We start from the raw sequence: 57,498 nt of genomic DNA, 5'->3' as shown, positions 1-57,498 counted from the left end.
CGCCAGGTTCCACCGCTGCCACCACAGCGCCACGTCCGCCCGACGCCCCGGCGTGAGCTCGACGAGTGCTCCGCTGCGCAGGCCGTCGAGGCACTGGGCCTCCGGCAGCATCCCCCACCCGAAGCCGAGCGACACCGCGCGCGCGAAGTCTGCCGACGTCGGGACGAAGTGCCGCGGCCCGCGAGGGGCGTGCCCGAGGACCCGGCGGAGGTACCCCTGCTGCAGGTCGTCGTCGCGGTCGTAGTCGACGAGCGGGACCGCGTCGAGCCGTGCGGTCATCTGCCGCTCGGACACCGCACCGGCGAGGTACCGGTCGACGAAGGCAGGCGCGGCGACGGCCCGGTAGCGGTCGACCCCGAGTGCCACCGACGAGCAGCCCTGCACCGGGTCGGCCTCTGCGGTGACCGCGGCCATCACGGTGCCCGCACGGAGGAGCTCGGCGGTGCGGTCCTGGTCCTCGCGGTGCAGGTCGAACACGACCTCGGTGTCGGCTCGGGCGAGCGCGAGGGCGTCGAGGAACCACGTGCCGAGCGTGTCCGCGTTCACGGCGAGCGGGATCGACGGCACGACGGGCGCGTCCGCATCCCCGACCGCGCCGAGCGCCCGGGCGGTCTCGTCCTCGAGGAGCCGGGCCTGCCGTGCGTGCCGGAGCACGACCGCACCGTCGGCGGTGGGCGCGACCGGCGTCGTCCGCTGGAGCAGCACCCGGCCGAGCTGCTGCTCCATCGCCTTGATGCGCTGCGACACCGCGGACGGGGTGATCGCGAGGGCGCGGGCCGCAGCGTCGAGCGTGCCGTGGTCGACGGCGGCGAGGAGCGTCTCGAGGTGGTCCCGCTGCAGACGGAGCATGCAGCAGAGCTTACGGACCTTCAGGAACGTGAGCTGGACTGCACCGGGGGTCGCTCCTACCGTCGAGACCGTGACCGTCCTCCTCCCCCTGTTCGCCGGTCTCGGCACCGGCCTCGCCCTGATCGTCGCGATCGGGGTGCAGAACGCGTACCTGCTCCGGCTCGCGGTCAGCGCCCCGGCGCGGGTCGTCGCCGCCGCGGTCGCCGTCTGTGCGGTGTCCGACGCGGTGCTCATCGTCGCCGGGGTGCTCGGCGTCGGGGTCGTCGTCGAGCGGTTCCCCGTCGCGCTCGTGGTGGTGCGGTTCGTGGGCGCGGCGTTCCTCGTGGTGTACGGGGTGCTCGCGGCCCGCCGGGCGTTCCGTCCCACCGGGGAGGCCATGGCCGTCGAGCAGGAGGCGGCGGACGACGGCGTGGTGGCGCCGACGACGGTCGCGCCCACGGCGGTCGCGGCGCCTGCGACGGCCTCGTCCGAGACGGCCGCGCAGGCGGCTGGTGACCCCGGACCGGCCGCGGGCCGAGCCGCGCGGCGGGCCGACGACACCGTCGTTCCCGACGGCGGGGGCGGGGCTGCGGGACGGAGTGCGGAGGAGCCTCCCGGCCGGACCACGACACCCGCGGTCGCGACACGGACCGCCTCCGCAGCACGCGCCGTCCCGACCCTCGGTGCGGCGGTCGCGACGATGCTCGTGTTCACGTGGGCGAACCCGCACGTGTACCTCGACACCCTCGTGTTCCTCGGTTCGGTGGCGAACCAGCAGGGTGTCGACGACCGCTGGTGGTGGACCGTCGGCGCGGTCGCCGCGAGCTGCCTCTGGTTCGGCGCACTCGGGTTCGGGGGACGACTGCTCCGACCGCTGTTCGCGAAGCCGCTCACGTGGCGGGTCTTCGACGGGCTCGTCGCCGTCGTGATGCTGTCGTTCGGCGTCGCGCTCGCCGTCGGGGCGTAGCCGCCGCGGCGCGGGGCGTGCGGCACCCGGCACGGCGGGCGGCGGCGCGGGCGGCGGACGGCGGCGCGGGCGGCGGACGGCGGCGCGGGCGGCGGGCGGTGGCGCGGGCGGCGGGCGGTGGCGCGGGCGGCGGGCGGTGGCGCGGGCTGCTCCGGCACAACCAGAAGCACCTCGCGCCACGGCGATCCGTGGCGCGAGGTGCTTCCCGTTGTGCATGCGGCGAGGCCGCCGCCGCTACTGCAGGCCCTTGCCCACCCGGCTGTTGCGTCGGCTGTAGCCGAAGTAGATCGCGAACCCGATCGCCAGCCAGGCGATGAAGCGCAGCCAGGTCTCGACCTCGAGGTTGAGCATGAGCCAGAAGCACAGCACCGCGGAGAGGATCGGCAGGACCGGCACCCACGGCACCCGGAAGGCTCGCGGTGCGTCCGGGCGGGTCTTGCGCAGCACCACGATGCCGATCGACACGAGCACGAACGCCGAGAGCGTGCCGATGTTGATCATGCCCTCGAGGCGCTCGACGGCGGTGAACCCGGCGATGAACGCGACGACGACACCGGCGACGACCTGCACCCGCACCGGGGTCTGCGTCTTCGGGTTCGTCTTCGAGAACCAGCGGGGCAGCAGACCGTCGCGGCTCATCGAGAAGACGATGCGGGACAGGCCGAGCAGCAGGACCATCACCACGGTGGTCAGGCCGATGAGCGAGCCGATCGCGATGATGCCCGCGGCCCACGGCAGTCCGACGATGTCGAAGGCGGAGGCGAGGGACGGCGCTTCCTCGTCGGCGAGCCGCTGGTAGGAGACCATGCCCGTGATGACGATGCTGACGCCGATGTAGAGCAGCGTGACGATGCCGAGGCCGATGAAGATGCCTCGGGGCAGGGTCTTCTGCGGGTTCTCGGTCTCCTCGGCGCTCGTCGCCACGACGTCGAAACCGATGAAGGCGAAGAACACGAGCGAGGCCGCGGCGAGCAGGCCGAACACGCCGTACTGCGCCGGGGCCTGACCGGTCACGAAGGACACGAGCGACTGCGTCAGCACACCGCCCTCGGCGCCCTTGGACGCCTCGGCCGGCGGGACGAACGGGGTGAAGTTCGCGGCCTTGACGAAGAACGCCCCGGCGACGATGACGAAGACGACGATCGCGACCTTGATGATCGTGATGACGGCGGAGACGCGGGACGACAGGCGGGTGCCGAACGCGAGCAGCAGCGTGAAGACGCCGACGATGAGGACCGGGCCCCACGTGAAGCCGATCGGGCCGAGCTGGATCGTGTCGGGGAGGTCGATGCCGAAGACCCCGAACGCGGTGCTCAGGTAGATGCCCCAGTACTTCGCGATGACGGCGCTCGCGGTCAGGGTCTCGAGGATGAGGTCCCACCCGACGATCCACGCGAGCAGCTCGCCCATCGTGGCGTACGTGAACGTGTACGCGGAGCCGGCGACCGGGATGGTCGAGGCGAACTCGGCGTAGCACATGATCGCCAGGCCGCACGTGACGGCTGCGAGCAGGAACGAGATGATGACGCTCGGGCCGGCGAAGTTCGCGGCGGCGTTCGCGCCGACCGAGAAGATGCCGGCGCCGACGGCGACCGCGATGCCCATCGCGGCGATGTCGAACGTCTTGAGGGACCGCTTGAGCGAGCGACCCTCCTCCTCGGAGTCGGCGAGGGAGGCCTCGATCGACTTGATGCGGAGCGGTGATGCCATGGAGGTTCCCGTCGAACGGCTGGCGATGGACCCCGTGAGGGTACTGGTGTACCACCCCGGCTCGCAAACGGTGTCGCCCCGGGACACGGGGCCAGCAGCACCAGCCGTCCGGACGGTGCGCGGCGCTGGCGTCCGGGCGAGGGCGGCGCTGGCGTCCGGGCGAGACGGCGTGGGGTGCGAGACGACGGCGTCCCGGCGAGACGCCGTCGACGCGTCGAGACACCGCCGGATCCGGGACCGTCTCGAGGCACTCAGGGCGTCTGGTGCAGACGCCGGCGTCTCGGCACCCGGGCACCCGTGCAGACGCGGCATCGCGGCATCGCGGCATCGACCTGGAGGCTCGGCGCGGGTCCGGCGCGGGAGGCCCGCCCGAACGCGGGCAGCTCAGGCGCCGCGGCGCCAGTCGGCCAGGAAGCGCGCGCCCGCCTCGTCGTGGATCACGCCGTCGTCCGCGGTGAGCACCGGGTACGGCGTCGCCGGCACCCCGTCCGCCGGCCGGACGTCCACGTGCGCGACGTCGTGCCCGTTGGCGTGCAACCAGTCCGCCATGGCGTAGTCGCTACGAGAGTCGCCGACGGTCCGCCAGGTCACCGGCAGCTCCCCGTCCTGCGCGAGCAGCTCGAGGGCTCGCTCGGCACCCATGTCCTTGCCGGACCGGTCGGACTCGACGTCGGTGGAGATGATCGTCGGGTCGACGCGCCACTGCACCGCGCCGTCGGCGTCCGGTCGGACGTCGTCGAGCCGGCGGACACCGAGCCCGCGCCGCTCCAGCGCCGCCATCGCCTTCGCGTCGAACTCGGCCTGGCGGGCGAGGTACGCGGCGTTCGGCACCTCGACGCGCTGCTCGATCGAGACCATCGCGTGCTTCGTCTCGTCGAAGAACACCAGGTCGGCGTACTCGTCACGGACGAGGTCGCGCATCTCGTCGGCGAAGTCCCGCGGGAGCGCGAGGTCCTCGGCGATCACCAGGTCGCTCATCCCGCCCTCGTACTGCGGGCCGATCGAGCACCAGACGGCACCCTTCTCGCACACCGCGTGCACCCGGCCGCCCTCCGCGAGCCCTCCGGCGATCAGCGGACCGACGACCTGCTCGCGGATGAACGCGTCGCTGCGGCCGGTGTTGAAGACGATCGGGACGCCCTCGGCGGCGAGCGCGACGAGGTCCGCCACGATCGAGGGGATCGCGATCGTCCGGGTCACCGGGCTGGCGATGGGTCCGTCGACGTCGAGCAGCAGGCCGAGGCGGGGAGCAGTCACGCCTCCATCCTCTCGCACCCGCGATGCCCATCCTCCCGCGTCGGCCGGTGACGACCGACCGCAGCGGCTCCGGGCGCGCACGTCACTCGGGCGCGGGCAGCCCGACGAACCGGTCGACCAGGTGCCGCAGCACCTTCGGCTCCGGCACGTGCCCCTGACCGGGGACGACGAGGTGCCGCGAGCCGGGCACCGCCTCGGCCAGCGCGACCGAGGCCTGCCGCATCCACTCGGCGCCGCCGTCGCCCGAGGCCACGAGCACCGGGACGCCGACCGACGCCGCCACCCGCTCGGGGACGGAGAGGCCGTTGAGCACCCGGACGTCCCGGGAGAGCACGTGTGCGTCGGCCAGGAGCGACCGCCACAGTCCGGGCTTCAGGCGCGCCGCGGTGATGTGCGGGATCGGGATGCCGAGCACGCGGGACAGGAAGGCCCGCACCGCCTGCGCCCGGCGTCCGGCCGCGACGTGCCCGTCGAGGAAGTCCGCGAACAGCACGTCGTCGCCCTGCGGGTCGACCGTGGCGCGGTACGGCGGCTCCCAGAGCACCGCGCGCCCGAACGGCACGCCGGCGGCGAGGCCACGCAGCACCACCCCTGCACCGACGCACCACCCCACCGCGTCGGCCGGGCCGTCGACGGACGCCGCGACCGCCGCCAGGTCCTCGACCTCGCGCTCGACCGACCACGGCGCGGTGTCCCCGCTCGCACCCCGACCCCGCCGGTCGTAGGTGACGACCCGGTAGCGGTCGCTGAGGGCCGCGACCATCCGGTCGACCGCCGGGCTGCCGTGGTGGTCCCAGGCGCCGCCGACCAGCACCAGGGCGGGCCCGGAGCCGCTCTCGGCGACCGCGAGCGGTGTGCCGTCCGCGGACACGACCGTGCGGTCGACGTGCGCGGGGTCCCCCGGCTGCTGTCCGGGCGGGGCGTGCTGGTCGGGGGGCATGGGTCCTTCCGAGGTGCGCGACGGCGCTGCGTCGGGTCCTGCGGAGGGACCGTGCGGGTCGGTACCCAGAGCATGACAGTCCGGACCGTGAGCGTCACCACCCGCAACCAGGGGGAGCGCTCCACGTTCCCTGTGCACTCTGCTCGGTCGAACCTGCTCGATCGCCGCTCGGTTCCCGCTCGGTCGCCGCTCGGTTCCCGCGCACGGAGCGGCTCAGGCGAGCGCGGTCACGCCGACCGACTCGCGCTCGAGCAGGGAGCGCTTGACGTCGAGCCCCCACGCGAAGCCGCCGAGCGTCCCGTCGGACCGCAGCACCCGGTGACACGGCACGAAGAGCGCCGGGGCGTTCCGCGCGCAGACGCTCGCAGCCGCGCGGACGGCGTCCGGTCGCCCCATGGCCGCCGCGAGCTCGGTGTACGTCAGGACGGTGCCGGCCGGGATCGCGCGGAGCTGCCGCCAGCCCTCGGCGAACAGGTCGGTGCCGTGCTGCCGGACCGGGACCCGCATCGCCGCCTCGACCTCGCCGGCGTAGAAGGCCTCGACCGCCTCGGCCGCACGCACCCGGCCGTCGGTCAGCCGTCGTGGGCGGTGCCGGTCAGCCAGCCGCGCGAGCAACCGTGCGGAGTCGTCGGTCCACCCCGACGCGAGCACGTACCCCTCGTCGTCCTCGAGCACCGTGAAGGGGCCGTCGGGGGTGTCGAGCGTCTGGATGGTCGTCGTGGGCTCGGTCATGCTGTCTCCTCCTGGTGGTCCGTCGCCGCTGCTGCCTCCGCCGTCGCGCTCGCGCGGTCGACGATCGGACGCCAGCAGTGCATCGTCAGGTAGCTCCGCCACGGCGCCACCTGCTCCGACCGTAGGGAGAGCTCGCGGGCGCCACCGGGCAGTCCGAGTTCCTGTGCACCGTTCCGCACGGCGAGGTCGCTGTGCAGGAACACGTCCGGGTGGTGCCGGACCCGCAGGGCCACGTAGTCCGCCGTCCACGGCCCGATGCCCTTCACCGCCAGGAGCCCGGCGCGCAGCTCCGCGAGGGACTGTCCCGCGTCGACGACGAGCGACCCGTCGGCGAGCGCCGCCGCGACGCGCAGGATCGTGTCCACCCGTGCCGCGGGTCCCCGCAGGACCTCGTGCCCGCGGGTCGCGATCGTCGTCGCGGTCGGGAACAGCAGCCCGTCCTCGGCCAGCCCCGGGTCGACCGACTCCCCGAGGGCTGCGACGAGCCGGGTCTGTGCGGTGCGGGCGGCGGCCACGGAGACCTGCTGCCCGATCAGGGTGCGGAACACGACCTCGTGTGCGTCGACGGCGCCGGGGAGGCGGATGCCGGGGACCCGGGCGACCGCCGGGGCGAGGACGGGGTCCGTGGCGAGGACGGCGTCGACCGCCTCGGGGTCGGCGTCGAGGTCGAACAGGGCCCGCACCCGCGCCACGAGCGTCGGCAGGTCGGAGAGCGTCGTGAGCCGGACGCGCAGGGCGACCCCGACGCGCCCCGCGCCCCTGCCGACCCCGTCGGTGGCGGGGGCCGAGGCGGTGAAGCGGGCCGGGCCTCCCGGCAGGGCGACGAGGCGACCGTAGGCCGTGACGCGGCCCGAGGCGTCCCGCTCGACGTGCTCCAGCCCCGGCAGCGCGTGGAGCGCGTGCCAGTCGAGCAGGCCCTGCAGGTCGAAGGGCGCGCGCGCGGGGAGGTGGACGTGCAGCCAGCCGTCGTCGGCCGACGTCGGCCGGTCGGTCCGGCGCGCGCGGAGCTCGGAGGGGGTGAGGGCGAAGACCTCGCGCACGGTGTCGTTGAACTGCCGGACGCTCGTGAAGCCGGAGGCGAACGCGACGTCGGCCACCGGCAGGTCCGACGAGGTCAGGAGCGTCCGCGCGGTCTGTGCACGGTGCGCCCGGCTGAGGGCCTTCGGTCCGGCCCCGAGCTCCTCGGTCATGATCCGGCCCAGCTGCCGCTCGGAGTACCCCACGCGGGCGGCCAGGCCGGGTACCCCCTCGCGCTCGACGACGCCGTCGAGGACGAGTCGGACGGCACGGCCGGCGACGTCCTCACGGAGGTCCCACTCCGGGCTGCCCGGCGTCGCCTCGGGCAGGCAGCGCTTGCACGCGCGGAAGCCGGCGAGGTGGGCGGCGGCACTCGTGCGGTAGAACGTGACGCCCTCGGCGCGCGGGGTCCGGGCGGGGCAGCTCGGGCGGCAGTAGATGCCGGTGGAGTGCACGGCGGTGACGAACTGGCCGTCGAACCGCGCGTCGCGGGAGGCGACGGCGCGGTGGCGCTCGGCGTGCAGCGCGTCGGGCTGCGGCTCCGTACGGGTCGCGGGGTTCGTCACGCGGTCAGCCTGGCACGGGCCCCCGACAGGTACTGGCGGGAATCGGACACGGCAGCGGGGCGGCGGTGTGTACCGGCGGTCGGCGGCTGTGTCGAGACGGCGGCGTCGCGTCGAGACGCACCGTTCGCTCCGAGACGCCGCGGGATCCGGCGGCGTCTCACAACCTTCGCGGCGTCTCGCGCGCACGCCGGCGTCTCACCACGGCAGCGGGGCAGCGGTGCCGGCCGGGAGGCACGACTACCGTGGGCGCCGTGACCTCCGTCGACGACGTGGCCGGCCCCGGCGACCTGCCCTTCCGCACCGACGTCGAGGTCGCGATGCTGCTCGTCTCCCCGCACCACCGCTACGAGGGGCGCCCGGCGGACGGGGCGCTGCCGGCCGCGGGCCCGGAGCTCCGCGACCGGATCGAGCTCCGGGCGGGACTCGGCATCGTCGGTGACCGCTACTTCGCCGCACGGGCGCACGTGCACGCCACCGTCACGGTGATCGGTCTCGAGGGGCTCGACGCCGTGGCCGAGGCGGTGGGTGCCCCCGTCGACCCCGTGGCGACCCGGCGCAACGTGTACCTGCGGGGTGCCGACGTCGAGGCACTCCGGGGTTCGCCGTTCTCGCTCGAGAGCCCGGGGTCCGGCGGTCCGGTGTCCTTCCGCGGGTACCGGCCGGCGAACCCGTGCGCCTGGATGGACCACGAGGTGGCTCCCGGCGCGTTCCGGGCGATGCGCGGGCTGGGCGGGGTGCGCTGCGACCCGGAGTCCGACGGCGTGCTCACCCTCGGGCCCGCGGTGCTCCGCACGGCGCGCCCCGTCGCGCTCTGACGGACGGGTGTGCCCGGCGCTCCCGCCCGTTCCGGCCGTTCCGGCCGTTCCGGGGAACGCACCGTGGGCGGCACCTCGCAGCGCCGTAGCCCTGCGAGGTGCCGCCCACGGTGCGTGGTGCGAGCGGGTCAGGCGGTGAGCGCCTGCTCGATCGCGTCGACGAACGCCGGCAGGTCGTCGGGGTTGCGCGACGTGATCAGGCCGCCGTCGACCTGGACCTCCTGGTCGACCCACTCGGCGCCGGCGTTGCGCACGTCGGTCTGCAGCGAGGGGAACGAGGTGATGGTCCTGCCCTGCAGCACACCGGCCTCGATGAGGGTCCACGGGCCGTGGCAGATCGCGGCGACGGGCTTGCCCGCCTCGGCGAAGGCCTTCACGAGTGCGACCGCGTCCGAGTCCTGGCGGATGGTGTCCGCGTTGATGGTGCCACCGGGGACGACGAGTGCGTCGTAGTCGCCTGCGCCGCTGACACTGCCGATGGTGGTGTCGACGGAGACCGACTTGCCCGGGTCCTTGTCGCCGACGAGGGTCTCGATCGAGCCGGACTCCTGCGCCGCCACCGTGACGTCGGCACCGCGCTCGCGGAGCTGGTCGGTGGGGACGACGATCTCGTCCTGCTCCACGCCGTAGTTCGTCGCGATGACGAGGATCTTCTTGCCGTCGAGGGCTGCCATGGTCGCTCCTTCCGCTGCCGGGGGTCTCCCGGCGCGATGTCCACGGTCGTCCGGACGGCCTGGGGACGTTCGCAGTCCGGAGCCGACGTTCAGCCCCGGATGCGGAAAGCGGACCCCTCGCGGACGACCTCGATGCCGTCGTACCCCGTGATGCGCGGCAGCCCTGCGGTGACCGGTGCCTCGAGCGTCCCGAGTCGACCCGAGACGGCCCGTTGAGCACCGCGAAGTTTGCGAGTAGTTTGGGGGCGGTGTGAAAGTAACGCTCGACCCAAAGGACGGTCAAACTCTGTGATCGAAATCGAACCGCTACTCATGCAGATCCTCGCTGGACAGTCGACGGCAAACGACCTTGAAGGCGACGCACTCGACTTCAAACGTGAACAGAGGTCAAAGCAAGACACCGCCAACGACATGGCCGACGCCGCGGCCTGCTTCGCAAATGCTGCTGGCGGCACGATCGTCGTCGGTGTAGCGGATGACGTGCTCGGACCGGACGCGTTCCTCGGCACCGGTCTCGACCCGCAGTACCTCCGCCGACGCATCTACGACGTCACGCGCCCAGCGCTCGATGTCTCGGTCCGCTCCATGACCTACTCCGGCGTCACGCTGCTGATCATCGATGTCCGGGAGGGGCTCGAGGTCTACTCCTCCCGCCAGAAGATGCCGACGAAGCGAGTGGGAGACCACTGCGAACCCATGAGCACGGCCGATGTCAGTCGCCTGGACGACGAGCGACGAGGCGGCGACTGGAGCGCAGCGTCCGCCGCACGTCCACTCACCGACGTCGACGCGGATGCGCTCGCTCTCCTGAGGTCCTTCGTCCGGCGTTCGTCGAGCACGTCACTGAGCGCCCTCGCGGAAGCGCCGTCGACTGACCTTCTGGGCACCCTCGGACTGGTGGACGACTCCGGACTCCTCAACCGCGCTGGCGAGATCCTGCTGGCCACGCCGCGGGACGGCCGCGAAGTCCTGGCCTATCAACACCGGGTCTCCGCTGGAGGGGAGACGGACCTCGGCCGTCGGTGGAACGGACCGTTGCTGATCGCCTACGCCGAGTTGGTCGCCCTCCTCGAGTTCCGAATCGGCACGACCCCTGTGAACTTGCGGTCTGGGCAACAGATTCAGATCGAGGACTACCCGCTGACCGCGGTCCGCGAAGCGCTCACGAACGCGGTGATGCACGGAGACCACCGTGACCACCAGCCGATCCAGGTCGAGCACTCCCCGGAAGCGTTGACGATCATGTCGCCCGGGACACTCGTTCCGGGCATCTCGCCGGACAACATCCTCACGCATCCGCCGAAATCCCGATTCCCCGCTTTGGCGGACGCTCTTCGATCGCTTGGACTCGCGGAGCGGTGGGGCCAGGGTGTCGATCGCATGTTCCGCGAGATGATCCGTAGCGGGCGATCGGCACCCACGGTGAGCGTCCGGACCGGTGAGCGGCCGGAGACGATCGTGCAGCTCGCCGGCGGCCCGCCGAACACTCGAATCACGAAGTTCGTCTCGGAGCTCCCGGACCGAGATCAGAACGACACGGACGTCCTGCTCTTGGTGTCCTACTTAACTACGAACAAGACCATCACCGCTGCGAAGCTTGCCACGGTGGTGCAGCGTCCAGAGGAGGCAGCGCAGAATCTTCTGACGAGGATCGCCAACGACGAGGACGGCTTCCTGGAGCCGACGGCAAGCACGAAGAACGCCAGGAAGCCGACCTACCGATTCCGAGGTGCATCGATCGCTGCCCTCGGCCCCGCCATCAAGTACCAGGCCCGCTCAGACACAGATCGAGCACGAAAAGTGACGGACCACGTACGCGAGTACGGCACCGTGAACAATGCAACAGTCCAGCGCCTCTTCGACGTCGACGTGTACGCAGCGCGGGACATTCTCCGCGACTTGGTCGATCAGGAGGTCCTCGTTCGGGTGAGCGAACAGAAGCGCGGTCCGGCTGTCAAGTACGGGCCGGGCGAAGCGTTCCCGGAGAAGACATCTCGACGGAGGCGATGATGTTCAGCCCCGGATGCGGAAAGCGGACCCCTCGCGGACGACCTCGATGCCGTCGTACCCCGTGATGCGCGGCAGCCCTGCGGTGACCGGTGCCTCGAGCGTCCCGACGACGACGGTCGTGGCTCCGGAGGCGACGGCGGCCTCGACCCCGGCGGGGGCGTCCTCGAACGCCAGGCACCGCTCCGGCGGCACCCCGAGCAGCGCGGCACCACGCAGGTAGCCCTCGGGGTGCGGCTTGCTCCGCTCGGCGTCCTCCGAGGGCACGAGGGCCTCGGGCACCGGGACCCCCGCGGCCCGCATCCGCTCCACCGCGAGCTCCCGCGGCGCGCTCGTGACGAGGGCGACCGGCACACCGGTGTCGAGCAGGCGCTGCACGAACGCGCCCGCTCCCGGCACCTCGACGATGCCCTCGGTGTACCCGATCTCGGCGGCGATCATCGTCGCGACGATCGCCCGCTGCTCGTCCGGGGCCAGGTGCGGCAGGAAGCGCTGCACGGTGTCGATCGTCTGCCGCCCGTGCGAGAAGCCGAGGATCTCGGTGGGGTCGATGCCGTGCTCCGCACCGAAGCGGCTCCACGCCTCCTCGACCACGGCGGTCGAGTCGACGAGCGTCCCGTCCATGTCGAACAGCACCCCGGACACCACGACGTCGATCACGCGTCCGACCCTAGCCGCTACCGGTCGCGCACCCACCGGGTCAGCAGCACACCGCCGTCGCCGAGCAGCACGTGCGCGGGCCGCATCCGGCGCAGCTCCGGCGAGGACCCGGTCGCGATGCGCGGACCCTCGCCGCCCTCGAGCGTCGGGTCGATCGTCAGCGTCAGTTCGTCGACCGCGTCGGCGGCGACGAGCGCCCCGAGGAACGACGGACCGCCCTCGCAGTGGATCCGGTCGAGGCCCCGAACGGCCAGGGCGTCCCGCACGGCACCCACGTCGACAGCATCCGAGCCGCAGTCCACGACGTCCGCGACGGACGCCAGGGCCTGCCCGGACGACGACGCGGCACCGGACCCGGACGTCAGCACGATCGGCCGCACCGGAGCCTCGGTGAACACCCGCGAGCCCGCGTCCACCGACGCGGAGTTCGTGACGATCGCGAAGACCGGGTGGTCGGGCATCCCCTTCGCGCGGCGCCAGGCGACGTCCTCGTCGTGCAGCACCATCGGGCCGTACTCCTCGTCGCGCACGGTGCCGGCGGCCACGAGCACGACGTCGGCGACCCGGCGGAGCAGGTCGAACACGCGCAGGTCGTCGTCCCCGCCGAGGGACGCCGTGCGACCCGACGCGGACGCCGAACCGTCGAGCGTCGCGACGAAGTTCACCCGCAGCCAGGGGCCGTCGGGGACGTCCGCGGTGTACCGGTCGAGCAGCTCGTCGTCGGACAGGTCGGCGATCGACGCCGGCAGGGAGGGGCTGTTCACGTGTTGTGCCTCGCTTCCACGGGTTCGCGCCAACCGAGGACCGCCTCGACCATGCGCATCGCGTCGACGCTCTCGACGACATCGTGCATGCGGACGATCCGGGCACCGAGCATCGCGCTGACGGTCGCCGCGGCGAGCGACCCCGACAGGCGAGCACCACGGGGACGCCCGAGGGACTCCCCCACGAAGTCCTTGTTCGACACCGCTGCGAGCACCGGGAACCCGAGCGCGACGACCTCGGGCAGCCGTCGGGTCAGCTCGAGCGTGTGCACGGTGTTCTTGTTGAGGTCGTGCCCGGGGTCGACGATGATCCGCGACTCGGGGATCCGCGCCGCGAGCGCACGGTCGACCCGCTCGCGCAGGAAGTCCACGACCGAGGCGGTCACGTCGGCGTACGTCGGCGGCGTCGGCAGCTGCTGGCGCGGCGGGGCGGTCGAGTGCGTGATCACGACGGTCGCGTCGGAGTCGGCGACCACGGACGCCATCCGCGGGTCGGACAACCCCGTGGTGTCGTTGACGACGCTGGCCCCCGCGGCGATCGTCGCCGCAGCGACCTCGGGCCGGAAGGTGTCGACCGAGATCACGACGTCGGACTGCTCGGCGAGCTGGGACACGACGGGCAGCACCCGGTCGATCTCGTCGTCGGCGGACAGCTCGGGCCCCGGCGCGAACTTGACCCCGCCGATGTCGACCCAGTCGGCGCCCTGGTCGGCCGCGCGGACGGCGGCCTCGACGGCCCGGTCGAGTGCGAAGGTCGCACCCTTGTCGTGGAACGAGTCCGGCGTGCGGTTCACGATCGCCATCACGGCGATGCGGTGGTCGAAGTCGAAGGTGCGGCGCCCGATGGTGCGGACCGGGTCGCGCAGGGCCGGCACGACCCAGCCGGCTGCGGGTGTCACGGCCTTGAGGCCCGTGGTCGGCTGCTCGCTCGTCATGCGTCCGCCCCGTGGTCGGTCCCGGCGCCCGTCCCGATGAGCGCGATCGCCTCGGCCCGCCCCGACGCCTCGGCCAGGCTGCCGGTCGCGGCGACGGTCACCGTCGACGAGCCCGACTGCCGTTCGCCGCGGGCGGTGACGCACTGGTGCGTCGCGTCGAGCACGACGAGCACGCCGTCGGCGTCGAGCCCCTGGGCCACCGCCGACGCGACCTGCTCGCCGAGACGCTCCTGCAGCTGCGGCCGGGAGGCCACGGCGTCGAGCACGCGCGACAGGGTCCCGAGGCCGATGAGCTGCTCGCCCGGCGCGTACGCCAGGTGGGCGACGCCGATGAACGGCAGCAGGTGGTGCTCGCACATCGAACGGAACCGCACGTCGCGGACGACCACGAGCTGCCCGCGCTCCCCGTCCTCGGAGTGCACGGCGCCGGAGCGTGCGATCGCGGTGGCGTCGACCCCCATGCCGGCGAAGAACTCGGCGTACGAGTCGGCGACGCGTGCCGGGGTCCGTTCGAGCTCGGGGCGGTCAGGGTCGTCGCCGACGGCGAGGAGGAGCTCGCGCACGGCGGCTTCGACCCGCGCGCGGTCCAGACGTTCGTTCACGCTCTCATCCAACACCGTCGGATGGCCGCAGAACGCGGCCGCCTGTCGGACGCACCGTCCCCCGGGTCGGTGACCCGCGCCTCCAGGCCGGTGCCCTGCAGCGACACACGAGCCGCTCGGACTCCCAGCGTTCTGTAAACTCGTTCGGTGAGCGCCCAGCAGACCGACACCCCGCCCCGGAACCGCTTCGCATCCGGCCTCGACCGCTTCTTCTCGATCACGCACCGCGGGTCGAGCATCCCCCGTGAGATCCGTGGTGGTCTCGTCTCCTTCGTGACGATGGCCTACATCGTCATCCTCAACCCGCTGATCCTCGGCGGGTTCAGTCAGGACCAGGCGCCGCAGGACGTCCTCGGCGGCTGGCTGCAGAACGCGCAGGTCGCCGCCGCGACCGGCCTCGTCGCCGGTGTGATGACGATCGCGATGGGCCTCGTCGCGAACCTGCCGTTCGGCATCGCCGCGGGCCTCGGGATCAACTCGTTCCTCGCCGTGAGCGTCGTGCACCAGGTGACCTGGGCCGAGGCGATGGGCCTCGTCGTCATCAACGGCGTGGTGATCGTGATCCTGGCGTTGACCGGCATCCGGACGATGATCTTCACGGCCGTGCCCGCGCAGCTCAAGGCCGCGATCACCGTCGGCATCGGCCTGTTCATCGCGTTCATCGGTCTGGTCGACTCGGGGTTCGTGCGCACCACGAAGAACGCCTCGCCGCCGCTGCAGCTCGGTGAGGACGGCTCCGTCGCGGCCCTGCCCACGATCGTGTTCCTGATCGGCCTGGTCATCATCGGCACGCTCATGGCCCGCCGGGTGAAGGGCGCGCTGCTCATCGGCATCATCGGCACCACCGTGATCGCCATCGTCCTGCAGGCGATCTTCAAGGTCCCCACCTCGGTCGACTCCCCCACCGGCTGGAACCTCAACGCCCCCGGCCTGCCGAACGCCCTCTTCGCGCTGCCGGACCTGTCGCTCGTCGGGCACGCCGACGTCTTCGGAGCGTTCACCCGCATCGGCCCGGTCGCCGCGTCGATGCTCGTCTTCACCCTCGTCTTCACGAACTTCTTCGACGCGATGGGCACGATGACCGGGCTCGCGAAGGCCGCCGGTGTCGCGAAGCCCGACGGCACCTTCCCCCGCCTGAAGTCGGCGCTCGTCGTCGAGGGTGCCGGCGCCATCGCCGGTGGTGGCGCCTCGGTGTCGTCGAACACGGTCTTCATCGACTCGGCGTCGGGCATCGGCGAGGGAGCCCGCACGGGCATGGCCTCGGTCGTGACGGGCCTGCTGTTCCTGGCGTCGATGTTCCTCACGCCCCTGACCCAGGTCGTCCCGCTCGAGGTCGCGGCCGCCGGACTCGTCGTCGTCGGTGCGCTCATGGTCGCGCAGGTGAAGGACATCGAGTGGAGTGACTTCGGTGCTGCGCTGCCGGCGTTCCTGACGATCGTCGTGATGCCGCTGACCTACTCGATCGCGAACGGCATCGGCGCCGGCTTCATCAGCTGGGTGCTCATCAAGCTGCTGTCCGGCCGCGGCCGCGAGGTCTCCTGGCTCCTCTACGTCGTCGCGGCGGGCTTCCTGCTGTACTTCGCGCGCGGGCCGCTCGAGGCGCTGCTCGGCGTCGGGTAGCGCGCTCCCGTTTCCGCGTACCGCGCTTTCCGCGCTTTCCGCGAGACGCAACGTGGGCGGTGCTTCGCAGCGACGTTCCGCTGCGAGGGGCCGCCCACGGTGCGTTCCGCGAGAGTGCGTCCGGTGCGTCCGGTACGTCCGGCCTGGAGGCGCGTCGTCAGTCCGACACGTCCGCCGGCTTGGCCTCGTGGCGGCGTCGGCCCGGGGTGCGCCGGTCCTCCTTCATGCCCGCCTCGTACAGGTGGCGCTTGCCGCCGACGAGCTGGTCGCGGGCGGTCTGCTCGAGCTCCTTGGCGAGGGCGTAGTAGTTGTCGTCGTAGTCCTCGACGATCTGGAACGTCCACCGGCCGTCGATGACGTTGCGGCCGACCAGCTCGGTGTCGATCCGCTCGGCGAGCTCGGTGTGGCCGGCCTTCCGGAGCTGTTCGACGGCCTCGCCGAGGTTCAGGTCCGCGGTCCCGGTGAGTCGGTGGAACCCGTAGAGCAGGCCCCGTGCGTGCTCGAGCACCTCGAGTGCGGCCGACAGCGCGCCGAGCGCCTCGACCGTGGCCTCGGACACCCCCTCGGGCACCACGTGTGCGTCGTCCGGTCCCTGTCCGTCTGCTGCCTGGCCGTCTGCGTTGCGCTCGTCCGTCATGCTCCTCGTCTACCGGAGCGTCGCTCGGGTCGCTCCGAGCAAGTGCGGGACGGGCTCCTTCGTCGCGTTCGGCTGGTGCGGTCGTGCGCTGGTTCGACTCGCTCGCGCACGACCGCAAGCGCGTCGCACCACGGAATCCCGTGGTGCGACGTGCTTCCGGTGGTGCGGCGTGACGACGGACCGCGCCGCCGCGAGCGCCGCGGCCGGCCGCCCCGCGAGCGCTGCCGACCGGCTGGCCGGCCGGGCTACGGGACCGGGACCGTCGGCGGCACGGCCGCGGGCGCCGTCGCCGTCGGGCGCTCCATGAGCCGCCAGGACCCACCGAGCAGCGGCGACAGCGTGACGATCGTGTAGACCACGGCCACGATCGCGAACGTCCCGGTCACGCCGATGCCGTCCGCAGCGATGCCCCCGAAGAGTCCGCCGAGCGGGATGCCCGCCCACGACCCCGCCGACAGGAGCCCGAACACCCGGGCCCGCATGTGCGACGGGATGCGCTCGAGCTCGACGGCCCCCAGGATCGGGTTGAGCGCGCCCGCCGCGAAGCCCGACAGCACGCACGCGCCGAGCACCCACGGCAGCCCGAGTCCGAGTGCCGGCACCGCGAGCGACGGCCCGCCGGCCAGGACGAAGCACACCACGAACGTGATCCGCCGGGGCACCCGGTGCGCCACGTACCCGAACGCGAGGGACCCGAGGAACGCCGCACCACCGAAGGTCCCGCTGACGATCCCGAGCGACTGCGCGCCGTCGAGCACTCGGTCGGCGTAGAGCGGGAGCAGCGCTGTCGAGCGCGCCGCGTCGAGCAGGTTCGTCACGAGCACGAGCGCGATGACGAGCCGGAAGAGCGGGTCGCGCACGCAGAAGCGCAGCCCGGCGCCGAGGTCGCGCCAGTACCCGGCGGACGGCTCGGCGGCGCCCGCGTCGGTCGCGGGGGCGACGACGACACCCCGCAGCGTGACGGCGGCGAGCACCGCTGCCGCCCCGAACACGGCGGCGGTCACGGCCAGTGCGGGCAACGGCCCGACGGCGCCCACGAGCAGTCCCGCCGCGGGGGCGCCGAGCAGCACCGAGAAGCGCACCGACGCCTCGAAGTGGCCCACGGCACGCTCGAGCGGGATCCCCGCCGCCGTCGCGAGTCCCGGCAGGAGCACCCGACGGCCCGACTCCCCCGGGGTGTCGAACAGGCCGCCGAGGAACACGAGCACGAGCAGCGCCCAGGCCGGCAGCCCGACCGTCCACGCCAGGAGCGGGATCGCGACGAGCGTCACGGCGCTGACCAGGTCGGACGCCACGCTCGACCGGACGAACCCGAAGCGCTCGACGAGCACGCCGCCGAAGGCCCCGCCGAGCACGATCGGGATCGTCGCCGCGAAGGCCGCGATGCCGACGTCCGTCGCCGACCCGCCGCGGGAGAGCACCACGAACGGCACCGCGATCGTCGTCGCGACGTTCCCGGTCCGCGAGACCACCTGGACGGCGAGCAGCGACCGCAGCCGCCAGTGCGCGTTCACGGGCGCGCCGACCGGTAGCTCTGGACGACCGCGGTGACCCGCTCGGCACCGTCGCCGGGTTCGTGCTCGGCGCTCCGCGCCTCCCACCGGTCGAGGACGCCCTGCAGCTCCGACCCGAGGGCACGCAGCTCGTCGATCGTCAGCCGGAGGGTCCGGTCGCCGCTGTTCGACGCCGCGACCCACTCGCGCCCGAAGGCCGGGACGTGGTCGAGGAACGCCGTGTACTCGTCGGCGTACGCCTGCGCGACGGTCCGGTCGAGCGCGGTGCCGGCGATCATCCGGTCGGGGTCGTCGAAGCCGTCCGCGAGGTCCCACGACGTGTGCTGCGCGACCGCCCGCCACCAGCGCTCACGTCGGTCGGTGCCGAGCTCGGGTGCGGGCTCGATGAAGCCGGCGTCGGCCAGGCGCTTGCAGTGGTAGCTGATCGTCCCCGGTGCCTCGTCGACCTGCTCGCCGAGCATCGCCGCGGTCTGCGGGCCACCGGTCCGGAGCAGCCCGACGAGCCGCAGCCGGGTCGGGTGGGCGAGCGCGCGCATCTGCGCCGCGTCGTCGAGTCGCTGCACGTCCATGGCTCGACCATAGGTGCACAACACGTCTTGTGCAACGTTTCTTGCGCAATGGTCGTTGCGGATCGGTCGGGAGGCTCGCCCCACCGCCGCCGGGCAGGCTACGGTTCCGGCATGGCCAGGTGGGTCGCGCTGCTGCGTGGGGTGAACGTCAACGGGATCACGATCCGGAACGCCGAGCTCGCGGCGCTGTTCGGGGGCCTCGGGTACACCGACGTGCGGACGGTGCTCGCCTCGGGCAACGTCGTGTTCACGGCACCGGGCGACGCGACGGCGGTGCAGACCGCCGTCGAGCAGGCCCTGCGGGACCGCTTCGGGTACGACGCCCGGATCGTCCTCGTCCCGCACGAGCGACTCGCCGAGGTCGTCGACGGCTTCCCGTTCGACTCCGCCCCCGACCGGCACGACCACGTCGTCTTCGGCTCCGACGACGCCGCCCTCGACGGCCTGGTCGCCGACCTGTCGCTCGACGACGGTGTCGAGCGGGTGGCCCGGGGCGACGGTGTCGTCTACTGGTCCTGCCCGAAGGGCTCGAGCACCGACACCGCGTTCGCGAAGCGGGCCGCCGCCGCGCGCTTCCGGCGCACGACGACGACCCGCAACACGAACACCCTGCGCAAGCTGCTCTGAGCCGCGCGTCGGACGGTCAGGACTGCGCGGGCTGCCCGTTGCTCGCGGTCGTCCCGCCGTCGACCGGCAGGATCGCTCCCGTGATGTAGGACGCAGCGTCGCTGGCCAGGAACAGGACCGCTGCAGCGACCTCCTCCGAGCGCCCGCCGCGACCGAGCGAGACACGCTCCGCGAACGCGTGCTGGAGCTCCTCGTCCTCGGCCTGCTGCTGGGTCATGTCCGTCCAGATGAGGCCCGGCGCGACCGCGTTCACCCGGACACCGAACTGCCCGTTGTCGAGCGCCGCGGCCTTCGTGAAGTTCGAGACGCCGCCCTTCGCCGCGTTGTACGGGCTCATCCGCCAGTCGGCGTCCATCCCGGAGACCGATGACGTGTTCACGACCGACCCCTTGGTCTCCCGCAGGAACGGCAGCGCCGCCCGCGTGCCGTAGAACACGCTCGACAGATCGGTCTCGATGACCCGGTGCCACTCGTCGGGCTCGATGTCGGTGATGTCGCCGGAGGTGAAGGTGCCGGCGTTGTTCACGAGCACGTCGACGCGGTCCCACCGATCCACCGCGCCGGACACGATCGTCTCCCACGCCGCCGGGTCGGCCACGTCGGCCTGCAGCGCGACCGCACGACCGGTCGGCAGGCTGTCGGCGACGGCACGGAGCTTGTCCTCGACGCTGTCGACGAGCAGCACGGCAGCTCCCTCGTCGACGAACGCCCGCGCGGTGGCCTCGCCGATGCCCGACCCGGCTCCCGTGACGATCGCGACCTTGCCCTCGAACCGCTTGTCCATGTGTGTCTCCTCTCGATGCACTGCTCGTGCCGCAGGAGACGCCGTCGGCCCGGGGGCACGGACGACCACGGTGCCCGCACCCGGCTGGGCGCGTGTGCAGGCGGGACGGAGGCGGCACCGGTGCCGGCGTCGAGGGTACGGAGACGACGGGAGGCGCGGCGCGGGGCGGACCTGCACCGCGCCTCCCGGCCGGACGATCAGGCGGTGGTCTCGTCGAGGTCGAGGTTCCGGTCCAGCGAGATCATCGGGATCGACGCCGTGATGACGGAGCCGTCCGCCCGGAGCGTGCCCTGGATGTCGCTCGTGGTGGGCGCGTGCCCGCTCATCCGCGGCCCGTGGTGGGCGAGCGGCACGACCGTCGGCGCCCCCGCGGTGACGTCCCACTGCTGGTTGTGCACCCACGCGGTGAAGCCCTCGCCGGTCTCCACCGTGAAGGTCATCGCGTCCTCTTCCAGGTCGACCCGGACGCGCGAGCCGTGCACCTGGATGCGGTAGGTCAGGCGCTCCCAGTCCTTCGGCAGGCGCGGGTTGAAGGTCATCCGGCCACCGTGGTCGCGCATGCCGCCGAAGCCGTTCACGAGCGCACCCCAGATGCCGCCCGTCGACGCGATGTGCACGCCGTCCGCGGTGTTGCCGTGCAGGTCGGCGAGGTCGACGTAGAGCGCCGTCAGGAAGTACTGCGCCGCCAGGTCGTGGTACCCGACCTCGGCCGCCATGATCGACTGGACCACGGCGGAGAGCGTCGAGTCACCGGTCGTCAGGGCGTCGTAGTAGTCGAAGTCGCGACGCTTCTCGGCCGCGGTGAACTCGTGGCCCTGCAGGAACAGCGCGAGCACGACGTCGGCCTGCTTGAGCACCTGGAACCGGTAGATCACCAGCGGGTGGTAGTGCAGCAGCAGCGGCCGCTTGGACTCGGGCGTGTTCTCGAGGTCCCAGAGCTCCTTGTCGAGGAACTGGGCGTCCTGCGGGTGGATACCGCGGTGCGGGTCGAACGGGATCTCCATCGACTCGGCGGCGTGCTCCCACTCGGTGACCTCGTCGTCGACGAGCCCGGTGCGCCGGACCATGCGGCCGTACTCCTCCGGGTCGTCGGTCGCGAGCTGCCGGCAGGCGTTCACCGCGAACCACAGGTTGGCCCGCGCCATCACGTTCGTGTAGAGGTTGTCGTCGACGACCGTCGTGTACTCGTCGGGCCCGGTGACCCCGTCGATGTGGAACTTCCGGTCGCCGTTCGACCGCCAGAAGCCCAGGTCGGACCACAGGCGGGCGGTCTCGACCAGGATGTCGATCGCCCCGCGCTTCAGGAAGTCGGTGTCGCCCGAGGCCCGCACGTACTGCATGAGCGCATGGGCGATGTCCGCATCGATGTGGTACTGCGCGGTGCCGGCCGCGTAGTACGCGCTCGACTCCTCGCCGTTGATCGTCCGCCACGGGAAGAGCGCCCCGCGCTGGTTCAGCTCCCGCGCCCGCGACCGAGCGGCGTCGAGCATGTTGTAGCGGAAGCGCAGCGCGTTCCGCGCGACGATCGGCGCCGTGTACGACAGGAACGGCAGGACGTAGATCTCCATGTCCCAGAAGTAGTGACCGCCGTACCCGGAGCCCGTGACGCCCTTCGCCGCGATGCCGTGCCCGTCGGTGCGGGCGGTGGCCTGCGCGAGCATGAACAGGTTCCACCGGACCGCCTGCTGGATCGCGGGCTGCCCCGGGATCTCGACGTCGCTGCGCGTCCAGTAGTCGTCCATCCACGCGCGCTGCTTGGCGAAGGTCTCCTCGACCGTCTCGGCGCGCGCACGGTCGAGCGTCCGCTCGCACCGGTCGGCGAGTTCCCGCGCCGGCACCCCGCGGGACGTGTGGTACACCATGTGCTTCACGAGCCGGATCGGCACCCCGGCGCGGGCCTGCACGCGGTAGACGTGCTTCGCGAGGTCGTCCTCGATCGACGACGCCTCGTCCCACGAGTTCTCGGTCTCCAGGTGGTGCTCGACACCGACGCAGATCGTCATGCCCGAGCTCGACGCCTGGTAGCCGAGCAGCGAACGACCGCCCGTGCTGCGCTTGAGCTTCGGCTCGAGCACCCGCTCGGTGAACGCCTCGGCCTTGCGGGGGTCGAAGGCGTTCGCCGCAGCCCGCATGCCCGCGTGGTACTCGTCCTGCACGTCCTGCCGGTTGAGGATCTGGCTCGACAGCAGGATCGAGGCGTCCCCGTCGAGCACGGTGACCTCGTAGTCGATGACGGCGAGGTGCCGGTCGGTGAAGGACACGAGTCGACGGGCACGGATGAGCACGCGCTTGCCGGACGGCGTCGACCACTCGGTCTCGCGGTACAGGTAGCCGCCGCGGAACTCGAGCCGACGGGTGTGCCGCAGGATGTCGGCCTCGGCCAGGACCAGCGGCTCGTCGTCGACGTACAACCGGATGACCTTGGCGTCGGGCGCGTTGATGATCGTCTGCCCGGTCTTGGCGAAGCCGAAGGCGTCCTCGGCGTGCCGGATCGGCCAGGTCTCGTGGAAGCCGTTGACGTACGTGCCGTACTGCACGCCGCCGCGGCCCTCGTCGAGGTTGCCGCGCAGGCCGAGGTAGCCGTTGCCGACCGCGAAGTTCGTCTCCGCGACGCCCTGCTCGTCCGGGGCGTACTCGGTCTCGACGAGCGCCCACTCGTCGACCGGGTAGCGGACGCGGTCGAGGGGGTCGGAGGTGATGGGGTTCATGGCGTGTGCTCCGTGGGAGGGAGGAGTCGTGCGGTGGTCGGACGGTCTGGCCGCGCCGTCGGGGCCGTTCCGGTGGGACGGGAGGCTAGCTGGTGCGCGGGGCCGGGAGCTGGTCGACGAGTTCGGCGAGGTCCTGGACGACGACGTCCGCGCCGTGCTCGCGCAGCGCGTCGGCTCCGGCGCCGCGGTCCACGCCGACGACGAGCCCGAAGGCGCCGTTCCGACCGGCCTCGACCCCGCTCGTGGCGTCCTCGACGACGACGCACTCGGCCGGGGCCAGCCCGAAGCGCCCGGCGGCGTCGAGGTAGGTGTCCGGCGCGGGCTTGCCGGCGAGGCCGTCCTGACGCGCGACCAGGCCGTCGACGACCACCGGGAAGTGGTCGAGGATGCCCGCCGTGCGCAGGACCTGCGTCGCGTTCGCCGAGCTCGACACGACGGCGACCTGCATGCCGGCGGCGATCGCGGCGACGAGGAACCGGAGCGACCCCGGGTACGGCTCGACGCCGTGCTCGGTCAGCTCGGCCGTGAACTCGGCGTTCTTGCGGTTGCCGAGCGCGCACACGGTGTCGCTCCCGGGGGCGTCGTCCGGCGCGCCCTGCGGGACCTCGATGCCCCGGGACGCGAGCAACGAACGGACCCCGTCGTAGCGGGGCTTGCCGTCGATGTGGTCGAAGTAGTCCTGCTCCGTGTACGGCGCAGCGCCGTGCTCGGACAGGAACGACGTGAACAGGCGGCTCCACGCGCGCATGTGCACGTCGGCGGTGGGCGTCAGCACGCCGTCCAGGTCGAACAGGAGTGCCCGTGTGTCGGCGAGTCGTGCGGGCGTGCGCCGGTCCGGCATCGTCATCGGAGTTCCTCTGGTCTCGGTGGTCGGTTCGGCTCCGATCGAGTCTAGGACCGCCCCGGCTCGGACGCTCAGGCTCGGGAGGACCCGTGTCGACCGCGCCGAGCGGACCTTCCGGGAGCGCTCGGACCGCTCCCCGTCGAGGTTGAGCGTGACGGAAGGCACCACATGAGCACCACCACGACGGCCCAGGACGGCTCGGGCTCGAAGCTCAAGCAGGCGATCACCGGCCCGCTCCTGTTCCTCTTCATCCTCGGCGACGTGCTCGGCGCCGGCATCTACGCCCTCATGGGCACCCTGTCGAAGGACGTCGGCGGCGCGCTCTGGGCACCACTGGTCCTCGCGCTGCTCCTGGCCCTGCTGACCGCGGGCTCGTACGCCGAGCTCGTGACGAAGTACCCGAAGGCCGGTGGCGCCGCTGTGTTCGCCGAGCGGGCGTACCGGACGCCGATCGTGTCGTTCCTCGTCGGCTTCAGCATGCTCGCCGCCGGTGTCACGAGCGCCGCGGGGCTCTCGCTGGCGTTCGCGGGCGACTACCTCGGCACCTTCGTGGACCTGCCGCCGGTGCCGACGGCGATCGTGTTCCTCGCACTCGTCGCCTGCCTGAACGCCCGGGGCATCTCCGACTCGCTGCGCAGCAACGTCGTCATGACGATCATCGAGGTCTCCGGCCTGGTCATCGTCATCGTGGTCGTCGCGGTCATGCTGGGCGGTGGCGGCGGCGACGTCTCGCGCATCGGCGCCTTCCCCGCCGAGGCGAACCCCGCACTCGCGACCCTGAGCGCCGCGATCGTCGCCTACTACTCGTTCGTCGGCTTCGAGACCTCGGCGAACATCGCCGAGGAGGTCCGCGACGTCCGTCGCATCTACCCCCGCGCGCTGTTCGGGTCCCTCGCCGCCGCCGGCGTCGTCTACGTGCTCGTCGCGCTCGCGAGCTCGATCGCCCTGCCGGCCTCGGAGCTGTCCGGGTCGAGCGGCCCCCTGCTGGCCGTCGTGTCGGCGACCGGCGTGCCGATCCCCGACTGGGTGTTCAGCCTCATCGCCCTGGTCGCCGTCGCGAACGGCGCGCTCCTCACGATGATCATGGCGAGCCGCGTCACGTACGGCATGGCGGAGCAGCGGCTCCTGCCCGCCCTGCTCGCGAAGGTCCTGCCGAACCGGAAGACCCCGTGGGTCGCCATCGTCGCGACCACCGTCGTCGCGATGCTCCTGACGCTCGTCGGTGACGTCGGAACCCTCGCCGAGACCGTCGTGCTCCTGCTGCTGTTCGTCTTCATCAGCACGAACGTCGCCGTGCTGGTGCTGCGGAAGGACAGGGTCGAGCACGACCACTTCCGTGTGTGGACGTGGGTGCCGGTGCTCGGGGTGGCGTCCTGCATCCTGCTGCTCACGCAGCAGAGCGGGCAGGTCTGGCTGTACGCCGCCCTGCTGCTGGCCGTCGGCGTGGTGCTGTACTTCGTCGCCCGTGCGACGGGCCGCCGGACCGGTCGCGACCACGAGGCGGGCCGCATCCACTGATCACTCCCCGATCAGCCGACGGTCTGGAGGCTCGGTGCCGGCTGGCACCGAGCCTCCGGTCTGTCGTGTGGTCGCGTCAGCCCAGGGTGCGCACCCAGTCCTGGACGGCCGCGCTGATCTGCGCCCGCGCGTCCTCGCGTGAGATCGTCGCCGTGCGGTCGCCGGGCTGGTCGCCGTAGGCGCCGAAGTCGGCGTGGTTCGCACCCTCGATCTCGACCATCCGCGCCGTGGAGGGGAGCTCGTCGCGGGCAGCGGCGACCTTCTCCGGCGTCGAGAGGCCGTCGCGAGAGCCGGAGACGCTGAGGACCTGGACGTACGAACGAGCGATGTCGTTCGCGCAGTAGCTGCCGAGCAGCAGCAGACCGTCCGCGTCCTGCGCGAGCTGGCACGCGCGGACGCCGCCGAGCGAGTGGCCGCCGACCGCCCAGGTGCGGACACCGGGTGCGTGCGCCTCGAAGGTCGCCAACGGGCGGGTGTCGAAGAACGCCAGGTTCAGCGTCGGCTTCGTGATGACGACGGTGGTGCCCGAGGCGACGACCTGGCGGAAGGTCGCCAGGTACGCGTAGGGGTCGACCTTCGCGCCCGGGATGAAGACGATGCCCTTGCCGTCGTCGCTGCCCGTCGGGGTCATCACGACGCTGTCGCCCACGTCGCGCACGGCCACGCGGTCGTCCCGCCAGACCTGCAGCGCAGCGCTCCTGGTGCCCTGCATGACGATGTTCGCGTACACGAGGAAGACCACCGCGAGCAGCACCACCACGGTGACGACCCAGGCGGTCCAGCGGAGTGCTCGGTTCACGGTCGGTCCTCCTCGTCGGGCCGGTCCTCGTCGGGCTGGTCCTCCTCGGGCCGACGGGCCGTCACGGTCAGCCAGCGCTCCTCGGCGCCGGGGCGGGTGGTCTCACGGACCCGGACGTCGTGCCACCCGGCGGTCGTGACGGCTGCCGCGAGGGCGTCCTCGTCCCAGTAGGTGAACCAGCGGGGGTCGTCGAGCTTCCGGTCGCTCCAGCCGTCACCCTGGCCGTCACCGTCGCCCCGCTTCACCGTCGCCGCGAGGACGCCACCGGGGCGGACCGCCCGGCGCGCGCGCTCGAGCACGGCGGGGGTGTCCGACCGCGCGACGTGCAGGAGGACCGCGTTCGCGACGACGGCGTCGTACGGGCCGCCCCAGCCGTCGCGGCGGACGTCGAGCACGCGGGCCTCGTGGCCGGCGGCGCGGAGCCGGTCGACGAACGCCGTGGTGCCGTCGGTCCGGTCGACACGGAGGCCCGCTGCCTCGAGCGCGTCCGCGTCCCGACCTGGGCCGGAGCCGAGTTCCAGGACGTGGGCGCCGCCGGGCACGAGGCCGAGCAGGTCGTCGACGAGTCCCGCGCGGTGGTCGTCGGTCCGTTCCGTCCAGCGGTCGGCGCCGCGCTCGTACGCGAGGAGCGTGCGCTCGGCGCTGAGGTCGCGGCGCATCACGGTCTCGGTCCGGCCGTCCGGAAGCCGGTCACCGGGGGTGTCCGTCGCGCTGAACCCGATGCGCTCGTACGCCCGGCGAGCGCGGTCGTTGTCCGGCATCACCGAGAGCTCGAGGTGTTCGGTCCCCTGCACGACGAGCACGCGGGCGACCTCGTCGACGAGGCGTGCGACGAGCCCCCGACCGCGGGCGCCCGGCGCGACCCACATCGAGATCAGCTCGGCCAGCGCGGGGTCGTCCGGGTCGGGGACCCCGCTCGCCATCCCGACGGTGTCGCCCTCCTCGACCGCGAGCAGGTCGACCGCGCCCGGCAGCGACAACCGGGTGCGCCAGCGGTGTTCCGGAGCGTCCTGCCAGTCCTCGAGGCGGGAGCCGAACGCCTGCGGCGCGTCGGTGAGGGCGGCGAGGCGGACCGGGCGCCAGACGGCCCAGTCCTCGGCGGTCACCCGGCGCAGCTCGATGGTCACGGATCGACGGTACCGCCCGCTCGTGTCCGGGGGACGCGGGCGGTACCGGCGGTGTCCGTGGTCAGGACGCCGGCGTGAGGTCGTACATCGTCACGCCGTCGACCGTCGTCGGCTCGTAGTGCGCGGCGACCCACTCGGCGATCTCGGCTGCGGCGTCGCTCCCGCTGCTGCTGGTGCTGGTGCTGGTGCTGCCACCGACGAACCAGTGCACCTTCCCCGCGGCGACGAGTGTCCGGAACTCCGCCAGGGTCGGGGCCGGGTCGGTGCCGTTGTAGCCGCCGATCGCCATCACGGGGTCGCCCGTCGCGAGCTGGTACGTGGCGGCGCTGTTCGACCCGACGGTCGCGGCGGCCCAGGTGTACTCGTCGGCGTCCGCGGACAGCGCGGCGACGACCTCGTCGGACACCTCGGTCGAACCGCCGAGCAGGTTCGTGCCGCCGCCGGGGGCGTTCGTGGCGCCGTCGGCGCCGCCCGCGGTCCCCGGGCCGTTCGCGTTCTGGCTCGTCCCGTTCTGGCGCGTCCCGTTCTGGCCGGTCGCGTTCTGGCCGGTCCCGTTCTGGCCGGTCCCGTTCTGGCCGGTCTGGCCGCCCGGTGCTCCGCCGGGGCCGCCCTGACCGCCGGGCGCTCCCTGGCCGCCGGGCGCTCCCTGGCCGCCGGGACCACCCTGACCACCGGGCGCGCCGCCGCGACCGCCGCCGAACCCGCTCGTCGTGACGCTCGGCCCGGCCGACGGGAGCGCACCCGTGTGCCCGACCGTGGTGGTCTGCACCGAGAACGCCGTCGGCCCGAGCAGCGCCGCGACGAGCACGGTCGCCACCGTCGCCCCCGCGAGGCCCCGACCGCGCGGCGGCAGCAGGACGAGGACGGTCCCGACGACGGCCACGACGAGGACCACCCACCGGATCCACGGTTGCCACGACGACGCCTGGGACAGCAGCGCGGACGACCACGCTCCGGAGAGGGCGACGACGCCGGCGGCGACGATGCGCCAGGCGAGGAACGTGCGGCGCTCCCACAGGAGCCCGGCGCCGATGCCGACCACGCCCGCGATGTACGGCGCGAGCGCCACCGTGTAGTACGGGTGGAAGATCCCGCCCATGAAGCTGAAGACCAGCCCGGTGACGAGCAACGAGCCGCCGAGCACCAGCACGGTCGCGAGCCGCGGGTCACGGCGGCGACGGACCCCGATCGCGACGAGGGACACGACGAGCAGCACGAGCGCGGTCGGCAGCAGCCAGGTCACCTGCGTGCCGAACTCCGAGCCGAACAGCCGGGTCAGGCCGGTCGAGCCCCACGACCCCGCCCCGGTCGTCCCGCCGGGCACGACGCTCCCCGTCTCGTCGCCCGTGACCCGGCCGAGCCCGTTGTAGCCGAAGGTCAGCTCGAGGAAGCTGTTCGTCTGCGACCCGCCGACGTACGGCCGAGCCGAGGCCGGCACGAGTTCGACGATCGCGACCCACCACCCGGCGGACACCACCACGGCGAGCGCCGCCGCGGACAGGTGCCCGATCCGCCGGAGCACCGGGCGGGGCGACGCGAGGAGGTACACCCCGACCAGGGGCGGCAGCACGAGGAACGCCTGCAGCTGCTTCGTCAGGAAGCCGAGCCCGACGAGCACGCCGGCCCAGACGACCCACCGCATCCGCCCGGACTCGACCCCGCGCAGCGTCAGGGCGATCGCCCCGACGGTGAGCAGCACGAGCAGGGCGTCCGGGTTGTCGTAGCGGAACATGAGGGTCGCGACCGGGGTCGTGGCCAGGACCGCACCCGCGGTCAGGGCGGCGCCGGCCGAGAACCGGCGCCGGACGATCCGGTACAGGACCGCCACCGACGCGACGCCCATCAACGCCTGCGGCACGAGGATCGACCACGAGTTCAGCCCGAACAACCGGACGGAGATGCCGATCACCCAGAGGAACGCCGGCGGCTTGTCGACCGTGATCGCGTTCGCTGCGTCGGAGGAGCCGTAGAAGAACGCCTCCCAGCTCTGGCTCCCCGCCTGCACCGCTGCCGAGTAGAACGCGTTCGCCCAGCCGTTCACGCCGAGGTTCACGACGTAGAGGACAGCGGTCACCAGCAGCAGCCCGAGGAACGCGGGGCGCTCCCACCGCGCGGTGTCCGCACGGCCGCGGACGAGACCGACCAGGCGGTCGCGGACGCCGTGCGGACGGATGGGTGGCGGGAGCAGGCGCGGGCGCTCGGCGGGGATCGTCTGGGTCATGCCCCCGAGCGTGCGATCCCGACGTGCGCGGATCGTCGGCGCAGCCTTGGACGCCCCTAAGGGACCGGTACGGGCGGGACCAGCAGCCGGCTCCACGCGACCTCGTCCCCGAGCTGCCCGGTCGCGCGGAACAGCTCGACCTGCGTCGTGCCGGCGAGCACGGTCGCGAGCTCCGCGCGATCGGCCGGCGCGAAGCCGAGGCCCTGCCAGAACGGCCCGGACCGCCGACTGAACAACCACGCCCGTCGCGCCCCGCCCGCCGTCGCCTCCGCCATCGCGAACCGAGCGAGCGCCGCACCGCGACCCGAGCCGCGCAGCGCCGGTCCGACGGCGACGCTGCGGAGGAGGGCGTGCCTCCCGTCCGGCCCGGTCTCGTACCCGGTGGTACCGACGACGGCGCCGCCCGGACCACGGAGCGCCCAGAGCCGGACGCCCGGGTCCGACAGCCCCGCGACCGTCAGGTCGCACGCCGACAGGAAGGCGTGCACCTCGTCGACGTCGTCCGGCCCGACGCGGACCGGCGTCGGCTCAGCGAGCGGCACGGACCGGCACGTCGGTCGCCGACGACAGCGGCCAGCGCCGGTCGAGCCAGGGGCCGAGCACCGAGTCGAGCAGGAACCGTCCGGCCAACCGCCCGACCGCCCAGTACGCCCCGACGAGCAGGAACACCAGCGGGGACCACACGTGCAGGACGAGGAGCAGGACCGTGACGATCCCGAAGGCGATCCCGACCGCGGAGTACAGCGACCAGAACCCGCCGACGAACCGGTCACGCGCGGCCTGCTCCGACGCAGCTGCAGCCGCGGCGGCCTCGGTCCGCTCGTCGAGCCCGCGCACGCCCGGCTCCAGCTCCGCGGGGTCGTCCTGCGCGAAGAGCTCCCGCACCGGGACCTCGAGCGCCCGGGCGATCGCGGACAGGGTCTCGAGGCTCGCGTCGTTCCCGCCCTCGAGTCGTTGCACGGTCCGGACGGCCACGCCGCTCGCCTCGGCCAGCCGTTCCTGGGTCCAGCCGCGCTCACGTCGGAGGGTGGCGATCCGCATCTCGTTCATGGTGCCGAGCCTAGGAACGCCCGGGGCGACAGCACCACGACACGGACACGACACGCACCCGCCAGTGCCCCGTCACGGCCCGTCAGACCCCGCTCGGGTCGAACCGGTACCCCATGCCCGACTCGGTCACGAGGAACCGCGGGTGCGACGGCTCGGGCTCGAGCTTCCGCCGCAGCTGCGCCATGTAGAGCCGCAGGTACCCGGAGTCGTTGCCGTGCGTCGGACCCCACACCTCGGTCAGGAGCATCTCGCGGGTCATCAGCCGCCCGGGGTTCGTGACGAGGACCTCGAGCAGCCGCCACTCGGTCGGGGTGAGCCGGATCGCGGGGCCGGTCGGCGGGGTGACCTGCTTCGCGACGAGGTCGACGACCAGATCGCCGATCGTCACCGTCGGCGTGACCCCCGCGGTCGCCGCGGCCGACGCCTGCCGCCGTCCGAGGGCTCGGAGTCGGGCGAGCAGCTCGTCCATCTGGAACGGCTTCGTGACGTAGTCGTCCGCTCCGGCGTCGAGCGCGTCGACCTTGTCCGACGAGTCGGTCCGCCCGGAGAGCACGAGCACCGGCACCTGCGACCACGCGCGGATGCCCTCGAGCACCCCGATGCCGTCGAGTCGGGGCATGCCGAGGTCGAGCATGACGATGTCGGGGCGCTCGGTGATCACGGCGTCGATGGCGGCCCGACCGTCACGGGCGGTGGCGACGTCGTACCCGCGCGCGGCGAGCGTGACGGACAGGGCGCGGACGAGCTGTGCGTCGTCGTCGGCGATGAGGACCTTCGTGCTCACTTGACATCCACTCCCAGGTGTCCGGCGATCGGCAGCCGCACGACGACGGTGAGCCCGCCGCCCGGGGTGTCGTCGACCTCGATGGTGCCGCCCATGCCCTCGGTGAACCCGCGGGCGAGGGCCAGCCCGAGGCCGAGACCGGTCTCGTTGTCGGTGTCCCCGAGCCGCTGGAAGGGCTGGAACACCTCGCCGCGGCGGTCCTCGGGGATGCCGGGTCCGTGGTCGGCGACACGCAGCTCGACCCCGCCGCCGAAGGCGCTGGCGGCGACCCGGACCCGGGTGCCCTCCGGCGCGTAGCGCTGCGCGTTCGCGAGCAGGTTGACGACGACGCGCTGCAGGAGCACCGGGTCGGCGAGGACCGGCGGCAGGTCGGCGGGCAGGTCGAGGTCGACGTCGTCCGGCCCGAGTTCGAGCTCGTCGAGCGCGGGGGCGACGACCGTCTCGAGCGCTGTGGGCAGCGGGGTGACGGCGAGCACCCCGGCCTGGACCCGGCTGACGTCGAGCAGGTCGGCCAGCAGGACCGCCAGCTGACCGAGGCTCTCGTCGGCGGTGGCGAGCAGTGCCTCCCGGTCGGGTGCCGACAGCTGGATGTCGGACGCCCGCAGCGTCTGCACGGCGGCGGAGGCCGCCGCGATCGGCCGGCGCACGTCGTGGCCGACGGCCGCGAGGATGGCGCTCCGTACCCGGTCGGCCGCCGCGATCCGCTCGGCGTCGACCGCGGTGCGGGTGAGTCGGCGGTGCTCGACCGCGGCGTCGAGCTGCTGCTCGACGACGCGCAGCAGCCGGCGCTGGGTCGGGTCGTCGGGTGCGCCGGAGAACTCCAGGACGGCACCGGACGGGAGGCTCGTGGTCGCGTCCGGCCCGTCGGCGAACGTCCCCGACGTGGCCGGGACCTCGTCGCCCTGCCGGATCCGCACGCCGGTGAACCCGAACGCCTCGCGGGTGCGGTCGAGGAGCGCCTGCAGGGCGTCGTCGCCGCGGAGGACGCTGCCGGCGATCCCGACGAGCAGCCCGGACTCGGCGGCCGCGCGACGGGCGGCTCGACTGCGGCGGGCGGACCGGTCGACCACGAAGCTGACCAGGACGGCACTGATCACGTACATCACGAGGGCCACCAGGTGCCACGGTTGCTGGACGGTGACCATGTAGAGGGGTTGCACGAAGAAGTAGTCGAGGCTCAGCCCGGAGAGCACCGCGGTGAACACCGCCGGCCACATCCCGCCGGTCAGGGCGACGACGAGCACGAGCAGCTGGTACGACAGCACGTCGACCGTGATCGAGTCGGGGTCGCTGCCGAGCGACAGCAGCCAGGTCAGCAGCGGGCCGAGCAGCAGCGAGACCGCGAACGCCGCGGCGATCCGGCCGCGCGAGAGGCTGCCGCCGAGCTTCGGCAGGGCGAACCCGCCGCCGGCGCGCTCGTGCGTGACGACGTGCACGTCGATGTCGCCGGACTCACGGACCACCGTGTTGCCGATGCCCGGCCCGGTCAGTGCGGCGGCGAGGCGGCTGCGACGGCTGACGCCGATCACGATCTGGGTCGCGTCGACCGACTTCGCGAAGCGCACGAGGGTGCTCGGCACGTCGTCGCCGACCACCTGGTGGTACGTCCCGCCGAGCTGCTCGAGCAGGGCGCGCTGCTTGCCGAGCGCGCCGGGGTGGCGCTCGCGCAGCCCGTCGTTCGTCGTGACGTGCACGGCCGCGAGCTCTCCACCGGCACTGCGGGCGGCGATGCGGGCACCGCGGCGCAGCAGGGTCTCGCCCTCGGGACCGCCGGTCAACGCGACGAGGACGCGCTCTCGGGTCTCCCACCGGTGGTCGATGCCGTGCTCGGCGCGGTAGGCCTTGAGCGCGTCGTCGACCTCGTCGGCGAGCCAGAGCAGGGCGATCTCGCGGAGCGCGGTGAGGTTGCCGAGGCGGAAGTAGTTCGAGAGCGCCGCGTCGATGCGAGCGGCCGGGTAGACCAGCCCGTCCGAGAGCCGTTCGCGCAGGGACGCCGGCGACAGGTCGACGACCTCGATCTGGTCGGCGGCGCGGACCACGGTGTCGGGGACGGTCTCGCGCTGCACCGTGCCGGTGATCTCGCGGACGACGTCGCCGAGGGACTGCATGTGCTGGATGTTCACGGTCGAGATGACGCTGATGCCGGCGGCGAGGAGCTCCTCCACGTCCTGCCAGCGCTTCTCGTTCGGGCTGCCCGGGGCGTTCGTGTGCGCGAGTTCGTCGACGAGGGCGACGTCGGGTGCCCGTGCCACGACCGCGTCGAGGTCCATGTCGTCGAGTGCGACGCCGCGGTGCTCGACGACGCGGCGGGGCACGAGCTCGAGACCGTCGACCAGGGCTGCGGTGGCGGCTCGCTCGTGGGTCTCGACGACGGCGACGACGACGTCCCGGCCCTCGGCGCGCAGCCGGTGGCCCTCCTCGAGCATCGTGTACGTCTTGCCGACACCCGGAGCGGCGCCGAGCAGCACCCGGAGTTTCCCGCGCTTCACGTGCTCATCCTCCCGCGGTTCGGTGTGGTGTGGTGGTGGTGCGTGGTGCGACGTGCTGCCGAACAACCGGAAGCACGTCACACCACGCGGTTCCGCGGCGCGAGGTGCTTCCGGTTGTGCTGGCGGCTCCGCCCTCGGGCCGGACCGGGCCGGCCACGGCCAGGCCGAGCCAGACCGGCCGGACCGGCCGGCCGGCCGGCGTCAGCGTTCGGCGGCCAGGGCCAGGTTCAGCTCGAGGACGTTCACGACCGGCTCGCCGAGGAACCCGGTCTGCCGGGACTCGGTGTGCTGCTCGACGAGCGTGCGGACCGTCGACTCCGACAGACCCCGGGCGTCGGCCACCCGGGCCACCTGCTGCAGCGCGTACTCCGGGCTGATGTCCGGGTCGAGCCCCGAGCCCGAGGCGGTGACCGCGTCGGCGGGCACGTCGGCAGCGCTGACCCCGTCGGCCTCCGCCACGGCGGCCCGCCGCTCCTCGATGCTCTTGAGCAGGTCGGGGTTGTTCGGCCCGAGGTTCGAGCCGGACGAGGCGTTCGCGTCGTAGCCGTCCTCGCCCGCGGCACTCGGACGCGACTGGAACCAGCGGTCGGCCTGGGCACCCGCGAAGGACTGCCCGATCAGGGACGAGCCGACGACCTTCCCGGAGGAGTCGGTGACCATCGAGCCGTTCGCCTGGTCGTGGAAGGCCGCCTGCCCGACGCCCCACACCGCGAGCGGGTAGGCGACGCCGAGGACGACGGTGGACAGCAGGGCGAGACGGATCGCCACACCGGTGGAACGGAGGAAGGAGCGTGATGAGGAAGCCATGGTCTAGAACCCCGGGATGAGACCGACCACGAGGTCGATCGCCTTGATGCCGATGAAGGGGACGATGACGCCGCCGAGCCCGTAGACGAGCAGGTTGCGTCCGAGGACGGACGATGCCGAGGCCGCCCGGTAGCGCACACCCCGCAGCGAGAGCGGGATGAGCGCCACGATGACGAGCGCGTTGAACACGACGGCCGACAGGATCGCCGACGCCGGGCTGTGCAGCCCCATGACGTTGAGCGCCGCGAGGCCGGGGAACGCCGCCTGGAACATCGCCGGGATGATCGCGAAGTACTTCGCGACGTCGTTGGCGATCGAGAACGTGGTGAGCGCTCCGCGGGTGATGAGCAGCTGCTTCCCGATCCGGACGACGTCGATGAGCTTCGTCGGGTCGGAGTCGAGGTCGACCATGTTGCCGGCCTCCTTCGCAGCGGTCGTGCCGGTGTTCATCGCGACGCCGACGTCGGCCTGTGCCAGGGCGGGGGCGTCGTTCGTGCCGTCACCGGTCATCGCGACGAGGTTCCCGCCCTCCTGTTCCTTCCGGATGTAGGCGAGCTTGTCCTCGGGCGTGGCTTCGGCGAGGAAGTCGTCGACGCCGGCCTCGGCGGCGATCGCGGCCGCGGTGCGGGGGTTGTCGCCGGTGATCATCACCGTGCGGATGCCCATCGACCGCAGCTCCGCGAAGCGCTCGGCCATGCCGTCCTTCACGACGTCCTTCAGGTGCACGACCCCGAGCAGGTCGACAGCGCCCGAGGCCGAGCGACGGCCGACGACGAGCGGCGTCCCGCCCTGGTCGGAGATCTCGGCGACCGCGGTGTCGACCGCGGCGACCACGGCGGCGTCGGCAGACCCCGCCCAGGCGAGCACGGCGGCCGCTGCACCCTTGCGGATCTGCGATCCGTCGGCCAGGTCGAGCCCGGACATGCGGGTCTGCGCGGTGAAGGGCACCTCGAGCGCACCCGCCGGGGTGCCGGGCGTGATGCCGTCCTGCTCGGCGAGCGTGACGATGGAGCGGCCCTCCGGCGTGCTGTCCGCGGCGCTCGACAGGGCTGCGGCCTCCATGAGCGTCGCGACCGTGACGCCCGGGACGGGCACCATGCGCGATGCCTGCCGGTTGCCGTACGTGATCGTGCCGGTCTTGTCGAGGAGCAGCGTGGTGATGTCCCCGGCCGCCTCGACCGCGCGCCCGGACATCGCGAGCACGTTGTGCTGCACGAGCCGGTCCATGCCGGCGATGCCGATCGCCGAGAGCAGCGCGCCGATGGTGGTCGGGATGAGGCAGACGAGCAGGGCGATGAGCACCGGCACGCTGACGGTCGCACCGACGAGGCCGGCGATGGGCTGCATCGTCAGGCAGACGATCACGAAGACGATCGACAGCGACGCCAGCAGGATGTTCAGCGCGATCTCGTTCGGCGTCTTCTGCCGCGCGGCACCCTCGACGAGCCGGATCATCCGGTCGATGAAGGTCTCGCCGGGCGTCGAGGTGATGCGCACGACGATCCGGTCGGACAGCACCCGCGTCCCACCGGTGACGGCGCTGCGGTCGCCACCGGACTCGCGGATGACGGGCGCCGACTCGCCCGTGACCGCGGACTCGTCGACGCTGGCGATGCCCTCGACCACGTCACCGTCGCCGGGGATGACCTCGCCGGCGACGACCACCACGACGTCGCCCTTCGCGAGGTCCACCGAGGCGACCTCCGCGGTGTCGTTCGACAGCGCGGCGGCGTCGGACGCATCCCATCGCAGCACCCGGCGGGCGCTGGTCGTCGAGCGGGTCTTCCGCAGGGTGTCGGCCTGCGCCTTGCCCCGGCCCTCGGCGACGGCCTCGGCCAGGTTCGCGAAGACGACGGTCAGCCAGAGCCACACCGCGATCGCGGCGGTGAACACCGACGGCTCGACGAACGCGGTCACGGTGGTGAGCGCGGCGCCGACCTCGACGATGAACATGACGGGGTTGCGCCACATCAGGCGCGGGTCGAGCTTGCGGAGGGCGCCCGGGAGGCCCGCCGCCAGTTGACGGGGACCGAACGCGGACGATCGGGTGACCGGCCGGGAGGCACTGCTCGCCTCCGGCGCACTGGTCACGGTGGACGAGGGGGTCGGGGTGGACACGGGTTCGGTTCCCATCAGGAGAGGGCCTCCGCGAGCGGGCCCAGGGCGAGCACGGGGAAGTAGGTGAGTGCGGTGACGATCACGGCGACGGCACCGAGCAGGCCGATGAACAGCGGCCGGTGCGTCGGCAGGGTGCCGACGGTCGCGGGCACCTTGTCCTGTGCGGCCAGGGACCCGGCGAGCGCCAGCACGAGCGCGATCGGGATGAACCGGCCGAGCAGCATCACGACGCCGAGCGCCGAGTTCATCCACGTGGTGTTCGCGGTGAGACCGCCGAACGCCGAGCCGTTGTTGTTCGCGCCGGAGGTGAAGGCGTAGAGCAGCTCGGACAGCCCGTGGTTGCCGGGGTTGAAGATGCTCGTGCCGAGGACCTGCTCACGGACACCCGGGATCACCAGGGACAGTCCGGTGCCGAGCAGCACCAGGGTCGGCGTGACGAGGATGTACAGCGCCGCGAAGGTCATCTCACGGGCGCGGATCTTCTTGCCGAGGTACTCCGGGGTCCGGCCGACGAGCAGTCCGCCGATGAACACCGTGATCACGGCGAGCACGAGCATGCCGTACAGGCCGGAGCCGACGCCGCCGGGGCTGATCTCGCCGAGCATCATGTTGAGGAGCGCCATCATCCCGCCGATCGGCGTGAAGCTGTCGAACATGCCGTTCACGGCGCCCGTCGACGTGGCGGTCGAGGTCGTGCCGAAGAGCGTCGTGCCGAGGATGCCGAAGCGCATCTCCTTGCCCTCCATCGCCGCACCGGCCGCCTGCGTGGCGCTGCCGCCGCCCGCGAGCTCGGCGATCGACATCACCGAGAGCGACACGAGGAAGATCGCGCCCATCACGGCGAGGATTGCGTACCCCTGGCGGTCGTCACCGACGAGCCGCCCGAACGTGCGGGGCAGCGAGAACGGGATGACGAGCATGAGGAAGACCTCGACGAGGTTCGTCCACGCCTGCGGGTTCTCGAACGGGTGCGCCGAGTTCGCGTTGAAGTAGCCGCCGCCGTTCGTGCCGAGCTCCTTGATCGCCTCCTGCGACGCGACGAAGCCGTCGGGGATGTGCTGGGTGCCGCCCGCGAGCGTGGTGATGTCCGTGCCGCTGCCCCACGACTGCACGACGCCGCCGGCGACCAGGACGATCGCGAAGACGAAGGCCCCGGGGAGCAGGAGCCGGCCGGTGCCGCGGACGACGTCGACCCAGACGTTGCCGAGCGTGCCGCTCCTCCGCCGTGCGAACCCGCGCACCAGGGCCACGGCGACCGCGAGCCCGACCGCGGCGGACAGGAAGTTCTGCACCGCCAGGCCTGCCATCTGCACGGAGTACCCCACGGTGGCCTCGGGCGAGTACGACTGCCAGTTGGTGTTCGCGACGAAGGACGCGGCGGTGTTGAACGCGAGCGACGGGCCGACGTTCGGCAGCCCGAGGTCACCGGGCAGCACGACCTGGATGCGCTGCAGCAGGTAGACGAGCAGCACGCCGACGGCGCTGAAGAGCAGCACGCCGCGCAGGTACGCGGGCCAGGACTGCTCGGCGTCGGGGTCCACACCGATCACGCGGTAGACGCCGCGTTCGATGCGGGCGTGCCCCGTGGGCGTGTAGACACGCGCCATCCAGTCACCGACCGGGCGGTACGCGACCACGAGGAGCAGGACGAGGGTCGCGACCTGGGCGATCCCGGCCCAGGTGTCGGCAGCGCTCATCAGAACCGCTCCGGGTGCACGAGCGCCCACACGAGGTAGACGACCGAGGCGATGCCGAGGACGGCGGCGGCGATGGTGACGACGATCACAGCCGCTCCACCCCCTTGGCGATGAGTGCCACGACACCGAACACGGCGAGGACACCGGCGACGACGAAGACGTCGAACACGAAGGACTCCGTTGGTTGCTGCGGGTCCGACGCCGGGCGGCGCGGACCGCACCACGTGTGGTGCGGTACCGATGCTGGTTCCGGCCGTGTGCCTCCAGGCCGGTCCTCACGGAATCCTCACGCCGTCCTGACGGACGCGTGCACCGCCCTAACGCACCGCCGCGCGCTCCAGCCGTTCCGCCGATCTGCGGACGGCGGCGCGGAGTTCCTCCGGCCCCTCGACCACGAACGGCACCGTCAGCCTGGCGATCGCGCCAGCGAGACCGTCCCACGACCAGGACCCGAGCGTCAGCCGTCGACGGTCGTCGACGGGGTCCCCGAGCACGGCGCCCTCCGGCAGGAACGGGGCGACCCGCGCGGCGTCGGCAGCGGTCAGCGAGACCGACCCCGTGCACGGCCACGCGTCGTCGCGGTCGGACCCCTTGAAGCGGGCCGCCACGAAGGCTGCCACGTCCCCACCGGGTACGGGTCGCTGCACGAACGGGAGCCGCGTCCGCATCCGCGGGGCGATCCGGGCCACCCGGTAGGTCCGCCAGTCGTCGTGCTCGGGCTCCCACGCCAGCAGGTACCACCGACCGTGCCGGGCGACCACCGCGTGCGGTTCGACCCTGCGGGGACGGTCGTCCGTGCCGTACCCGAACCGGAACACCTCGTGGCGCTGCACGGCCTCGCTGACGGCCACCAGCACGTCCGGATCGACCCGCGGGGCGGACGATCCCACGACGGCATCCACCAGGTCCACCCGGTCCCGGAGCCGTTCGGGCATGACCTGTCGCACCGTCGCGAGCGCGCGGGTGGCGGCCTCGGCGATGTCGGCACCCGATGTCGGCGCCACCGCGAGGGCGAGGGCGATCGCCACCGCCTGGTCGTCGTCGAACAGCAGCGGCGGCAGGTCCGATCCGGCGGCGAGTCGGTAGCCGCCGGCCGGACCGCGGACGGAGTCGATGCGGTAGCCGAGGTCCCGGAGGCGGTCGACGTCGCGGCGGAGGGTGCGCGGACTCACGGTCAGGCGACCGGCGAGCTCGTCGCCCGTCCACTCCCGGTGCACCTGCAGCAGGGAGAGCAGCGCGAGCATGCGCGAGGAGGGTCCGGACACGTCGTCCATCCTCGTCGGAGAAGCGGTCACGATCTGACCGCAACGCTCGCGACACTCGATCCATGAGCATCGAGACCACGACCCACCTCAACTTCGACGGACAGGCCCGCGAGGCCCTGGACCACTACGCATCCGCGTTCGGCGGCACCGTGACCGCCGCCACCTACGGCCAGATGGGCGCGTCCCAGGACCCCGCCTGGGCGGACCGCATCGTGTTCGGTCAGGTCAACACCGAGGCCGGCTTCCGGATCATGGCGTTCGACGTCTGGCCGGACCAGCCGTACGACCAGGGCACGAACGCCTGCTACGTCTTCGTGCACGGCGACGACGCCGACGAGGTCACCCGGTACTGGGAGGCGCTGTCCGAGGGTGCCGAGGTGCGACAGCCGCTCGCGCCCTCGCCGTGGGCCCCGCTCGCCGGGCAGCTGCGCGACCGGTTCGGCGTCGTGTGGCAGTTCGACGTGGCGGCGCCGCAGGGCTGACACCCGACCCCGGCACGTGGACGGCCGACGGCAGCGCCTCAGTGCCGCCTGGCGACCGTCCACGTGCTCACGGTCACGGCAGCCGTCACGGCCGTCGGCGCGAACACCCGGTCCGGATCGACGTGGTGGTGGCTCGGGCCCATGTGCACCACGTCGTGCACGTCCTCCGCGGACAGCTCCATCGTCCACGTGAGGTCCTCGGACCCCTGCAGCGCGAACGTCGGCTCGAGCGACTCCCGCAGCCGCCGCTCCTTCTCCGGGTCCACCGCGATGGTCGCCTCGGCGAGCTCCGCCAGGTGTCCGGTCCGCGGCGTCACGACGACGAGCACACCGTCCGGGTGGAGCACCCGCGCGTACTCCCGCTGGTTGCGCGGGGCGAAGACGTCCAGCACGACGGCCGCCGTGTCGTCGACGACCGGGAGGCGCTCGGTCACGTCCCCGACGACGGCGCCGGCCCGCGGGTGGACGCGTGCCGCCCGCCGGACGGCGACGGGTGACAGGTCCAGCGCGACCCCGAGGCGGGCAGCGACGGGGACTGCCGGGGCCGAGCCGGGCCTCCCGGCCGACGCAGTCTCGTCCGGTCCGTCCAGCCCGTGCGCGAGGTAGGTGCCGGGGCCGGAGCCGACGTCGAGGACGACGCCCGGCGCCTCCGTGGCGGCGACCACCGCGGCGAGCGCCCGCTCGACCGGTGCGTAGTGCCCCCGCCCGAGGAACCGGATCCGCGCGTCGACCATGTCCGGCGTGTCCGCGGTCAGGGCGCGGCGCTTCGCGGGCAGGAGCGTGAGGTGGCCCTGCTTCGCCTCGTCGAACCGGTGCCCGGTGGCGCAGCCGACCTGCCCGCCGTCGACACGGGCGAGGGGCTCGGCGCAGACGGGGCAGGCGAGCACGGGGAGCAGGTCGTCGCGCACCGACCCAGCGTACGGGCGTCGGTAGCCTGGCCGGATGGCACTGGAGCAGCTCTTCGGCCTCGACGGACGCCGTGCACTGGTCACCGGGGGCAGCTCCGGCATCGGTCGGGCGATCGCGCTCGCCCTCGCGGACGCGGGCGCCCACGTGCTGGTCGCGGCGCGCACGCGGGAGGCGATCGACGAGACCGTCGCGACGATCACCGCCGACGGCGGGTCGGCCGCCGGTGTCGTCGCGGACCTGTCGACCCGGGAGGGCGCCCACGCGCTCGCGGACGCCGTCGGCGAGGTGGACGTCCTCGTCAACTCGGCCGGCATCAACCTGCGGCCGCCGATGCCGGACCTCGACGAGGGCACGTGGGACGCGACGATGGCCGTCAACCTCGACGCACCCTTCGTGCTCGGCCAGCGGCTCGCGCCCGGCATGGCCGCACGCGGGTACGGCCGGATCATCGGCATCAGTTCGCAGCAGGCCCACCGCCCCTTCGCCGCGAGCGGCGCGTACGGGGTGTCGAAGGCCGGCCTGGAGGCGCTGGCACGCTCCCAGGCGGAGGCCTGGTCGGGCAGCGGGGTCACCTCGAACGTCCTGGTCCCCGGCTTCGTGCAGACCGCGCTCAACAGGCGACTGTCCGCCGACCCCGAGCGGGTCGCGGCGCTCGCCGCGCGCACGCTCGTCGGGCGCAACGGCGAGCCGTCGGACTTCGCGGCCGTGGCGGTGTTCCTGGCCGGACCGGGGTCCGCGTACGTCACGGGCCAGTCGATCGCGGTCGACGGCGGCTTCTCGGTGCACTGACCCCGTGCACTGAGCCCCGTGCACTGACCTCCGCGCCCTGACCGCAGTGCGGCGGGCCGACGGTGGAAGCCGAGGTCTGCTCGGTAGCGTCGGTGCATGGCCGTCATCCACCGCGCAGAACTCCGACCGTCCAAGGCCGAGGCCCTCGCCGCCTGGCTGCCCGCGCAGCCGTGGAGCGGCCTCACCGCCGGTGCCGCCGTCGAGATCGTCACCCGCTTCCGGTTCGACGACCCCGAGGGCGAGGTCGGTGTCGAGGAGATCGTCGTGCGGACGCCCGAGGGACGGCTCCTGCACACGCCGCTGACCTACCGCGGCGCTCCGCTCGACGGCGCCCGGGGCTCCCTGGTGTGCGAGATGCACCACTCCGTGCTCGGGCAGCGCTGGGTGTACGACGCCGTCGCGGACCCGGTGTACGCCGACGTCCTGCGTCGTGCGATCGCCACCGGCGGGCACGAGGCGGAGCTCGAGCGCGCCGACGGCTCCGGACGGTTCGACAAGGAGGGCACGGCGGTCGGCAGCGGGTCGGCGCCGGACTCCCCCACGGTGACGTCGGCCACGGCCAGCACCGACGGGACCGAGACGACGGTGCGCACCGACCACGGCGACCTCGTCGTGCTGCGGGTGATCGGGCTGCCCGTGCCGGACGGCGAGACGCTGACCGCGACCTGGAACGACCGCTCCGCCGTCGTCGCGGTCCTGCCCGCCTGACGGACCCGGTCGCGGCCGCTCCGCGACGTGCCCCGTCCGGGGGACTCGGAGCTTCCGGGCGTCTGATTGCAATGTGCAACTTCAAGGCGGGACCGACTGGGTGGGGCTGCTCCCCGCCTCGGTGGTCGCCGCCGCCGCCGACCACGACCTGAGCGGCCCCCTCGCCGACGAGGAACGCGCGGCGATCGCCCGTGCCGTCCCGGCGCGGCGTGCCGAGTTCCGGACCGGCCGCCTGCTCGCCCGCCGCGCCCTGACGGCGATCGGCACCCCGGTGACGGCACTGCCCGTGGGTCGGAGCGGGGCTCCCCGCTGGCCCGAGGGCGTGGTCGGCACGATCACCCACTGCCCCGGCCTGCGCGCCTGCGCCGTCGCCCGGCGCGACGACCACGCCGGCATCGGCATCGATGCCACGCCGGCACGTCCCCTGCCGCCGGGAGTGCTCCGACGCATCGCGGACGTCACGGACGACCGTGTCGCGCGGGGTCTCACCGCACTCCGGCGAACCGGGGTTGAGAGTCCGGACAGCGTCCTGCTCGCCGCGACCGAGGCCGTCGCCAAGGCCCGCTCGGCCGCGCACGACGGCTGGTTCGGCATCGACGGTGCCCACGTGGAGCTGCGCCCGGACGGGACCTTCACGGCGAGCGCGCGTCGCGGCCCGGCGTTCGCGGCGACGGGACGGTGGGCAGTGGACCGGGGGACGGCGCGTGCGGGCATCGTGCTCGCCGCGCGCTGAGAGGCCGCGCGCGGGGGCGCGTCGGACGAACGAGGAAGGGAACCACCATGGTGCAGCAGGACGAGGACACCTCCGTCGAGGCGGTGTTCGACCGGTACGCCGACCGAACGGCGATCCGACAGCGGGACGGCGAGGTCGTCACCGACACGAGCTTCCGGGAGCTCCGGGACCGTGCGCGGGCCCTCGCGGCGGTGCTCGGCGAGTCCGTGGCCCCGGGTGACCGGATCGCGGTGCTCGGTCCGCCGAGCGCCGACGTCGTGACCCTCGAGCTCGCGTGCTCGGTGCTCGGCGCGGTGAGCGTGCCGCTGCAGACCAGCGCGGCCGTCGAGCAGCTCCGTGCGATCGTCGACGAGACGACGCCGGTGTGGCTGGGCGTCACCGCCGACCAGGCCGCGACGGCCCGGGCGGTCACCGACGCGGCCGCCGCCGAGGTGCACACCGTCCTGCTCGACACGACGGGTGCGGCCGGCGCGGCGACCGGGGCCGAGGGCACCGACGGTGCGGCGGCGCTGCCGACGCTCGCCGACCTCGTGGCACGGGGCCGCGACCTGCCGCAGCCGACCCCGTGGCGACCGGCGCCCGACGAGGACCCGCTCGCCCTGCTGCTGTACACCTCGGGCAGCACCGGGACCCCGAAGGGCGCGATGTACACGCGGTCCATGGTCGAGCGGCTCTGGCACGCACTCCCGCCGGACCACCCGGACGCCGTGACCGTCGGCTACGCCTACCTCCCGCTGAGCCACCTGACCGGTCGCGCGGCGCTGCTCGCCACGCTCGGCCGCGGCGGCACCGTGGCGCTCGCGACCTCGACCGACCTGTCGGCCCTGTTCGAGGACCTGCGGGTCTACGCACCGACCGAGCTCGTGCTCGTCCCGCGGATCGCCGAGATGGTCCGCCAGGAGGGCGCCCGCGAGGAGCAGCGCCGGCTCGCGGCCGGAGCCACCGACGCCCCGGCCGTGCGTGCTCAGGTGCAGGACGACCTCCGGACACGTGCCTTCGGTGGTCGCGTCGGGCAGGCCGTCTGCGCCAGCGCCCCGCTCACGCCCGAGCTCCGCACGTACCTCGAGGAGTGCCTCGGCGTCCCGCTGCACGACCTGTACGGCTCGACCGAGGCGGGCAGCATCCTGCGCGACGGCGTGGTGCAGCAGCCACCGGTCACCGAGCACAAGCTGGTGGACGTCCCCGAGCTCGGGTACCGCACCACCGACCGACCGCACCCGCGCGGCGAGCTGCTCGTGAAGAGCACCGCGGTGATCCCCGGGTACTTCCGCCGCCCGGACGTCACCGCCGCGGTGTTCGACGAGGACGGGTTCTACCGGACCGGCGACGTGATGGCGCAGACCGGTCCGGACACGTACGAGTACCTCGACCGCCGGAACAACGTCATCAAGCTCTCGCAGGGCGAGTTCGTCGCGGTCTCGGCCCTCGAGGCGACCTTCGGTGGGACGCCGGAGGTCCGGCAGATCGCCCTGCACGGGGACAGCAGGCACGCGTTCCTCGTCGCGGTCGTCGTGCCCGTCGACCCGGAGGCCACGGAGGGCGACCTGCTCGCCGCCCTCCAGCGCACCGCCCGCGCCCACGGGCTCGCGCCGTACGAGGTGCCCCGAGCGATCGTCGTCGAACCGGACCCCTTCACGGTCGACAACGGCATGCTCTCCGATGCCCGCAAGCTCCTCCGCCCCCGGGTCACCGCCCGCTACGGGGACCGGTTCGCGGCGCTCTACGACGCGGTCGCCGAGCAGCAGAGCGGCACCCTCGTCGCGACCCTGCGCGAGCACGTGGGTGACGAACCGACCGTCGACACCGTCGTCCGTGCCGCCCGTGACCTGCTCGGTGCCGAGGTCAGCACCGAGACCGCCTCGGCCGCCCGGTTCTCGGACCTCGGCGGTGACTCACTGTCGGCCCTGACGTTCTCCGGGGTCCTCGAGGACGTCTTCGAGACCGAGGTGCCCGTCGGTGTCATCACCGACCCGACGAACGACCTCGCCGCCGTGGCCGCGTACGTCGAGCGCTCGGCCGCCGACGACCGGCCGACCGTCGCCCGCGTGCACGGCGCCGACCCGACGGTGCTGCGGGCGTCGGACCTGCGGGTCGACCGCCTGCTCGGTGCGGTCCCCGCGCCGGTGGCACGCGCACCCCGCCCCACCGCGGACGGGCCGCGCACCGTCCTGCTCACCGGCGCGAACGGCTACCTCGGCCGCTTCACCGCGATGGACTGGCTCGAGCGGCTCGCACCGGTCGGCGGCTCGCTGGTCTGCGTCGTGCGCGGGTCGGACGACGCCGCTGCCCGCCGTCGACTGGACGCGGCCTTCGCGGCCGATCCCGCGTTCGCCGACCGGTTCGCCGAGCTCTCGGGGTCGCTCGAGGTGGTCGCCGGGGACGTCAGCGAGCACCTGCTCGGCCTCGAGGAACCGCGGTGGGAGGACCTCGCCGCGCGGGTCGACCTCGTCACGCACGCCGCCGCCCTGGTGAACCACGTCCTGCCGTACACCGCGCTGTTCGGGCCCAACGTCGTCGGGACCGCCGAGGTCGTCCGGCTCGCGATCGCCGCCGGGAGCGTCCCCGTCACCTTCGTGTCGAGCGTCGCCGTCGCCGGTGGAGCCCGCCCGAGCGCGACCGAGGACGTCGCCCCCGACGCCCCCGCGGCACTCGACGAGCGGGCGGACATCCGGTCGACGATCCCCGAGTGGACGATCGCCGACGAGTACGCGAACGGGTACGGCGCGAGCAAGTGGGCGAGCGAGGTGCTGCTCCGCGAGGCGCACGAGCAGCACGGCGTCCCCGTCGCGGTGTTCCGCTCCGACATGGTGCTGGCGCACCCGCGCTGGCGCGGCCAGGTGAACCTGCCCGACGTGTTCACCCGCCTGGTCTGGAGCGTGCTCGCGACCGGGCTGGCACCCGTGTCCTTCGTGCAGCGGACCCCGGACGGCCGGGTGCAGCGCTCGCACTACGACGGCCTGCCCGCCGACTTCACGGCCGCCGCGATCGACGCCATCGGCGCGTCGGTGGTCGACGGCCACCGGACGTTCAACGTCGTCAACCCGCACGACGACGGCGTCTCGCTGGACACCTTCGTCGACTGGCTGGTCGAGGACGGGTACGCGATCGAGCGGGTCGCGGACCACGCCGAGTGGGTCGAGCGCTTCCGGTCCGCACTCGAGGCGCTGCCGGACGAGGACCGTGCACGCTCGGTGCTGCCGCTGCTGCACGCGTTCGCGACCCCGGAGGTGCCGCACGCCGGGTCCGCGATCCCCGCGGACGCGTTCGCGGCCGCGGTCCGCTCGGTGCGTCCGCTCGGCTCGCCGGACATCCCGTCGCTCGACCACGCGCTCGTCACCAAGGTGGCGGACGACCTGACGTTCCTCGGTCTGCTCGGCCCGGCCGCGTCGCCCACGCGCTGAGCACCGGACGGGAGGCGCGGTGCCGGTCCGGCACCGCGCCTCCCGTCCGTCACCCGGTCGCATCGGGCGTGACTGCCGGGCGCGGCCCGACGGGCACCGGCAGGGCCTCTCTGCGCACGGCGAGCTGCTGGCAGGATCGAGCGCGTGAAGACACTGGAGTTGCCACAGACCGACCTCACCGCGTCCGACGTCGTCGTCGGCCTCATGCGGATCAACGACATGAGCGACGAGGACATCCGCGAGCTGTACACCGCCTCGCGCGACGCCGGCGTCACGATGTTCGACCACGCCGCCGTGTACGGCGTCTGGCACGGGTGCGAGCAGCGGTTCGGTTCCGCCGTCACCCTGTCGCCGTCCGAGCGCGCCGACATCCAGCTGCAGACCAAGGTCGGCATCCGCCCGACGCCGGACGGCGCGTACTTCGACTTCTCGTACGAGCACATCATCGAGTCCGTGCACGAGTCCCTCGAGGCGCTGCGGACCGACTACGTGGACGTGCTGCTCCTGCACCGTCCCGACGCCCTCGTCGAGCCCGAGGAGGTCGCCCGGGCGTTCGACGAGCTGCACGCCGCCGGCAAGGTGCACCACTTCGGCGTCTCGAACCACACCCCCGGTCAGGTCGAGCTGCTGAAGCGGTCGGTGCGGCAGCCGCTCGCGTTCAACCAGGTGCAGCTGAGCATCACGCACGCCAACGTGATCACGCAGGGCCTGACGGCGAACATGGCCGGGCTCGACCAGTCGATCGACCGCGACAACGACATCCTCAACCACGCCCGCCTGAACGACGTCACGCTGCAGGCCTGGTCGCCGTTCCAGAAGGGCTTCTTCGACGGCGTCTTCCTCGGCGACCGCGAGCAGTACGCCGAGCTCAACGACGTGCTCGAGGAGCTCGCCTCGGCACACGGCGTCACCCCGACGGGGATCGCGGTCGCGTGGATCACCCGACACCCCGCGCACTTCCAGGTCGTCCTGGGCACGACGAACCCGCAGCGGGTGCGGGACTCGGCCGCGGGTTCCGACGTCCGGCTCTCGCGCGAGGAGTGGTACCGCGTCCTGACGGCGGCGGGGCACACCGTCCCCTGACCGGGCTGCGGGGCTCAGCCCTGAGCGTGCCGCGCTCCGGAACTCGGCCCTGAGCGTGACGGGCTCCGGAGCTGGGCCCTGACCGTGCCGCGCTCCGCACAACGGGGAGCACGTCGCGCCACGGAAGTCCGTGGTGTCGCGTGCTCCCCGTTGTGCTGACGCACGTCGTGCCCCCAGGCTGCTCGGCTCGGCTCGGCTCGGTCGGGAGCGGGCGGGCGGGCGGTCAGTCGTCGGTGGTCGGTGCGCTCGGCACGCGCACGTCGACGGGTGAGACCCGTGACGGGTCGGCCGACGCGCCGCCGACGACGTCGAACGAGATGCCGAGCTCGGCGGCGGTGTCCTCGTCGAGCTCGAGTCCGTCCTCGGTGACCTGGTCCTCTGGGATGGCGCGACCCTTCGACGGGTCCCACGCGTTCGCGAACGACATGCGCACGAGCTTGCCGTCCCCGACCGACAGGACGCCGTGAGCGCCGTCGGCGGCACCGGCACCCCCTCCCCAGAGCGGGGGACACGCCTGACATTTCATCGTATCCGCATTACGATCCTCCTCGGTTTCGGAACGCAACACAGAGGAGTCCTGATTGGACGAGCGGCAGGGCAGCCGAGCAACAGGACTCCGCGGACGGTCCGAGGAGGTCAGGGGCGGCCCCGGCGCACCCGTGGTCGTCTCCGTGCGGGACGTGTCGAAGCGGTTCACGATCCGCAAGGACAACTCGCTCAAGGAGCGTGTGGTCACCTTCGGCCGTGCCGGCCGCCGGCACAGCGAGGACTTCTGGGCGCTCCAGGGGGTCGACCTCGAGATCCCGGCCGGCAGCACGGTCGGCCTCATCGGACCGAACGGTTCCGGCAAGTCGACGCTGCTGAAGATGATCGGCGGCATCCTCGAGCCCACGACCGGCGTCGTCGAGCGCCGCGGTCGCCTCGCCGCCCTCATCGAGCTCGGCGCCGGGATGCACCCCGACCTGACCGGGCGCGAGAACGTCTACCTGAACGCGTCGGTGCTCGGCATCCCCCGCGACGAGGTCGACGCCCGGTTCGAGGCGATCCTCCAGTTCTCCGGCATCGGTGACTTCATCGACACGCAGGTGAAGTTCTACTCGTCGGGCATGTACGTCCGGCTCGCCTTCGCCGTCGCGATCAACACCGACCCCGACGTGCTGCTGGTGGACGAGGTGCTGGCCGTCGGCGACGAGCAGTTCCAGAAGAAGTGCATCGACAAGATCAAGGAGTTCCAGGCGCAGGGCCGCACGATCGTGCTCGTGTCGCACTCGCTCGGCCAGGTCCAGGAACTCTGCGACACCGCGGTCGTCCTCCACCACGGTGAGGTCAAGTACCACGGGCCCGCCCGCGAGGCGGTGCAGAACTTCCGCGAGATCCTCGAGGGCCGCCGACTCGCCGAGGCCGAGGCCGAGGACCCCGACCAGGACCCCACGCCGGGCAGGGTCACGGACGTCGACGTCCGCGTCCCAGGACGCGAGCCGCAGGAGATCGTCCGCCCGGGAGACCCGCTGCGCATCACGGTCCGCTACGAGCACGCGACGCCGCTCGACCGCTGGAACGCCGGGTTCCTCATCGAGAACTCGCTCGGCAACCTCGTGTACGGCACCGACACGGGTCGCGTGGAGAAGGTCCTCTCGCCGCTCGACGGCTCCGCGACGCTCACGTTCGACCTGGACGCCGTCGTGTTCGGGAACGGACCGCACTTCGTGCACGCCTTCCTGTCGGACGAGCGCGGTGAGTACATCGCCCTCCGACGCGACGCCGCCCGGTTCGTCATGGAGGACGACCCGACCCACCTCGGCACCCACCGCATCCCGACCCTGATCAGCGAGGACCACACCGCATGACCCGACCGATGGTGACCATCCAGTCGGTGCTCTACCACTCCGACACGGAGCGGGTGGAGCGCGCACTCGAGAGCCTCGACAACGCCGCACGCTGGGCACGGTTCGACGACCGCGTCGCCGGGGTCCGCGTGCGCTACGGCGACTGCTCACCGGCGGCGACCGTCGACCCGGCCCTGCTCGAGCGCTGGCGCCGGGCGACGCCGAACCTCGCCTCGCTCGACTACGTGTCCTTCGGCGAGAACCTCGGGCACGGCGGCGCGCAGAACCGCCTCGCGGCCGAGGACGACTCCGAGCTGCGCATCATGGCGAACCCCGACGTGATCATCACCGGGGACACGCTCAGCCAGTTGGTCGAGCGCATGGACGACACCACGATCGGCGCGGTCGAGGCGAAGCAGCTCCCCCTCGAGCACCCCAAGGACTACGACGTCCGGAGCGGCATCACCTCGTGGGTCGCCGGTGCCTTCTGCATGGTCCGCTCCGCGCTCTTCGACGAGCTCGGCGGGTACGACCACGAGTCGTTCTTCATGTACTGCGACGACGTCGACCTGTCCTGGCGCATCCGGGAGCGCGGCTTCGGCGTGGCGATCGTCCCCGCAGCCCTCGCGTTCCACGACAAGCGCATCGGGTCGACGAGCGGCGTCCTCGAGCCGACGTCCGCCGAACGGTACTACTCCGTGGAGTCCGCCCTGCTGCTCGCCGACAAGTGGTCCCGGCCCGACATCAGCGAGGACATCCTGCGGTTCTTCGACGCGAACCCGGAGCCGGAGGCCACGCGTGCGTGCGCCGAGTACCGGCGCCGGCGCGACGACGGTCTGCTCGCGGACCGCCACGACCCCGACCACACGACCGCCGAATTCACCGGCGGCAACTACGCGGAACACCGGTACGGACTGTGAACGACGAGGCACGCTACGACAACGCCTACTCCGAGGAGAACACCTACGGGGCCGTCCTCCGCCTCCTGCGACGCTCCGTGGTCACGTCGGGCGAGCCGGCCGTCCTCCTCGACCTCGCCTGCGGTTACGGGGCCATCGCCGCGGCGGTCGAGGACCAGCTCGGCGCCACGTACGTCGGGGTCGACGTCGACGCGGACGCCGTGACGGCACTGCGCGACGGTGGCTTCGAGGCCCACGTCGGCGACGTCGGCGATCCCGAGGCGGTGCGCGTGCTGCTGCGCGACGTCGTCGGCGACCGCCGCGTGCTCGGGGTCACCATGCTCGACGGGCTCGAGCACCTGCCCGCCGGACGGGCCGTGCTCGCCGAGGTGTCGACGTTCCTCCGCGACCACAGCGCACCGCTCGTGCTCAGCGTGCCGAACAACACGCACCGCGACGTCGGGTTCAAGCTGGCGTTCGGCGCATGGGAGTACACCGACACCGGGCTGCTCGACGACACCCACGTCCACCTCTACAGCGAGCCCGAGCTCGAGCGCACGCTCCGTGCCGCCGGTCTGCACCGCACGGACCGCGAGGACTTCCTGCTGAGCAAGAGCGACCAGCACTTCCCGCTCGACCACCCGGCGCTCATGCGTGGCACCACCGTCAACCAGTGGATGAACGCGCTGCGCGACCAGGCCGCGCCGAACGCCCGCGTGAACCAGTTCGTCTGGGCTTGCCTGCCCGGGCCGGTCCCCGCCGCCGCGGTCACCCGGACGTCGACCGAGGACGACCCGTTCCTCACGGTCGTGATCCGGACCCAGGGGCGTCGTCCGCAGCAGCTCGCCGAGGTGTTCTCCTGCCTGGCGGGCCAGACGGACCAGGACTTCGAGGTGCTCATCATCGGCCACCACGTCGACGTCGCGACGCAGATCGTGCTCGAGCGGTTGATCGAACGCCAGCCGCCGTCGATCGCCGGCCGCACGCGCTTCGTCAAGGTCGACCACGGCTCGCGCGCCACGCTCCTCAACGAGGGCTTCCGACTGGCGACCGGGCAGTACGTCGTGGCGCTGGACGACGACGACCTGGTCTTCGCGCACTGGGTCTCGGCCTTCCGGGACGTGCATCGCAAGCACCCGGGGATGGTGCTCCGCAGCGTCGGGTCCCTGCAGGCGGCCGACGTCGTCAGCACCAGCGGCCACTGGGGCGTCCGTACCGAGGGGCCGATCACCCGGCCCTACGACGCCGAGTTCTCGATGGTGAAGCACCTCGTGCTGAACCAGACGCCGTTCATGACGGCGGCGTTCCCCCGCGGGCTCTTCACGAACCTCGGACTGCGCTTCGACGAGTCGCTGACCACGACCGAGGACTGGGACTACCTGCTCCGTGCCGCGTCGCTCGTCGGTGTCGCGGACTCCCTGCAGCTCACCGCGATCTACCACACGTGGGTGTCGCAGGACGGCTCGCGCACCGACCACGACATCGCGGAGTGGCTGCTGAACCAGTACTCCGTCGACCGCAAGATCGACGCCCTGCCGATCCTGCTGCCGGCCGGCGAGACGCGGCGCATCCGCGAGCTGGTGAAGCTCGCCGAGCAGCCGGCTCCGCCCCCCGCACCCGTGGCGCAGGAGTCGACCATCGACCACGGTGAGCGCTTCGCACTGGCGCAGCGACTCATCTCCCTGCTGGAGTCGCGGTCGTGGCGCGTGAGCGCTCCGCTCCGGGCCGTCTCACGCCTCCGCGGGACGAGCGGCCCCGTGCGGGCATCGGCCTTCGTCGACCCGGCCACCGACGAGCAGATCCTGCGCGACGCGATCGACGCGGTGCTGCGGTCGCGGTCGTGGCGGTCGACCCGTTGGCTCCGGCGCGGCGGCGTCTGAGCCGCAGCACCACGACGGGCCGCCCCTGGATCGTCCGGGGGTAGCCCGTCGTCGCGTCAGCGGTCGTCAGCGGGCCCCAGTGGGCCGTCCGGGCGAGGTCGGTCAGCCGTCTCGGGTCACCGGGCGACCGGGCCCCCACCGGCCTCGTCCTCGTCCTCGTGCGGGGCCGGCGAGACCGACGGGTCGACCGAGTCCGGGCCGACGTCGGCGCCGCGGTCCTCCTCGACCTCGATCTCGGTCTGGTCGTCGCCGTCCACGGGGAGGTCGGCGCCGGGCTGCTGCGGATCGAACGGTGTGCTCATCGACATGCTCCGAGCGTGCTCCCGCGACGGTGGGCGTCGGCTCGACGCTGTCCGTCCACCGCGCCGGGGTCGGCAGCGACCGCGTCAGCCGCGGCCGGGGCCCGTCGCCGGCCCCTGGGTGAGCGACCCGACGGTGGTGTCGACCGTCGTGTCCGCCGCACCGGATCCCTTGCCCTTGCCGCTGTTGCTCCCGGGACCGTTGCCGTTGCCGTTGCCGTTGTTGCCCGCGCCGCCCTGCGGGGCCTCGACGGGGTTGGACGCCGGACCGCCCGGTTGGGGGCCGACGCTCGGGTCGTCGGCGGGCTGGCTCGGTTCCTGCGCGGGCTCGCTCGGCTGCTGCTGCTCCTGGCTGGGCTCCTGCGCCGGCTCGCTCGGCTCCTGCGCGGGTTCGCTCGGCTGCTGCTCCTCCTGGCTGGGCTGCTGCTCCGGCTCGCTCGTCTGCTGCTCCGTCGGCGACGAGGGCTCGCTGGAGTCGGTCGGCGCGGGCGTCGAGTCGTCTCCTCCGCCCAGCGCGATCAGCGCGACGCCGATCCCCGCGAGGACGAGGATCCCGACGACCACCGCGGTGATGATCCCCGCACGCCGTCGCTTCGATCCGTCCGTACCGGGACCGCCCCGTCCGGCAGCCCCCGCTGGACCACCGGCTCCTCGCGACGCGGCACCACCGGCCACCGCACCACCGCCAGCAGCAGCGGCGGCGCTCGCTCCACCGGCGCCCCGCTGGGCACCGAGGACCGTCGTCGCGACGTCGTCCTGCGCGCCCGTCCGGTCGTACGCCCGGGTCGCGGCGTCGGCACCGCCGGCGTTCGGCATCGCCCGCGTGGCCTGGTCGCCGTCCGCAGCGCCCGGCACGGCCTGGGTGGCCTGGTCGGCGTGGGCTGCGTCCGGTCCCCCGGCACCGAGCGCGGCACCGGCGAGACCGGCTCCGGCACCGGCCGCTCCGCCGGCAGCACGGGTGAGCGTGCCGGGTCCGCCCGGGAGCAGCTGGGTCGCCGGTGCCGTCCCGTCGCGTTCGAGGGCACGGAGACGTCGGGCCGCCTCGGCCGCGGTCGGGCGCTCGGCCGGGTCCTGCGCCGTCATCACGCGCAGCAGCGTCCGCCACGCGGTGGGCAGGTGCTGGTCGATGTCGGGGCCCCGCGTGAGCCGCGCGGTGGCGGACTCGACGGCGGTGCCGGGGAACGGACGTGCACCCGTCAGGCACTGCAGCAGGACGAGCCCGAGGGCGTAGACGTCGGCCTGACCGGTGACCTCGCGCCCGAGGACCTGCTCCGGTGAGATGTAGGCGGCGGTGCCGATGACGGTGCCGGTCCCGGTCACGCGGGCGGCGTCCCGGAGCAGCGCGATGCCGAAGTCGGCGAGCTTGACGTGCTGGCCGTCGCTCTCGAGCAGCACGTTGGCGGGCTTCACGTCACGGTGCACGATGCCCTGCGCGTGCACGGCGGCGAGTCCCTCGGCGACCTGGGCGCCGGTGCGCGCGGTCGTCGTGGTGTCGAGCGGGCCCTCGCGCAGCCGGGTGTCCAGGTCGCTGCCGGGGACGAGCTCCATCACGAGGTACGAGTCGCCGTTGCCGTCGTCGAGTGCGGCGTCGTAGAGCGTGACGAGCGAGGGGCTGCGGAGCGCGGCCAGCGTGTGCATCTCGGCCTCGGCGCGCGCACGTTCGCCGTGGTCGACCGCGCCGATCCGGAAGACCTTGACGGCCACCTCGCGGCCGAGCTGCTCGTCGACGGCGCGGTAGACGGAGGCCATGCCGCCGTGACCGAGCGTGCCGGTGACGCGGTACCTGCCGCCGAAGACCCGTTCTTCCATGCGGGTGAACCTACCGTGACGACCTGACCGGGCGTGCCGGTCCGCGGCCGCGCACGACCGGGTCGGCACCCCGGTGGAGGGCGGTCAGGTACAGCCGGTGCGCCGTGATCACGAGCGCCAGCCACGCAAGACCGAGGGCCCACGCGGCGAGCACGTCCGTCGTCCAGTGGTGGCCCAGGAACACCCGCGAGACGCCGATCGACAGCACGAAGAGCGTGCCGACGACGATCGTCCACACCCGGGTGACCGTGCGTGACTGCCGCAGGATGAGCAGGTACACGATCGTGCCGACGACGACCGTGGCGTTGAGCGTGTGGCCGGACGGGAACGACGGCGAGTGCTCGTACGGCGGCACCGCGTCGGACAGCGGCGGTCGGGCACGGCCGATCAGGTCCTTGCCTGCGATCGTCATGAGGAGCGAGCCGCCGCTCGCTGCGACGAGCAGCACGAGCGGGGTCCAGGCGCGGCGCTGCACCGTGAAGCCGATCAGGAAGCAGACCGCGACGATCGGCATCCCGATCGTCCCGGCGATGTCGGTCCACCACGTGACCGCCTGGTCGGCGAACGGGGAACGCAGGGTGAGCATCCAGTCGAGGACGGGGCGGTCGAGCACCGCGACGTCGTCGGACGCCCGCACGGCGTCGTACACCTCCGATGCCGCCCAGGTCGCGGTCGCGGCGATGCCGACACCGACGGCCAGCGTCAGGACGAGCAGGGGGAGGGCGCCGTAGCGACGGCCGAGTGTCGCCCAGCCCTCGGCGACCGTGTGGCCGGCCCGGGACCGCCACGTCGTGAGGTCGAGGTCGCCGACGCGCCGGTCCTCGACGACCGCCGCCTGCTCCGCACGGTCGACCCGACCGGCAGCCGAGGGGTCCTCGTCGTGGTGTCGCTCCATCGACCCACCCTGCCCGTCCCAGGCTGCGAGCGCGCACGCGCCTGCCCGGACGCAGTCCTCACCGCGGGCGAGCACCCGCCCGTACCGGCCCGGACGCAGTCCTCACGGCGGGCGAGCACCCGCACGCGCCGGCCCGGCTCAGTCCTTCGCGGCCCCGTAGTCGCGCACCGTCGACACCGTCAGGGGGAAGACCACCGGGAAGTCCCGGAAGAGCAGCCGTCCGGCGTCGACCGCCGCGGCCCGGACCTGCTCCGCCACGAACGCGGCGTGCTCGACGGGCGTGTGCACCACGATCTCGTCGTGCACGAAGAACACCAGGTGCGGCCCGGCGGTCAGCGGGCCGGGGAACCGGGTCGCGAGCCGGGTCCGGAGCGATCCCATCCACGCCAGTGCCCACTCGGCCGCGGTGCCCTGCACCACGAAGTTCCGCGTGAAGCGCCCCCAGCTGCGGGCACGCCCCTCGACCGCCCGCTGCTGCGCCGGCGTGCCGTCCACCGACCAGGCGCGGTTGCGCGCGGCGAACCAGGCCTCGTCGGGGACGGGCGACGTCCGGCCGAGCAGCGTCGTCACGGGCTCGCCGCGCTCGCCCGCCCGGGCCGCCCGGTCGACGAGCCCCAGCGCCGCAGGGAACGCCCTCGCCAGCCGCGGGACGAGCCGTCCAGCGTCACCCTGGGTCGCGCCGTACATCGCGCCGAGCATCGCGCCCTTCGCCTGCTGCCGCGTCTCGACCGCGCCCGAGGCGACCACCCCGTCGTACAGGTCCCGCCCGTCGCCCGCGGTCGCCATCGCCCGGTCACCGGCCATCGCCGCGAGCACCCGCGGTTCGAGCTGCGCCGCATCCGCCACCACGAAGGCCCAGCCGTCGTCGGCGACCACCGCACTGCGGACCGTCCTCGGCAGCTGCATGGCGCCGCCGCCGTCCGCCGCCCAGCGCCCGGTGACGACCCCGCCGACGACGTACTTCGGGTGGAAGCGCCCGTCCTGCACCCACTCGTCGAGCCATGCCCAGCCGTTCGCGGTGAGCAGGCGGGACAGGCGCTTGTACTCGAGCAGCGGCGCGATGACCGGGTGCTCGAGCTCCTGCAGCTCCCACTTGCGCGTCGACGTCACCATCAGGCCGACGGCCCGGAGCGACCGCAGGACGTCGGCGGGCGAGTCGGGGTTGAGTGCGGGGTCGCCGAGGTGGGCGCGGATCTCCCCCGCGAGCTCCTCGAGCCGGCGCGGCCGTACCCCGGCGGGTACCCGGGGGCCGAGTTCCTCCTCGAGCAGGCGCTCGTGCACGTCCGGACGCCAGGGCAGACCCGCGGACAGGATCTCGGCCGCGACGAGGGCTCCCGCCGACTCGGCGGTGGTGAGCAGGCGCAGTGCGCCCGGCGTCGTCGACGTGGCGACCGCGTCGAGCTGGCGGCGGAACTCGGCGACCGGATCGGCTGCGTCGTCGGCCGGTGCGACGGTGAAGAGCGCGTCGTCGAACAGCCGGGCCTGCGTCGGGCGGGTGGGGCGGGCCTCCTGGCCGGGGTCGTCCCACGTGTCGGGTGGTGCCGTCGCGAGGGCCGTCCCCCGTGCGGCGAGCGCGCCGCGCAGGATGCGACGGCACAGGCGGAGGTCGACGCAGCGGCCGACACGTCCTCCGGCCGCCAGGACGGCCGGGTACCAGCGGGCGGTGTCGTCCCAGACCCAGCGCACGTCGGGTGCGTCGTGCGCGGCGACGAAGGCCGGGAGGCCCGGCTCGTCCAGGCGCGTCGGCTCGCCGGCCGGCTCCCCCGCGTCGGTCAGGGGCGTCGCGGTGACGCCGCCGTCGACGCGGTGGAGGACGAGGTGCACCCGACGATCATCCTCCTTCCCGCGGGACGCACCGTCGGCGGGTGCTCGCAGCGGTACCGCGGTGCGAGGTGTCGCCGGGGTCGCGTCGTGCGAGGGAGGGCTCAGTCGGCGGGGTGGGGGTCCTGCGTCGCGTCGGTCCGGGGGTCGGTGCCGTCGGCGTCCCCCGGGCGGACGGCCGCGGAGTCCGCGACGTCGATGCGCACGTCCCCGTCCTCGGCGCGGGAGACCTCGACGCGCGGATCGGCGTCGTGCTCGTCCGACCCGGACATCCTGCGGAGGGTGTCCTGTCGGCGTTCCTCGAAGGACATG

The 57,498-nt window shown here is 73.0% G+C and carries 51 protein-coding genes (2 of these 51 running past the window's edge); 15 read left to right on the top strand and 36 right to left on the bottom strand.

Annotated elements, in window-relative coordinates; genetic code table 11:
* Positions 1–849, bottom strand: the 5' portion of a protein-coding gene (locus JOD95_RS10230) for a LysR family transcriptional regulator ArgP (RefSeq protein WP_209684881.1). Its footprint begins 72 nt before the window's first position; 849 of the gene's 921 nt are visible here — the first part of the coding sequence; its start codon is at positions 847–849; its stop codon lies off the left edge, out of view.
* 70 nt (positions 850–919) lie between these two features.
* On the opposite strand from JOD95_RS10230, the gene JOD95_RS10225 reads away from it, so the two are divergent.
* Positions 920–1,795 carry a LysE family transporter gene (locus JOD95_RS10225; RefSeq protein WP_307810418.1) on the top strand — a complete coding sequence of 292 codons (876 nt, stop codon included), beginning with the start codon at positions 920–922 and terminating at the stop codon, positions 1,793–1,795.
* Between the two features lie 234 nt (positions 1,796–2,029).
* Here the strand turns inward: JOD95_RS10225 and JOD95_RS10220 are convergent, their stop codons facing one another.
* The 5 genes from JOD95_RS10220 to JOD95_RS10200 form a co-directional block, all read right to left on the bottom strand.
* On the bottom strand, positions 2,030–3,505 hold the full coding sequence (locus JOD95_RS10220; protein ID WP_066657154.1) for an APC family permease: 1,476 nt from the start codon (positions 3,503–3,505) through the stop codon (positions 2,030–2,032).
* A 384-nt stretch (positions 3,506–3,889) separates the two neighbouring features.
* The gene (locus JOD95_RS10215; RefSeq protein WP_081985143.1) at positions 3,890–4,762 is read right to left on the bottom strand and encodes a hypothetical protein; all 873 of its coding nucleotides are present in this window, start codon (positions 4,760–4,762) and stop codon (positions 3,890–3,892) included.
* Between the two features lie 82 nt (positions 4,763–4,844).
* A complete protein-coding gene (locus JOD95_RS10210) occupies positions 4,845–5,702 on the bottom strand; it encodes an alpha/beta fold hydrolase (protein ID WP_058729653.1) in 858 nt (285 codons plus the stop codon).
* A 213-nt stretch (positions 5,703–5,915) separates the two neighbouring features.
* Positions 5,916–6,434, bottom strand: coding sequence for a methylated-DNA--[protein]-cysteine S-methyltransferase (locus JOD95_RS10205; RefSeq protein WP_209684879.1), 519 nt, complete (start codon positions 6,432–6,434; stop codon positions 5,916–5,918).
* Entirely contained in the window at positions 6,431–8,017 is a 1,587-nt protein-coding gene (locus JOD95_RS10200) for a DNA-3-methyladenine glycosylase 2 family protein (RefSeq protein WP_209684878.1), read from the bottom strand. The genes JOD95_RS10205 and JOD95_RS10200 overlap by 4 nt, the downstream gene beginning before the upstream one ends.
* A 317-nt stretch (positions 8,018–8,334) precedes the next feature.
* On the opposite strand from JOD95_RS10200, the gene JOD95_RS10195 reads away from it, so the two are divergent.
* Positions 8,335–8,832 carry a molybdenum cofactor biosysynthesis protein gene (locus JOD95_RS10195; RefSeq protein ID WP_209684940.1) on the top strand — a complete coding sequence of 166 codons (498 nt, stop codon included), beginning with the start codon at positions 8,335–8,337 and terminating at the stop codon, positions 8,830–8,832.
* 128 nt (positions 8,833–8,960) lie between these two features.
* Here JOD95_RS10195 and JOD95_RS10190 read toward each other — a convergent pair whose 3' ends face one another.
* Positions 8,961–9,506: a type 1 glutamine amidotransferase domain-containing protein gene (locus tag JOD95_RS10190; protein WP_066657169.1), complete on the bottom strand. Its 546-nt coding sequence runs from the start codon at positions 9,504–9,506 to the stop codon at positions 8,961–8,963.
* 288 nt (positions 9,507–9,794) lie between these two features.
* On the opposite strand from JOD95_RS10190, the gene JOD95_RS10185 reads away from it, so the two are divergent.
* A complete protein-coding gene (locus JOD95_RS10185; RefSeq protein ID WP_209684877.1) occupies positions 9,795–11,516 on the top strand; it encodes an RNA-binding domain-containing protein in 1,722 nt (573 codons plus the stop codon).
* Between the two features lie 3 nt (positions 11,517–11,519).
* Here JOD95_RS10185 and JOD95_RS10180 read toward each other — a convergent pair whose 3' ends face one another.
* From JOD95_RS10180 to folE, 4 genes are read right to left on the bottom strand one after another with little or no spacing between them, the layout of a single operon-like run.
* A complete protein-coding gene (locus JOD95_RS10180) occupies positions 11,520–12,173 on the bottom strand; it encodes an HAD-IA family hydrolase (RefSeq protein ID WP_209684876.1) in 654 nt (217 codons plus the stop codon).
* Between the two features lie 17 nt (positions 12,174–12,190).
* Positions 12,191–12,937 (bottom strand): pyrimidine reductase family protein, encoded by a 747-nt coding sequence (locus tag JOD95_RS10175; protein WP_209684875.1) that lies wholly within the window; start codon positions 12,935–12,937, stop codon positions 12,191–12,193.
* Positions 12,934–13,872 (bottom strand): dihydropteroate synthase, encoded by a 939-nt coding sequence (folP, locus tag JOD95_RS10170; protein ID WP_209684874.1) that lies wholly within the window; start codon positions 13,870–13,872, stop codon positions 12,934–12,936. Before folP ends, JOD95_RS10175 begins: the two co-directional genes overlap by 4 nt.
* The gene (folE, locus tag JOD95_RS10165; protein WP_235426399.1) at positions 13,869–14,474 is read right to left on the bottom strand and encodes a GTP cyclohydrolase I; all 606 of its coding nucleotides are present in this window, start codon (positions 14,472–14,474) and stop codon (positions 13,869–13,871) included. Before folE ends, folP begins: the two co-directional genes overlap by 4 nt.
* A 147-nt stretch (positions 14,475–14,621) precedes the next feature.
* On the opposite strand from folE, the gene JOD95_RS10160 reads away from it, so the two are divergent.
* Positions 14,622–16,094 (top strand): NCS2 family permease, encoded by a 1,473-nt coding sequence (locus JOD95_RS10160; RefSeq protein WP_209684873.1) that lies wholly within the window; start codon positions 14,622–14,624, stop codon positions 16,092–16,094.
* A gap of 157 nt (positions 16,095–16,251) precedes the next feature.
* Here JOD95_RS10160 and JOD95_RS10155 read toward each other — a convergent pair whose 3' ends face one another.
* The 3 genes from JOD95_RS10155 to JOD95_RS10145 all read right to left on the bottom strand — a co-directional run bounded on the left by JOD95_RS10155 (position 16,252) and on the right by JOD95_RS10145 (position 18,814).
* Positions 16,252–16,731, bottom strand: a complete 480-nt coding sequence (locus JOD95_RS10155) for a hypothetical protein (RefSeq protein WP_209684872.1) — start codon at positions 16,729–16,731, stop codon at positions 16,252–16,254.
* Between the two features lie 245 nt (positions 16,732–16,976).
* Positions 16,977–18,245: an MFS transporter gene (locus JOD95_RS10150; RefSeq protein ID WP_209684871.1), complete on the bottom strand. Its 1,269-nt coding sequence runs from the start codon at positions 18,243–18,245 to the stop codon at positions 16,977–16,979.
* Positions 18,242–18,814 (bottom strand): transcriptional regulator, encoded by a 573-nt coding sequence (locus tag JOD95_RS10145; RefSeq protein WP_209684870.1) that lies wholly within the window; start codon positions 18,812–18,814, stop codon positions 18,242–18,244. Before JOD95_RS10145 ends, JOD95_RS10150 begins: the two co-directional genes overlap by 4 nt.
* Positions 18,815–18,925: 111 nt before the next feature.
* On the opposite strand from JOD95_RS10145, the gene JOD95_RS10140 reads away from it, so the two are divergent.
* Positions 18,926–19,441 (top strand): DUF1697 domain-containing protein, encoded by a 516-nt coding sequence (locus tag JOD95_RS10140; protein ID WP_209684869.1) that lies wholly within the window; start codon positions 18,926–18,928, stop codon positions 19,439–19,441.
* Positions 19,442–19,457: 16 nt separating this feature from the next.
* Here JOD95_RS10140 and JOD95_RS10135 read toward each other — a convergent pair whose 3' ends face one another.
* From JOD95_RS10135 to JOD95_RS10125, 3 genes are all read right to left on the bottom strand, one after another.
* Positions 19,458–20,225: an SDR family NAD(P)-dependent oxidoreductase gene (locus tag JOD95_RS10135; protein ID WP_209684868.1), complete on the bottom strand. Its 768-nt coding sequence runs from the start codon at positions 20,223–20,225 to the stop codon at positions 19,458–19,460.
* Between the two features lie 197 nt (positions 20,226–20,422).
* The gene (locus JOD95_RS10130; protein WP_066657193.1) at positions 20,423–22,933 is read right to left on the bottom strand and encodes a glycoside hydrolase family 65 protein; all 2,511 of its coding nucleotides are present in this window, start codon (positions 22,931–22,933) and stop codon (positions 20,423–20,425) included.
* Positions 22,934–23,018: 85 nt separating this feature from the next.
* The gene (locus tag JOD95_RS10125; protein ID WP_209684867.1) at positions 23,019–23,780 is read right to left on the bottom strand and encodes an HAD family phosphatase; all 762 of its coding nucleotides are present in this window, start codon (positions 23,778–23,780) and stop codon (positions 23,019–23,021) included.
* A gap of 165 nt (positions 23,781–23,945) precedes the next feature.
* Between JOD95_RS10125 and JOD95_RS10120 the strand changes: the two genes are divergently transcribed.
* On the top strand, positions 23,946–25,295 hold the full coding sequence (locus JOD95_RS10120) for an APC family permease (protein ID WP_209684866.1): 1,350 nt from the start codon (positions 23,946–23,948) through the stop codon (positions 25,293–25,295).
* 76 nt (positions 25,296–25,371) lie between these two features.
* On the opposite strand, the gene JOD95_RS10115 is transcribed toward JOD95_RS10120, so the two are convergent.
* The 12 genes from JOD95_RS10115 to JOD95_RS10060 form a co-directional block, all read right to left on the bottom strand.
* Positions 25,372–26,094, bottom strand: coding sequence for an alpha/beta hydrolase (locus JOD95_RS10115; RefSeq protein WP_209684865.1), 723 nt, complete (start codon positions 26,092–26,094; stop codon positions 25,372–25,374).
* On the bottom strand, positions 26,091–27,221 hold the full coding sequence (locus JOD95_RS10110) for a bifunctional GNAT family N-acetyltransferase/class I SAM-dependent methyltransferase (protein ID WP_209684864.1): 1,131 nt from the start codon (positions 27,219–27,221) through the stop codon (positions 26,091–26,093). The genes JOD95_RS10115 and JOD95_RS10110 overlap by 4 nt, the downstream gene beginning before the upstream one ends.
* Before the next feature lie 61 nt (positions 27,222–27,282).
* Positions 27,283–29,442: a glycosyltransferase family 39 protein gene (locus JOD95_RS10105; protein ID WP_209684863.1), complete on the bottom strand. Its 2,160-nt coding sequence runs from the start codon at positions 29,440–29,442 to the stop codon at positions 27,283–27,285.
* A gap of 56 nt (positions 29,443–29,498) precedes the next feature.
* On the bottom strand, positions 29,499–29,984 hold the full coding sequence (locus tag JOD95_RS10100) for a GNAT family N-acetyltransferase (RefSeq protein ID WP_209684862.1): 486 nt from the start codon (positions 29,982–29,984) through the stop codon (positions 29,499–29,501).
* A complete protein-coding gene (locus tag JOD95_RS10095) occupies positions 29,971–30,492 on the bottom strand; it encodes a helix-turn-helix domain-containing protein (RefSeq protein WP_209684861.1) in 522 nt (173 codons plus the stop codon). The genes JOD95_RS10100 and JOD95_RS10095 overlap by 14 nt, the downstream gene beginning before the upstream one ends.
* Before the next feature lie 82 nt (positions 30,493–30,574).
* Positions 30,575–31,276 carry a response regulator transcription factor gene (locus tag JOD95_RS10090; protein WP_209684860.1) on the bottom strand — a complete coding sequence of 234 codons (702 nt, stop codon included), beginning with the start codon at positions 31,274–31,276 and terminating at the stop codon, positions 30,575–30,577.
* On the bottom strand, positions 31,273–33,765 hold the full coding sequence (locus JOD95_RS10085) for an ATP-binding protein (protein ID WP_271826571.1): 2,493 nt from the start codon (positions 33,763–33,765) through the stop codon (positions 31,273–31,275). Before JOD95_RS10085 ends, JOD95_RS10090 begins: the two co-directional genes overlap by 4 nt.
* Positions 33,766–33,966: 201 nt before the next feature.
* A complete protein-coding gene (gene kdpC / locus JOD95_RS10080; protein WP_209684858.1) occupies positions 33,967–34,572 on the bottom strand; it encodes a potassium-transporting ATPase subunit KdpC in 606 nt (201 codons plus the stop codon).
* A 3-nt stretch (positions 34,573–34,575) separates the two neighbouring features.
* Positions 34,576–36,705 (bottom strand): potassium-transporting ATPase subunit KdpB, encoded by a 2,130-nt coding sequence (kdpB, locus tag JOD95_RS10075; protein WP_209684857.1) that lies wholly within the window; start codon positions 36,703–36,705, stop codon positions 34,576–34,578.
* The gene (gene kdpA, locus JOD95_RS10070) at positions 36,705–38,387 is read right to left on the bottom strand and encodes a potassium-transporting ATPase subunit KdpA (RefSeq protein WP_209684856.1); all 1,683 of its coding nucleotides are present in this window, start codon (positions 38,385–38,387) and stop codon (positions 36,705–36,707) included. The genes kdpB and kdpA overlap by 1 nt, the downstream gene beginning before the upstream one ends.
* Positions 38,387–38,476: a potassium-transporting ATPase subunit F gene (locus tag JOD95_RS10065; protein ID WP_058729515.1), complete on the bottom strand. Its 90-nt coding sequence runs from the start codon at positions 38,474–38,476 to the stop codon at positions 38,387–38,389. Before JOD95_RS10065 ends, kdpA begins: the two co-directional genes overlap by 1 nt.
* 228 nt (positions 38,477–38,704) lie before the next feature.
* Positions 38,705–39,661 carry a YafY family protein gene (locus tag JOD95_RS10060; protein WP_245172155.1) on the bottom strand — a complete coding sequence of 319 codons (957 nt, stop codon included), beginning with the start codon at positions 39,659–39,661 and terminating at the stop codon, positions 38,705–38,707.
* Positions 39,662–39,714: 53 nt separating this feature from the next.
* On the opposite strand from JOD95_RS10060, the gene JOD95_RS10055 reads away from it, so the two are divergent.
* Positions 39,715–40,134 (top strand): VOC family protein, encoded by a 420-nt coding sequence (locus JOD95_RS10055; RefSeq protein WP_209684854.1) that lies wholly within the window; start codon positions 39,715–39,717, stop codon positions 40,132–40,134.
* 38 nt (positions 40,135–40,172) lie between these two features.
* Here JOD95_RS10055 and JOD95_RS10050 read toward each other — a convergent pair whose 3' ends face one another.
* The gene (locus tag JOD95_RS10050) at positions 40,173–41,042 is read right to left on the bottom strand and encodes a putative RNA methyltransferase (protein WP_209684853.1); all 870 of its coding nucleotides are present in this window, start codon (positions 41,040–41,042) and stop codon (positions 40,173–40,175) included.
* Positions 41,043–41,076: 34 nt separating this feature from the next.
* On the opposite strand from JOD95_RS10050, the gene JOD95_RS10045 reads away from it, so the two are divergent.
* The 5 genes from JOD95_RS10045 (at position 41,077) to JOD95_RS10025 (ending at position 47,757) form a co-directional block, all read left to right on the top strand.
* On the top strand, positions 41,077–41,832 hold the full coding sequence (locus JOD95_RS10045; RefSeq protein WP_209684852.1) for an SDR family NAD(P)-dependent oxidoreductase: 756 nt from the start codon (positions 41,077–41,079) through the stop codon (positions 41,830–41,832).
* Between the two features lie 96 nt (positions 41,833–41,928).
* A complete protein-coding gene (locus tag JOD95_RS10040) occupies positions 41,929–42,540 on the top strand; it encodes a hypothetical protein (RefSeq protein WP_209684851.1) in 612 nt (203 codons plus the stop codon).
* Between the two features lie 73 nt (positions 42,541–42,613).
* Positions 42,614–43,273, top strand: coding sequence for a 4'-phosphopantetheinyl transferase (locus JOD95_RS10035; RefSeq protein ID WP_066657245.1), 660 nt, complete (start codon positions 42,614–42,616; stop codon positions 43,271–43,273).
* A 47-nt stretch (positions 43,274–43,320) separates the two neighbouring features.
* Positions 43,321–46,674, top strand: a complete 3,354-nt coding sequence (gene car, locus JOD95_RS10030; protein WP_209684850.1) for a carboxylic acid reductase — start codon at positions 43,321–43,323, stop codon at positions 46,672–46,674.
* 144 nt (positions 46,675–46,818) lie between these two features.
* Entirely contained in the window at positions 46,819–47,757 is a 939-nt protein-coding gene (locus JOD95_RS10025) for an aldo/keto reductase family oxidoreductase (RefSeq protein ID WP_209684849.1), read from the top strand.
* A 223-nt stretch (positions 47,758–47,980) separates the two neighbouring features.
* Here the strand turns inward: JOD95_RS10025 and JOD95_RS10020 are convergent, their stop codons facing one another.
* Positions 47,981–48,184 carry a hypothetical protein gene (locus JOD95_RS10020; protein WP_066657251.1) on the bottom strand — a complete coding sequence of 68 codons (204 nt, stop codon included), beginning with the start codon at positions 48,182–48,184 and terminating at the stop codon, positions 47,981–47,983.
* A 154-nt stretch (positions 48,185–48,338) separates the two neighbouring features.
* Here JOD95_RS10020 and JOD95_RS10015 point away from each other — a divergent pair, with 154 nt between their 5' ends.
* The 3 genes from JOD95_RS10015 to JOD95_RS10005 are packed head-to-tail and all read left to right on the top strand — an operon-like array spanning position 48,339 to position 52,362.
* Positions 48,339–49,604, top strand: coding sequence for an ABC transporter ATP-binding protein (locus JOD95_RS10015; protein WP_245172043.1), 1,266 nt, complete (start codon positions 48,339–48,341; stop codon positions 49,602–49,604).
* The gene (locus JOD95_RS10010; protein WP_209684848.1) at positions 49,601–50,503 is read left to right on the top strand and encodes a hypothetical protein; all 903 of its coding nucleotides are present in this window, start codon (positions 49,601–49,603) and stop codon (positions 50,501–50,503) included. The genes JOD95_RS10015 and JOD95_RS10010 overlap by 4 nt, the downstream gene beginning before the upstream one ends.
* Complete coding sequence (locus tag JOD95_RS10005; RefSeq protein WP_209684847.1) at positions 50,500–52,362, top strand: methyltransferase domain-containing protein; 1,863 nt, start codon at positions 50,500–50,502, stop codon at positions 52,360–52,362. The genes JOD95_RS10010 and JOD95_RS10005 overlap by 4 nt, the downstream gene beginning before the upstream one ends.
* 116 nt (positions 52,363–52,478) lie before the next feature.
* Here the strand turns inward: JOD95_RS10005 and JOD95_RS10000 are convergent, their stop codons facing one another.
* The 5 genes from JOD95_RS10000 to JOD95_RS09980 all read right to left on the bottom strand — a co-directional run.
* A complete protein-coding gene (locus JOD95_RS10000) occupies positions 52,479–52,670 on the bottom strand; it encodes a hypothetical protein (RefSeq protein ID WP_066657254.1) in 192 nt (63 codons plus the stop codon).
* A gap of 78 nt (positions 52,671–52,748) precedes the next feature.
* Positions 52,749–54,470: a serine/threonine-protein kinase gene (locus JOD95_RS09995; protein WP_209684846.1), complete on the bottom strand. Its 1,722-nt coding sequence runs from the start codon at positions 54,468–54,470 to the stop codon at positions 52,749–52,751.
* Between the two features lie 10 nt (positions 54,471–54,480).
* On the bottom strand, positions 54,481–55,365 hold the full coding sequence (locus tag JOD95_RS09990; RefSeq protein WP_209684845.1) for a phosphatase PAP2 family protein: 885 nt from the start codon (positions 55,363–55,365) through the stop codon (positions 54,481–54,483).
* Positions 55,366–55,503: 138 nt separating this feature from the next.
* A complete protein-coding gene (locus JOD95_RS09985; RefSeq protein ID WP_066657263.1) occupies positions 55,504–57,189 on the bottom strand; it encodes a bifunctional 3'-5' exonuclease/DNA polymerase in 1,686 nt (561 codons plus the stop codon).
* A 101-nt stretch (positions 57,190–57,290) separates the two neighbouring features.
* A protein-coding gene (locus tag JOD95_RS09980; protein WP_245172042.1) for a hypothetical protein crosses the window boundary here: on the bottom strand, positions 57,291–57,498 show its 3' portion. 41 nt of this gene lie beyond the right edge of the window; 208 of the gene's 249 nt are visible here — the last part of the coding sequence; its start codon lies beyond the right edge, outside the window; it ends in the stop codon at positions 57,291–57,293.

Source organism: Curtobacterium sp. 1310, from assembly GCF_017834105.1.
In the GTDB taxonomy this organism is placed as follows: domain Bacteria; phylum Actinomycetota; class Actinomycetes; order Actinomycetales; family Microbacteriaceae; genus Curtobacterium.
Note: the sequence above shows the minus strand (reverse complement) of the source record. Positions and strands in the feature narration are given on the sequence as shown.

Excerpts from the sequence above, each read along its gene's own strand:
- JOD95_RS10220 (WP_066657154.1), bottom strand. The coding sequence starts at position 3,505 with ATGGCATCACCGCTCCGCATCAAGTCGATCGAGGCCTCCCTCGCCGAC.
- JOD95_RS10210 (WP_058729653.1), bottom strand. The coding sequence starts at position 5,702 with ATGCCCCCCGACCAGCACGCCCCGCCCGGACAGCAGCCGGGGGACCCC.
- JOD95_RS10205 (WP_209684879.1), bottom strand. The coding sequence starts at position 6,434 with ATGACCGAGCCCACGACGACCATCCAGACGCTCGACACCCCCGACGGC.
- JOD95_RS10195 (WP_209684940.1), top strand. The coding sequence starts at position 8,335 with ATGCTGCTCGTCTCCCCGCACCACCGCTACGAGGGGCGCCCGGCGGAC.
- JOD95_RS10190 (WP_066657169.1), bottom strand. The coding sequence starts at position 9,506 with ATGGCAGCCCTCGACGGCAAGAAGATCCTCGTCATCGCGACGAACTAC.
- folP (WP_209684874.1), bottom strand. The coding sequence starts at position 13,872 with ATGACGAGCGAGCAGCCGACCACGGGCCTCAAGGCCGTGACACCCGCA.
- JOD95_RS10155 (WP_209684872.1), bottom strand. The coding sequence starts at position 16,731 with ATGACGGACGAGCGCAACGCAGACGGCCAGGCAGCAGACGGACAGGGA.
- JOD95_RS10145 (WP_209684870.1), bottom strand. The coding sequence starts at position 18,814 with ATGGACGTGCAGCGACTCGACGACGCGGCGCAGATGCGCGCGCTCGCC.
- JOD95_RS10140 (WP_209684869.1), top strand. The coding sequence starts at position 18,926 with ATGGCCAGGTGGGTCGCGCTGCTGCGTGGGGTGAACGTCAACGGGATC.
- JOD95_RS10135 (WP_209684868.1), bottom strand. The coding sequence starts at position 20,225 with ATGGACAAGCGGTTCGAGGGCAAGGTCGCGATCGTCACGGGAGCCGGG.
- JOD95_RS10130 (WP_066657193.1), bottom strand. The coding sequence starts at position 22,933 with ATGAACCCCATCACCTCCGACCCCCTCGACCGCGTCCGCTACCCGGTC.
- JOD95_RS10125 (WP_209684867.1), bottom strand. The coding sequence starts at position 23,780 with ATGACGATGCCGGACCGGCGCACGCCCGCACGACTCGCCGACACACGG.
- JOD95_RS10120 (WP_209684866.1), top strand. The coding sequence starts at position 23,946 with ATGAGCACCACCACGACGGCCCAGGACGGCTCGGGCTCGAAGCTCAAG.
- JOD95_RS10105 (WP_209684863.1), bottom strand. The coding sequence starts at position 29,442 with ATGACCCAGACGATCCCCGCCGAGCGCCCGCGCCTGCTCCCGCCACCC.
- JOD95_RS10095 (WP_209684861.1), bottom strand. The coding sequence starts at position 30,492 with ATGAACGAGATGCGGATCGCCACCCTCCGACGTGAGCGCGGCTGGACC.
- kdpC (WP_209684858.1), bottom strand. The coding sequence starts at position 34,572 with ATGGCTTCCTCATCACGCTCCTTCCTCCGTTCCACCGGTGTGGCGATC.
- kdpB (WP_209684857.1), bottom strand. The coding sequence starts at position 36,705 with ATGGGAACCGAACCCGTGTCCACCCCGACCCCCTCGTCCACCGTGACC.
- kdpA (WP_209684856.1), bottom strand. The coding sequence starts at position 38,387 with ATGAGCGCTGCCGACACCTGGGCCGGGATCGCCCAGGTCGCGACCCTC.
- JOD95_RS10060 (WP_245172155.1), bottom strand. The coding sequence starts at position 39,661 with ATGGACGACGTGTCCGGACCCTCCTCGCGCATGCTCGCGCTGCTCTCC.
- JOD95_RS10055 (WP_209684854.1), top strand. The coding sequence starts at position 39,715 with ATGAGCATCGAGACCACGACCCACCTCAACTTCGACGGACAGGCCCGC.
- JOD95_RS10045 (WP_209684852.1), top strand. The coding sequence starts at position 41,077 with ATGGCACTGGAGCAGCTCTTCGGCCTCGACGGACGCCGTGCACTGGTC.
- JOD95_RS10040 (WP_209684851.1), top strand. The coding sequence starts at position 41,929 with ATGGCCGTCATCCACCGCGCAGAACTCCGACCGTCCAAGGCCGAGGCC.
- car (WP_209684850.1), top strand. The coding sequence starts at position 43,321 with ATGGTGCAGCAGGACGAGGACACCTCCGTCGAGGCGGTGTTCGACCGG.
- JOD95_RS10020 (WP_066657251.1), bottom strand. The coding sequence starts at position 48,184 with ATGTCGTTCGCGAACGCGTGGGACCCGTCGAAGGGTCGCGCCATCCCA.
- JOD95_RS10010 (WP_209684848.1), top strand. The coding sequence starts at position 49,601 with ATGACCCGACCGATGGTGACCATCCAGTCGGTGCTCTACCACTCCGAC.
- JOD95_RS10000 (WP_066657254.1), bottom strand. The coding sequence starts at position 52,670 with ATGTCGATGAGCACACCGTTCGATCCGCAGCAGCCCGGCGCCGACCTC.
- JOD95_RS09995 (WP_209684846.1), bottom strand. The coding sequence starts at position 54,470 with ATGGAAGAACGGGTCTTCGGCGGCAGGTACCGCGTCACCGGCACGCTC.
- JOD95_RS09990 (WP_209684845.1), bottom strand. The coding sequence starts at position 55,365 with ATGGAGCGACACCACGACGAGGACCCCTCGGCTGCCGGTCGGGTCGAC.